Raw genomic sequence first — 53,532 nt, 5'->3', positions numbered from 1 at the left:
CGGCAACGGCCTCGTGATGAAGCGCTTCGCCGCCCGCGGCCGCGGCCGCTCGGGCCGTGTCTACAAACCATTTTCGCAGCTGACGATCATCGTTCGTCAGGTCGAAGCTGAAGCCGCCGCTTAAGGGCGCAGGAGAACACGATGGGTCAAAAGATCAATCCGATCGGTCTGCGTCTCGGCATCAACCGCACCTGGGATTCCCGCTGGTTCGCCGGCAAGCAGGAATACGGCAAGCTGCTGCACGAGGACGTCAAGATCCGTGAGATCCTGCACAAGGAGCTCAAGCAGGCGGCCGTCGCCCGCATCGTGATCGAACGTCCGCACAAGAAGTGCCGCGTCACCATCCACTCGGCTCGTCCGGGCGTGGTGATCGGCAAGAAGGGCGCCGACATCGACAAGCTGCGCAAGAAAGTCGCGGACATCACCTCGTCCGACGTCGTCATCAACATCGTCGAGATCCGCAAGCCGGAGCTCGATGCGACGCTGGTGGCCGAATCGATCGCGCAGCAGCTCGAGCGCCGCGTGGCGTTCCGCCGCGCCATGAAGCGCGCCGTGCAGTCGGCGATGCGTCTCGGCGCGGAAGGCATCCGCATCAACTGCTCGGGTCGTCTGGGCGGTGCGGAAATCGCGCGCATGGAGTGGTACCGCGAAGGTCGCGTGCCGCTGCACACGCTGCGCGCCGACATCGACTACGGCGTTGCGACCGCGTTCACGACCTTCGGCACCTGCGGCGTCAAGGTCTGGATCTTCAAGGGCGAGATCCTCGAGCACGATCCGATGGCCCAGGACAAGAGAATGGCCGAAGGCGAGACGGGTGGCAGCAGTGATCGTGGTGGCCGTCAGCGCCGCGATACGGCTGCAGCCTAAAGCCGCACAGGAATTTGAGGGCTTAAAGCCATGATGCAACCTAAGAAAACGAAGTTCCGGAAGGCGCATAAGGGCCGCATCCACGGCGTTGCGTCTTCGGGCGCGACGTTGGCGTTCGGCCAGTTCGGCCTGAAGGCGACCGAGCCGGAGCGCGTCACCGCGCGCCAGATCGAAGCCGCCCGCCGCGCGCTGACCCGCCACATGAAGCGCGCCGGCCGTGTCTGGATCCGCGTGTTCCCCGACGTTCCGGTGTCGAAGAAGCCGGCCGAAGTCCGCATGGGCTCCGGCAAGGGTTCGCCGGAATTGTGGGTCGCCCGCGTCAAGCCGGGCCGGGTGCTGTTCGAGATCGACGGCGTCAACACCCAGACGGCGCGTGAGGCGCTGACCCTGGCGGCCGCCAAGCTGCCGATCAAGACGCGCTTCGTCGAGCGCATTGCGGAGTAATGGCCATGGCCCAGATGAAGATCGAAGACATCCGCGCGATGAGCCCCGACCAGCAGGATGAGGCCATCCTCAACCTGAAGAAGGAGCGCTTCAATCTGCGCTTCCAGCGCGCCACCGGGCAGCTCGAGAAAACCTCGCGCCTGCGCGAGGCCCGCCGTGACATCGCCCGGATCAAGACCGTCGCCGCGCAGACGCGCGCCAAGAAGAAGTAAGAGGCTTACGAAGATGCCGAAACGTACTTTGCAGGGCGTGGTCGTCAGCGACAAGCAGGCCAAGACCATCGTGGTGCGCGTCGATCGCCGCTTCACGCACCCGATCTACAAGAAGACGATCCGCCGTTCGAAGAACTACCACGCGCACGACGAGAGCAACCAGTTCAAGCCGGGCGACATGGTGTGGATCGAGGAATCGAAGCCGATTTCGAAGTTGAAGCGCTGGGTCGTGATCCGGGGCGAACACAAGAAAAGCGCCTGATCTGTCGGCTTTAGCCGACTGACCTCAGGGAAATGTTGAGCGCCGGCTGGGCTGGCGCAAGAGAGAAGAGGACGAGGTGCATCAATGATTCAGATGCAGACCAACCTCGACGTGGCCGACAATTCTGGCGCACGCCGTGTCATGTGTATCAAGGTGCTCGGGGGCTCCAAGCGCCGCTACGCCACGATCGGCGACATCATCGTCGTCTCGATCAAGGAAGCGATTCCGCGTGGCAAGGTGAAGAAGGGCGACGTGATGAAGGCCGTCGTCGTGCGCGTCCGCAAGGACATCCGCCGCGCCGACGGTTCGGTCATCCGCTTCGACCGCAACGCCGCCGTCCTGATCAACAACCAGTCCGAGCCGGTCGGCACCCGTATCTTCGGGCCCGTGCCGCGCGAGCTGCGCGCCAAGAACCACATGAAGATCATCTCGCTCGCGCCGGAGGTGCTGTGATGGCTGCGAAGATCCGCAAGGGCGACAAGGTCGTCGTGCTGACCGGCCGCGACAAGGGCCGCACCGGCGAAGTGTTCGAAGTGCGTCCCGAGGCCGGCACGGCGCTCGTGCGCGGCATCAACATGGTCAAGCGTCATCAGAAGCAGACGCAGGCCCAGGAGGGCGGCATCATCTCGAAGGAGTCGCCGATCCAACTGTCCAACATCGCGTATGTCGGCAAGGACGGGAAGCCGACCCGCGTCGGATTCAAGATTCTGGCGGACGGCAAGAAGGTCCGCATCGCCAAGAGCTCGGGAGCTGAGATCGATGGCTGAGGCCGCTTACACCCCGCGCCTGCGCGCGGAATATGACGCGAAGATCCGCACGGCTCTGACCGAGAAGTTCGGTTACGAGAACGTCATGCAGGTTCCGCGCCTGGACAAGGTCGTTCTGAACATGGGCGTCGGCGATTCCGTCAACGACCGCAAGAAGGCCGAGACCGCCGCCGCCGAGCTGACCCAGATCGCCGGCCAGAAGGCGATCGTGACCTATTCGCGCATCGCGATCGCGACCTTCAAGCTGCGTGAGAACCAGCCGATCGGCTGCAAGGTCACGCTGCGCAAGGCCCGCATGTACGAGTTCATCGATCGCCTGGTGACGGTCGCGCTGCCGCGCGTCCGCGACTTCCGCGGCCTGAACCCGAAGAGCTTCGACGGCCGCGGCAACTACTCGCTCGGCATCAAGGAGCACATCATTTTCCCCGAGATCGACTTCGACAAGGTCACGGAAGCCCGCGGTATGGACATCACCGTCTGCACCACGGCCAAGACTGACGAAGAGGCGAGGGCCTTGTTGACCGCTTTCAATTTCCCGTTCCGGCAGTGAGACGCTGACCTAAAGCCTCTCAAACGCGGATACCCAGGAGCCAAGCATGGCAAAGAAGAGTTCAATCGAGAAGAACAACCGGCGCAAGCGGATGGCGAAGAACGCCGCTCCCAAGCGCGCCCGGTTGAAGGCGATCATCGCCGACAAGACGCTGCCGATGGAGGAGCGTTTCGCCGCGACGTTGAAGCTGGCCGAGATGCCGCGCAACTCGTCGGCAACCCGCGTCCGCCTGCGGTGCGAGCTGTCGGGCCGTCCGCGCTCGAACTACCGCAAGAACAAGCTGTCCCGTATCGCGCTGCGCGAACTTGGCTCCAAGGGCATGGTCCCGGGCCTCGTGAAGTCGAGCTGGTAAGGAGGGTCGTTTAGATGTCCACGCACGATCCAATCAGCGATCTGATCACCCGTATCCGCAACGCGCAGATGCGCTCCAAGACCAAGGTCTCCACGCCTGGCTCGAAGATGCGCGAGAACGTGCTCGAGGTCCTCAAGAGCGAGGGCTACATCCGCGGCTACGCCACGCTCGAGCATTCCTCGGGCCGCAGCGAGATCGAGATCGAGCTGAAATATTTCGACGGCGAGCCCGTCATCCGCGAGATCGAACGTGTTTCCAAGCCCGGGCGTCGTGTCTACGCCTCGGTGAAGAACCTGCCGCGGGTCAACAACGGGCTCGGCATTTCGGTGTTGTCGACGCCGAAGGGGATCATGGCCGACCACAGCGCGCGCGACGCGAATGTGGGCGGCGAAGTCCTCTTCACGGTGTTCTGAGAAGGATTTTTCATCCATGTCACGTGTTGGCAAAAGGCCTGTGGCGGTTCCGTCGGGTGTGACCGCGACCGTCGATGGGCAGACCGTCAAGATGAAGGGGCCGAAGGGCCAGCTTCAGTTCGTCGTTCATGACGACGTCGAGGTGAAGCTCGAGAGCGGCCAGATCAAGGTCAAGCCGAAGACCGAGACCAATCGCGCGCGGGCGCTGTACGGCACCGCTCGCGCCCAGGTCGCGAATCTGGTCGAAGGCGTCACCAAGGGCTTCGAGAAGAAGCTCGAAATCACCGGCGTCGGTTACCGCGCCGCGATGCAGGGCAAGAACCTGCAGCTCGCGCTCGGCTACAGCCACGACGTGATCTACACGATCCCCGAGGGGATCACGATCACCGTGCCGAAGCCGACCGAGATCACGGTGGCGGGCAGCGACATCCAGCGCGTCGGCCAGGTCGCGGCCGAGATCCGCAGCTATCGCCCGCCGGAGCCCTACAAGGGCAAGGGCGTGAAGTATGTTGGCGAATTCATCTTCCGCAAGGAAGGCAAGAAGAAGTAACGGAGCCGGTCATGTCCAAAGCCAAGGTTACGAATGCCCGGCGCAAGCGGAGTGTGCGGCTGAAGCTGCGCCGCTCCGGTGGTGGCCGTCCGCGTCTGTCGGTGTTCCGCTCGTCCAAGCACATCTACGCCCAGGTCATCGACGACCTGAAGGGCGAGACGCTGGCGTCTGCCTCGTCGCTCGAGAAGTCGATGCGCGACGGCGGCAAGACCGGCGCCGACATCGATGCGGCGAAGGCGGTCGGCAAGCTGCTGGCCGAGCGCGCCGCCGAGAAGGGCGTCAAGGAAGTCGTGTTCGATCGCGGCAGCTACCTCTACCACGGGCGCGTCAAGGCTCTCGCCGACGCGGCGCGTGAGAGCGGGCTGAGCTTCTAACAGAATTTGAGGATTGAGGCGCAAGCCTCTGAAGGATTGGAAAAATGGCAGAACGCGAACAACGTGGTGGACGCGATCAACGCGGCGGCGGGCGTGAACGCAGGGAGCGTGAGGAGCGCGACAGCGAGTTCGTCGACAAGCTCGTCCACATCAATCGCGTGGCCAAGGTCGTCAAGGGCGGCAAGCGCTTCGGTTTCGCTGCGCTGGTCGTGATCGGCGACCAGAAGGGCCGCGCCGGTTTCGGTCACGGCAAGGCGCGCGAAGTGCCCGAGGCGATCCGCAAGGCCACCGAGTCCGCCAAGCGCAACCTGACCCGCGTCTCGCTGCGCGAGGGCCGCACGCTCCATCACGACATCGCCGGCCGTCACGGCGCGGGCCGTGTCTATCTGCGTGCAGCTCCCGCCGGTACCGGCATCATCGCCGGCGGCCCGATGCGCGCCGTGTTCGAGACGCTCGGCGTCCAGGACGTGGTCGCCAAGTCGATCGGCTCGTCGAACCCCTACAACATGGTTCGCGCAACCTTCGACGCGCTGAAGCATCAGGATTCGCCGCGTTCGGTCGCAGCCCGCCGCAACATCAAGGTGTCCACTCTGCAGTCGCGCCGTATCGGCGGTGATGCCGAGGCGGCTGCCGACTAACGGAAGCTTTCGGAGTAGACTCCCATGGCCAAGGCCGCAAAGACGATCAAGCTCGAGCAGATCGGCAGCGCAATCCGCCGCCATCACTCGCAGCGCTCGACGCTGATCGGGCTCAAGCTCAACAAGATCGGTCGCGTCAGCGAACTGCAGGACACGCCTGCGGTCCGCGGCATGATCGAAAAGGTTCACCATCTCGTCCGCATCGTCGACGAGAAGTAAGAAGCGGCGTGCGATCCCGAACGCGGGCTACCCGTTCTCGGTGAAGATCGTGCGCATGACATAAGGAGAAGGGCGATGAAGCTCAGCGATATCGCCGACAACGCCGGCTCGCGCAAGAAGCGTATGCGCGTCGGCCGCGGCATCGGTTCGGGCAAGGGCAAGCAGTCCGGCCGCGGCGGCAAGGGCCAGACCGCGCGTTCGGGCGTGCGCATCAAGGGCTTCGAAGGCGGTCAGATGCCGATGCATCGCCGTCTGCCCAAGCGCGGCTTCAACAACATCTTCCGGGTCGAGTTCGCCGAGATCAATCTCGACCGGCTCCAGGAAGCGGTCGATGCCAAGAAGATCGATACCGGCAGCGTCGTGAACGTCGAGGCCCTGGTGAAGGCCGGCGTGCTGCGGCGCGCCAAGGCCGGCGTGCGGCTGCTCGGCCGCGGCGAGCTCAAGTCCAAGCTCAACATCGAAGTGCACGGCGCCACCAAGACCGCGATCGCCGCGGTCGAGAAGGCCGGCGGTTCGGTGAAGATCCTCGCCCCGGCCAAGGAAGAAGGCGAGGCGGCGTAACAACTGCGTCATCGGCCCGCGGCTCGCGGGCCTTTACGCATGAGGGACGTGGACTTATCGAAGCCGAGCCCCAGATAATGTCCGGCGTCCGCTATATAGTAGCCCGGCCGCGGGCATGACGGCGCAATAGGCGGCGGGAGAAAGTCCAAGATGGCCTCTGCAGCGGAACAACTGGCAGCCAATCTCAATTTCGGTGCGTTTGCCAAGGCTGACGAACTGAAGAAGCGCATCTGGTTCACCCTGGGTGCGCTGCTCGTTTATCGGCTCGGGACCTACATCCCGCTGCCCGGCATCGACCCCAATATCTGGGAGCAGGTGTTCCGCTCCCAGGCGGGCGGCATCCTCGGCATGTTCAACATGTTCGCCGGCGGCGGCATCCACCGCATGGCGATCTTCGCGCTGAACATCATGCCGTATATCTCGGCCTCGATCATCATCCAGCTCCTCACCACCGTCTCGCCACAACTCGAGGCGCTCAAGAAGGAAGGCGAGTCCGGCCGCAAGCTGCTGAACCAGTACACCCGCTATCTCACCGTGATCCTGGCCGCGTTCCAGTCCTACGGCATTGCCGTGGGCCTCGAGGGCGCCGGCAACGTCGTCAGCGATCCCGGCATGTTCTTTCGCCTGTCGACCGCGATCACGCTGACCGGCGGAACCATGTTCCTGATGTGGCTGGGCGAGCAGATCACCTCGCGCGGCATCGGCAACGGCATCTCGCTGATCATCCTCGCCGGCATCGTCGCCGAGCTGCCCGCGGCGCTCGCCAACATGCTCGAGCTCGGCCGTCAGGGCGCGATGTCGACCGGCCTGATCCTGGTCGTGATCGTCATGGCGGTGGCCGTGATCGCCTTCATCGTGTTCATGGAGCGCGCCCAGCGCCGGCTGCTGATCCAGTATCCGAAGCGCCAGGTCGGCAACAAGATGTTCGAGGGCCAGTCCTCGCATCTGCCGCTCAAGCTCAACACCTCCGGCGTGATCCCGCCGATCTTCGCGTCCTCGCTGCTGCTCCTGCCGACCACGGTGGCGAACTTCAACGCCGGCAGTGGGCCCGAGTGGTTCCAGTGGATCACCACCCAGCTCGGCCACGGCCGTCCGCTGTTCCTGATCATGTATCTGGCGCTGATCGTGTTCTTCGCGTTCTTCTACACCGCGATCGTGTTCAACCCGACCGAGACCGCGGACAATCTGAAGAAGCACGGCGGCTTCATTCCGGGCATCCGCCCGGGCGAACGCACCGCGGAATACATCGACTACGTGCTCTCGCGCATCACCGTGCTGGGTGCGATTTATCTCGCGATCGTCTGCTTGATCCCGGAGATCCTGATCTCCTACGCCTCGGTGCCGTTCTACTTCGGCGGTACTTCGCTGCTGATCGTCGTCAGCGTCACCATGGATACCGTGGCGCAGGTGCAGGGCTATCTGCTGGCGCACCAGTATGAAGGCCTGATCCGCAAATCGAAGCTGCGCGGCCGCCGTCGCTAGAGCCGCGGCGTCATGAGGCGGCGCATCTCGCGCCGCCGATTCGCCGCGCCAACAACGCGCGGTGCCTGCGAAGCCGATCAACCAACCGCTCGATCGCTTTGGCAGAGCTGCTTTCAATGCAGCGCAATCACTGATTTCAAAGCCCTTCTTGGCGTCCACCCATCTGCTCCCCTATGATATGGGTAGCGGTGCAACGCCGATTATGGTTTGCACTGTTCTTGGACTTCAAACACAGGTGCGCGACGTATCGCTCACCAATCCGGGGGGCGTACGCCGATGAGAATTATACTTCTGGGACCGCCGGGGTCGGGCAAGGGGACGCAGGCGCAGCTCTTGGTGCAGCGCCATGGCATCGTCCAGCTCTCGACCGGCGAGATGCTGCGTGCCGCCGTTGCGGCCGGCACGCCGGTCGGGCTGAAGGCCAAGGAGATCATGGCCAGCGGCGCCCTCGTGCCCGACGAGATCGTGGTCGGAATCATCTCGGATCGGATCGACCAGCCGGACGCCCAGAACGGTTTCATCCTCGACGGCTTCCCGCGCACCGTGCCGCAGGCCGAAGCGCTGGACGAGCTGCTCAAGAGCAAGCGCCTCAAGCTCGACGCCGTGATCGAGCTCCGTGTCAACGAGAGCGCGCTTCTGAGCCGTGTCGAGACCCGCGTCGCCCAGATGCGGGAGCGCGGGGAGGAGGTCCGACTCGACGACACCCCGGAGGTCCTGACCAAACGGTTAGCCAACTACCGCAGCCAGACGGAACCGCTGATTCACTACTATTCCGAGCGGCGGAAGCTTTCGACCATCGACGGTATGATGGCCATCGACGAGGTCACCCGGGCCATCGACCGCCAGCTCCAGGCGTTGGGCGCGGTCGAGGCCAAGACCCAGACCAAGAGCGCGGCCAAGAAAGCCCCGGCCAAGAAGGCCAGGGCCGCGAAGAAATCGGCTAAGAAGCCGGCGAAAGCCGCCAAAAAGACCGCCAAGTCGGCTAAAACCGCCAAAAAGGCGGCCAAGAAGGCCGTGAAGGCTCCCAAGAGGGCGGCCAAGAAGGCCGTCAAGAAAGCGGCGAAGAAGGCAGCCAAAAAGACCGCCAAGAAGGCGGTCAAAAAGGGTGCCAGGAAAGCTGCAAAAAAGGTCACGAAAAAGCGAGCCAAACGCTAGCAGCGGTTGACGAAAGCCCCCGGAATCCCCTAATAAGCCCCGCATCCAAGTCGGATAGTTTCAGACGATGCCGGGCCCCAGGAAGACCGGGGGTGGGCGTCGTGTTCGCGTTTGTGAACACCTGCCCGAGAACACAAGCACTTAAAGCCCGGTCCTGACGAGGATCGGCAACAGGAGAGAAGGCCTTGGCCCGTATTGCCGGCGTGAACATTCCCACCAACAAGCGCGTGCTGATCGCGCTCCAGTACATCCATGGCATCGGTCAGAAGATCGCTGGTGAGATCCTGGAAAAGGTGAAGATCCCCGTGGATCGTCGCGTCAATCAGCTCAGCGATGCCGAAGTGCTGCAGATCCGCGAAGTGATCGACCGCGACTATCTGGTCGAGGGCGACCTGCGCCGCGAGGTCGGCATCAACATCAAGCGTCTGATGGACCTCGGCTGCTATCGCGGCCTGCGTCATCGTCGCGGTCTGCCGGTGCGCGGCCAGCGTACCCACACCAATGCGCGCACGCGCAAGGGTCCGGCGAAGGCCATCGCCGGCAAGAAGAAGTAAGTTTTCGAATCTCATCGCGGCGTGTGGCGAAAGGGGATGACCCGTTCGCCACGCGCTTTTCGTTCCACAGGTGTAGCCGCTGGCATTACGGCGGCGTTTGAGATCTTCAGGAAAGGGACTCAATGGGCAAGGAAGCCACCCGCGTTCGTCGTCGCGAGCGCAAGAACATCGCCTCCGGCGTTGCGCACGTGAACTCGTCGTTCAACAACACGACCATCACCATCACCGACGCGCAGGGCAACACGATTGCCTGGTCCTCCGCCGGCACGATGGGCTTCAAGGGCTCGCGCAAGTCGACCCCGTACGCGGCGCAGGTTGCCGCCGAGGACGTGTCGAAGAAGGCGCAGGAGCACGGCATGCGCACGCTGGAAGTCGAAGTTGCCGGTCCCGGCTCGGGCCGCGAATCGGCGCTCCGCGCGCTTCAGGCTGCCGGCTTCACCGTTACCTCGATCCGCGACGTGACCACGATCCCGCACAACGGTTGCCGTCCCCGCAAGCGTCGGCGCGTTTGATACCGGGTTGCGGGTGCATCGGCGCCCGCAATGACTTTTGCAAGAAGCCGCAGGTGCGACCTGCGGCCTTTCTCCAACGCCAGTGTCTGCAATGGCAGTTCGACTGGCCTGTATGGGTGAAACAGTGACGATCCAGAAAAATTGGCAAGAACTGATTCGGCCGAACAAGCTCCAGGTCACGCCCGGCAGCGATCCCTCGCGTTTCGCGACCATCGTCGCCGAGCCGCTCGAGCGCGGCTTCGGCCAGACCCTCGGCAACGCGCTGCGCCGCATCCTGCTCTCCTCGCTCCAGGGCGCGGCGGTGCAGTCGGTGCACATCGACGGCGTGCTGCACGAGTTCTCCTCGATCGCGGGCGTTCGTGAGGACGTCACCGACATCGTGCTCAACATCAAGGACATCTCGATCAAGATGCAGGGCGAAGGCCCCAAGCGCATGGTCGTGAAGAAGCAGGGCCCCGGCGTCGTCACCGCCGGCGACATCCAGACCGTCGGCGATGTCGTGGTGCTCAATCCGGACCTGCAGATCTGCACCCTCGACGAGGGCGCCGAGATCCGCATGGAGTTCACGGTCTCGACCGGCAAGGGCTACGTGCCCGCCGAGCGCAACCGTCCCGAGGACGCGCCGATCGGCCTGATCCCGGTCGACAGCCTGTACTCGCCGGTCCGCAAGGTCTCCTACAAGGTCGAGAACACCCGCGAGGGACAGATCCTCGACTACGACAAGCTGACCATGACGATCGAAACCAACGGCGCGATCTCGCCGGATGACTCGGTGGCTTACGCCGCCCGCATCCTGCAGGATCAGCTCAACGTGTTCGTCAACTTCGAAGAGCCGCGCAAGGAAGTCGCCCAGGAGATCATCCCGGACCTCGCCTTCAACCCGGCCTTCCTCAAGAAGGTGGACGAGCTCGAGCTGTCGGTGCGTTCGGCCAACTGCCTGAAGAACGACAACATCGTCTATATCGGCGACCTCGTGCAGAAGAGCGAAGCGGAAATGCTCCGCACCCCGAACTTCGGCCGCAAGTCGCTGAACGAGATCAAGGAAGTGCTGGCCCAGATGGGGCTGCATCTCGGCATGGAAGTGCCGGGCTGGCCGCCGGAGAACATCGACGAGCTCGCCAAGCGCTTCGAGGATCACTACTGAGCATTCGTCGTTCCGGGGCGATGCGCGAGCATCGAACCCGGAACCTCGAGATTCCGGGTTCGGCTCTGCGAGCCGCCCCGGAATGACTGACAGGGCGAACGCAGGCAGCCCACCTGAGCAACTGGTCCGACGAACCGTCGCGGCAGTTCTAAAATAAGGAATAGTTACATGCGTCACGGCAAGGTTCATCGGAAGCTCAACCGCACGGCCGAGCATCGCCGCGCGATGTTCGCGAACATGTGCGCTGCGCTGATCAAGCACGAGCAGATCGTCACCACGCTGCCGAAGGCCAAGGAGCTCCGTCCGATCGTCGAGAAGCTCGTCACCCTCGGCAAGAAGGGCGGCCTCTCCATGCGTCGCCAGGCCATCTCCGAGATGCGCGACAAGGACCAGGTCAAGAAGCTGTTTGACGTGCTGGCGCCCCGCTACAAGGATCGTCAGGGCGGCTACACCCGCATCATCAAGGCCGGCTTCCGCTACGGCGACAACGCGGCGATGGCCGTGATCGAGTTCGTCGACCGCGACGTCGATGCCAAGGGACAGGATTCCGGTCCGGTGCAGGAAAGGGAAGCCGAGGCGGCGTAAGCCGAGCGGCAGTCAACGTTTCAGAAAGCGGCGCCCCCGGGGGCGCCGCTTTTTTGCTGGGCGCGGCCATTGTCTCCTGACAATCGCCCATTGCCTGGAAGGCCACGGATGTAGCGGCCAGCCTCGGTGCCTGGAGCGGTCACCCAATCAAACGTGCGATTGCGCAAGGCATCGCGTGCGGCGGGTACAAGCTCAGTCCGACGATGGCGTATGTTGTCATTGGATCGCATCCGGCGTCGAAAGGGTGGCGCGCTACGCTTTGCCCGCCTTGCGGCACTGCTGATATGGCGGCCGATCCTCACGCGTCGGTGAGGGACGATTGAAGCTGCTCGCGCAGCGCACGATATCTCCGCTAACTTCAATGGAGCCGACGCATGAACATCGACCTTTCTGGAAAAACTGCGCTGGTGACCGGCTCGACCGCCGGCATCGGCCATGCCATCGCCAAGGGCCTTGCGGCCTCCGGCGCCAGCGTCGTGATCAACGGCCGCGGCCAGGACAAGGTCGATGCGGCCGTGCGCAAGCTGGAAGCGGCGGGCGGAAAGGTCCGCGGCATCGCCGCCGACGTCTCGACCGCTGCGGGCTGCAAGGCGCTGGTCGCGGCGCTGCCCGAGGTCGACATCCTCATCAACAACGCCGGCATCTTCGAGCCCAAGGACTTCTTCGAGATCCCCGACGAAGACTGGAGCCGTTTCTTCGAGGTCAACGTCATGAGCGGCGTGCGACTGTCGCGGGCCTACATGAAGGGCATGCTCGCGCGCAATTGGGGCCGCATCGTCTTCATCTCATCGGAGTCCGGGCTCAACATCCCCGTCGAGATGATCCACTACGGCATGAGCAAGACGGCCCAGCTTTCGGTCGCGCGCGGCCTCGCGCAGCTCACCCGCGGCAGCGGTGTCACCGTCAATTCCGTGCTGCCGGGCCCGACCATGTCGGAGGGCGTCGAGACTTTTGTGAAGGATCTCGCCAAGCAGAACGGCCAGTCCGTGGACGAGGCCGCCGCCAATTTCGTCAAGCAGCATCGTCCGAGCTCGCTGCTGCAACGCTTCGCCAGCGTGGAGGAGATCGCCAACATGGTGGTCTATGTCGCATCGAAGCAGGCGTCTGCCACCAACGGCGCGGCGTTACGGGCGGAAGGCGGCATCGTCAATACGATCGCTTGAGGTCGTGCATGGCAGCCTATGTGATTTCCGAAGTCGAAATGCGCGATCCCGAGGGCTTCGAGGCTTACCGTACACTCGCCGCCAGGACGATCGCGCAATACGGCGGGCGTTATCTCGTCCGCGGCGGCAAGGCCGAGCTTGCCGAAGGCAATTTGCCGCCGAAGGCCATTGTCATCGTCGAATTCAATTCGATGGCGCGGCTGAAGGAGTGGTATGCTTCGGCTGAATATGCCGAGGCCCTCAAGCTGCGGCAGACTGCGCTCGAGCGCCGGCTGCTGTTCGTCGAGGGTGCGGTTCCAGACTAGCTGATCTGCCCACTCGTCCCTTCAATTCGGGTCACGAAGGGCTAAAACGGCCTTCATGCTCTGGCCCCTGTCGACCCGCCATAAACGCCTCTTCAGATTGACGTCTGCGCGATGGCAGCGGCAGGCGATCTTTCTACTCGGCGGGATCGGGGTGGGTGCAGCGGCGGTGGCGCTGGCGCAGCTCGCCGATCTGGCCCAGCATGCTTTCGCGCTGCTGCTGGCGAAGTCGCGTTACGCCGTGCTGGCGGTGACCCCGCTCGGCTTCATGCTGTCAGCTTATCTGACCCTCCGGCTGTTTCCCAATGCGCAGGGCAGCGGCATCCCGCAGGCGATCGCCGCACGCCATCTGACCGATCAGAGAGCGCGCGAGAGTCTTGTCTCGATCCGGATCGCGGTCGGAAAGGTGATCCTCACTCTGTTCGGATTGTTGTGTGGCGGCTCCGTCGGCCGGGAAGGCCCTACCGTGCAGGTCGGCGCGTCCATCATGTTCGCGCTCGGCCGCGTCTCACCGCGCCGCCAGCCGGGGTTGATCCTGGCAGGCGCCGCCGCAGGCGTTGCTGCAGCTTTCAACACGCCGCTGGCTGGCATTGTCTTCGGCATCGAGGAGATGAGCCGCGCGTTTGAGACCCGCACCTCCAGCCTCATCATTGCGGCCGTGATCGCGGCCGGCCTGACCTCGCTGGCGCTGGCGGGCAATTACGCCTATTTCGGCAGCAGCGCGATGTCACTGGCGCGTGGCATGGATTGGTTGGCCGTTCCGCTCTGCGGGGTCATCGGCGGCCTCGCAGGCGGCCTGTTCAGCCGCATCGTGATCGTGATGGCGCGCGGGTTCAAGAATCCGCTCGGACGGGCGATCAAGGGGCACCCGCTCTGGTTTGCGTTTGCATGCGGACTTGCCGTCGCGATCTGCGGCCTGGTGTCCGGTGATACGATCTACGGCACCGGCTATGACCAGGTGAAGACAGCGCTGGAGCACGGGTCGCCGTTGCCGGGGGATTTCGGCGTGCTCAAGCTCCTCGCGACGACCTGTGCCGCGATCAGCGGAATACCGGGCGGCATTTTTTCGCCGTCTCTGGCCGTCGGTGCCGGCATCGGCAGCAACATCGCCTCGTTCTTCCACGAAGCACCGCTCGGCGCCATCATGCTTCTCGGCATGGTCTCGTATTTCGCCGGCGTGGTGCAGGCGCCGATCACGGCGTTTGTGATCGTGACCGAGATGACGGACAATCACGGCATGGTCGTGCCGTTGATGGCAGCCGCGCTGATTGCGCACGTGACCTCGCGGATGATCTGCGAGGAGGGCATCTATCACGCACTGGCAAAGGGCTTTATCGAACGGGCGGCGCTCCGGCCTGAAGCCAAGGCGCCGCGCGCTTCCACCTGAGGCCTACCACCCCTCCAGCACGATCTTGCCGCGCGACTTGCCGCTCTCGAGCAGCGCATGCGCGCGCTTGAGATTGGCGGCGTTGATGGTGCCGAACGTCTGGTCGAGCGTGGTGCGCAGCACGCCCTTGTCGATGAGGTCGGCGACGTCGTTGAGCAGATGATGCTGCGCGATCATGTCCGGTGTCTGGAACGAGGAGCGCGTGAACATCGATTCCCAGTGCACCGAGATCGCCTTGCCCTTGAATGTGCTCATGGTGAATTCCGGGGGATCGTCGATCAGGCCGAACCTTCCCTGCGGCGCCATGAAATCCGCGATGCTTTTGTAGTGCTGGTCGGTGAAGGTGAGGCTCGCCACCAGCGCGACTGGCGGCAGCTTCAGCTTCTCGATCTGCTCCTTCATTGGCTTGCCGTGGTCGATCACCGCATGCGCGCCGAGATCGAGGCACCATTTTTGCGACTCGGGCCGCGTCGCGGTCGCGAGCACGGTGAGGCCAGTGAGGCGGCGCGCGAGCTGGATCAGGATCGAGCCCACGCCGCCGGCGCCGCCCGTGATCAGCAGCGTGCGCGGATCGACGCTCTTGCCGGGCACCGCGCCGAGCCGGTCGAACAGCAATTCCCAGGCGGTGATGGAGGTGAGGGGAAGGGCGGCGGCTTGCGCGAAGGACAGGCTCTTCGGCTTGTTGCCGACGATGCGCTCGTCGACCAGATGGAATTCGGCATTGGTGCCCTGGCGTAGGATCGAGCCCGCGTAAAACACTTCATCGCCCGGCTTGAACAGCGTGACCTCGGGCCCGACGGCGTCGACCACGCCGGCCGCGTCATAACCCAGGATCTTGGTCTCGCCCTCGGGCGGCGCGGCGCGCTTGCGCACCTTGTAATCGACCGGATTGGCCGAGATCGCCTTCACGGCAACGCGGATGTCGCGCCCTTTGGGCTCGGGTTTTGCGGTCTCGACATCGATCAGCGACTCCGCGTCCTCGATCGGAAGCGATTTCTTGTAGCCGACGGCTTTCATGGCGTGTCTCCATCAGATGGCGCGCAGCTTGGCACGGGCGCCTGACCTGCTAACTGTCTCCCTGGCTCCGATTTGGCAAGTACTGTAAATTCGGGGATATAGTCCCTGTTTGGATACTATTGGGAAAACGCGCATGAAACGGCGAAATTTTGCCCGTCGTCCGGGCTGCTCGGTCGAGGCGACGCTGGACCTGATCGACGGCAAGTGGAAGGGCGTCATCCTCTATCACCTGCAGAGCGGCACCCAGCGCTTCGGCGAATTGCGCCGCCGGATGCCAGGGATCACCCAGCGCATGCTGACGAAGCAGCTTCGCGCGCTGGAGGAGGACAAGCTCGTCATCCGCAAGGTCTATGCCGAAGTGCCGCCGCGCGTGGAATACTGTCTCTCCGAGCTCGGCGAGAGCCTCAAGCCGGTCATCGACATCCTGAAGGCCTGGGGAGAGAGTCACCAGCAACGGCTGTCCTGCGCGCCGCCGCCGGTCGTGGTGAGGAAGCCGAAGCGCGCGGCGTAAATTGTAGGGAAGCTGGCGCTGCATTTTCGGTGTCGTCCCGGCGAACGCCGGGACCCATACCCCCAAGGAGGAGTTTTAGCGCGAGCTGGTAACTCCGAGTCTTCGCCAAACTACTCCCTGTGGTTATCGCGACGAGCGCAAGCGCTCGCGCGGAGGTCCCGGGTTCGCGCTCGCGCGCGCCCCGGGACGACGTGCATGGCCTCAGAACGCGAACTGCGTGCGCATCGCGACCGCATCGAACTTCGAGCCGACGTCTGCGGTGGAGACCGGCGAGGCTTGCTTCGACACGGTGCCGTGCAGATAGTCGAGCATGAAGCGGACGTTGCCGTTGACGTACCAGTTGAGCGCCAGCGTGTAGACATTCTGCCGGCCGCCGGCGATCCCGGTCGCCGTGCCCAGCTGATTGTTGAGGTCGACCGTCGAGAAGCGCCCCGCGATCTCCCACGCACCCCAGCCGCCGCCTTCGAGCGAGAACGGGTGCGCCGGCCTGACGCCGCCATAGGCCGCGTTCGCCGCGTTGTAGCTGCGGCCTTCGCCCGTCAGCACGTAGCCGGCCTGCGCGTAGCCGCCCTGGAATTTCAGGCTGGGGGCGCCGACCAGCGGGACGCCGGTGTTGGCGGTGCGGTCGATATTGTACCAGAAATACTCGCCTTGAACGATGAATGGCCCATAGGTCGCGGCCGCCTCGACGCTGTAGACCTGCGCGCCGGAGGCATTGGCGATCGCGCCGGTCGAGATCAGGGTCGTTGGATCAAGTCGGAGTTCCGGGCGATCGCTGAGCGTCACCGTCTGCGTGTTGGCGATGAGGTTGCGTGGCGGCTGGATCAGCCACTGGGCGTCGGCGCCGAAATGCACCGAATAGTCCTTGCCGCTGATGGGGTTGCCGGCAACGCGCGCGACTGCGCCATATTGCTCGCTCGTGCCCGCCGGCGCCGCGCTCGAAGCCGAATGGATCGCCCCGGTCGATGGCCCCGTGACATAGCCGCCGATCCAGAGCTGGTCGTTGTACCAGCGCGTACCGGCCGCGGAACGGAAGTCGCCGGCGGCGATATTGGTCGCGATGATACCGGCCGAGGCGCGCTCCATGAACATGATATCGTTGGAGCTCGTGGCCTCGTCGAGCGTGTAGGGCAGGTCCATGATGCCGGCTTCGACCGCCATCTTGCCGCCGAACGGCTTCAGGCCGGTGTAGCTGAGATAGGCGTTTTCGACGCCGGAGACGCCGCCGCCGGGCAGCGAGCCCGGCGCCGTGCCGCCAAAGCCGTCGGAGGAGCCGCCGAAATCGTAGATCAGCGCGAAGTTCCAGTCGTTGAGGAACTTGCCGGTGACGCCGATGCGGGCGCGGCGGACGTTCTGGCCGCTGTCGAGCTTCTGCGGCACGGTGGCTGCCGTGTTGGGACGATAGTCGTAGCCGCCAACATCGTAATGCAAGCGGCTGGTGATGGCGACGCAATTGGCCTGGTCGGCGGTGCAGATGGTCGGCCGGTTGTTCGGCATGGTCACGACGACGCCGGACGCGGGCGCCGGTCCCTTGACGGGGATCGCCGCATTCGCGTTGGCCACGACCGCCTTCGCCTCCGATCGCGCCTCGGCCTTGGCTTCGGCTCTCGCCTTCGCCGTGGCGGCCGTGTTCGCGGCGGTCTGGCTCTGGAGCTTGTCGAGCTTCTGCTCCAGCATCTTCAGCTGTTGCTTGAGCAGCGCGATCTCCTGCTCGCTGCTGCTCGCCGATTGGGCCTGGGCCTGCGAGGCCGCCAGCGCGCCGGCGAGGCCGATCGCCGTGGCTGCAATCCTTGACTTGCTCACGTCATCACTCCCTCGTTGGACGAACTTCCCTAAGTCGCAAGCGGAGCGCCTGGGAACGGTCGATGACTGCCCCGCGACGGCGCGTGTCGATTGCGCGGTTCCCACTGATGCAATTTCGCCTCAACCGAATCCGCCGTGGGACAGAATGCAAGATGACGCGCGTCATGCCAATGCGGGAGGCCCAGCCAATTGCCGTTTTGCACGTTCCGCTTGCATGTCGGAGCCGCCGGATGGAGGCCGAATATTGCCGTCCGGCGCCCTTCTATTGGGGGGCGAACGCGCCTATATTCCGTCGTCTTTTCCAAGAGGTAGGAATGTTTCGATCGATCTCGGCCGCCGTCGTCACGGCTTTGTGCATAGCCTTTTCCGCCCAGTTCAATCCGGCCGCGGCGCAAGACCGTCGGGTCCCGTCCTCGCCGGCCGAACTGAGGCTGTCTTATGCGCCGATCGTGCAGCGGGTTCAGCCGGCCGTGGTCAACGTCTATGCCGCCAAGGTGGTGCAGAACCGCAACCCGCTGCTGGACGACCCGATCTTCCGTCGCTTCTTCGGCGTGCCGGGCCAGCAGCAGGAACAGGTGCAGCGCTCGCTGGGCTCCGGCGTCATCGTTGATTCGTCCGGCCTCGTCGTCACCAACGTCCATGTCATCGAAGGCGCGGACCAGGTGAAGGTATCGCTGTCGGACAAGCGCGAGTTCGAGGCCGAGATCGTGCTGAAGGATTCCCGCACCGATCTCGCGGTGCTGCGCCTGAAGGATTCGAAGGAGAAGTTTCCGGCGCTCGAATTCACCAACTCCGACGAGCTGCTGGTCGGTGACGTCGTGCTCGCAATCGGCAATCCGTTCGGCGTCGGCCAGACCGTGACCCACGGCATCATCTCGGCGCTGGCGCGTACACAGGTCGGCATCACCGACTACCAGTTCTTCATCCAGACCGATGCGGCGATCAATCCCGGCAATTCCGGCGGCGCGCTGGTCGACATGAACGGCCGGCTCGCCGGCATCAACACCGCGATCTATTCGCGCTCCGGCGGCTCGCAGGGAATCGGCTTTGCCATTCCCGCCAACATGGTGCGTGTCGTCGTCGCTTCGGCCAAGGGGGGTGGCAAGGCGGTGAAGCGTCCCTGGCTCGGGGCGAAGCTGCAGGCAGTGACGCCCGAGATCGCCGAGAGTCTCGGCCTGCGCTCGCCGACCGGTGCGCTGGTCGCCAGCGTGGTGTCGAACGGCCCCGCCGCGAAGGCCGGCCTGAAATCCTCCGATCTCATCACCGGGATCGACGGCCAGACCGTGGATGATCCCAACGCGTTCGACTATCGCTTCGCCACCCGTCCGCTCGGCGGCACCGCACAGATCGACGTGCAGCGTGGCGGCAGGCCGCTGAAGCTGACGGTAGCACTGGAGACCGCGCCGGATACCGGACGCAACGAGCTCGTCGTCACCGCGCGCTCGCCGTTCCAGGGCGCGAAGGTCTCGACCATCACGCCGGCGGTGGCCGACGAGCTGCATCTGGACGTCGACACAGAGGGCGTCGTGATCACCGACCTCGGCGGCGACAGCGCGGCTGCGAATGTCGGCTTCCAGAAGGGCGACATCATCCTCGCCGTCAACAACCAGAAGATCAGCAAGACCAGCGACCTCGAGAAAGCCGCCGCAGAACGTCCGCGGCTCTGGCGCATCACGGTGGTGCGCGGTGGCCAGCAGATCAACGTCACGCTGGGCGGATGAGTCCGAAGCGACCACAGCAGACGCCAACTCTCTTCGCCGCGGCGGGGCTCGACCATGAGGCTCCGCATCCGCTGCCGGACCGGCTGCGCCCGCGCGCGCTGTCGGAGGTCGTCGGCCAGGATCACATCCTCGGCCCCGACGGCGCGCTGACGCGCATGCTGGAGACGCGCACGCTGGGATCCCTGGTGTTCTGGGGCCCGCCCGGCACCGGCAAGACCACGGTGGCGCGGCTCCTGGCGGATGCGACGGACCTGCATTTCGAGCAGATCTCCGCGGTGTTCTCCGGCGTCGCCGACCTGAAGAAGGCGTTCGATGCCGCGCGCGCCCGCCGCGAGATGGGAAAGGGCACGCTGCTGTTCGTCGACGAGGTGCACAGATTCAACCGCGCCCAGCAGGACTCGTTTCTGCCCGTGATGGAGGACGGCACGGTGGTGATGGTCGGTGCCACCACGGAGAACCCGTCATTCGAGCTCAACGCGGCGCTTTTGTCGCGCGCGCGCGTCCTGGTGTTCCGCTCGCTCGATGCGGCTGCGATCGAGAAGCTGTTCGCACATGCCGAGGCGGTCGAGGGCAGGAAGCTGCCGCTTGATGCCGAGGCGAGGGCCGTTCTGGTGCGCATGGCCGATGGGGATGGCCGCGCCTCGCTGACGCTCGCCGAGGAAGTCTGGCGCTCGGCGCGGGCGGACGAGATCTTCAACGCCGCACAGCTGCAGGAGATACTGCAGCGCCGCGCGCCGATCTACGACAAGTCGGCCGACGGCCATTACAATCTGATCTCGGCGCTGCATAAATCGGTGCGCGGCTCCGATCCCGATGCGGCGCTGTATTATCTCTGCCGCATGCTGGATGCTGGCGAGGATCCGCTGTTCCTGGCCCGCCGCGTCGTGCGCATGGCGGTTGAGGACATCGGGCTTGCCGATCCGCAGGCCCTCGTCATCGCCAATGCCGCCAAGGATGCCTTCGACTTCCTCGGCCATCCCGAGGGCGAACTCGCCATCGCGCAGGCCGTCGTCTATCTCGCCACCGCGCCGAAATCGAACGCGGTTTACACCGCCTTCAAGGCCGCGATGCAAACAGCAAAGCAGGCCGGTTCGCTGCTGCCGCCGAAGCACATCCTCAATTCGCCGACCAAGCTGATGAAGTCCGAAGGCTACGGCGCAGCCTACGAATACGACCACGACACCCCCGACGCCTTCTCCGGCCAGGACTACTTCCCGGAAGCCCTGGGCCGCCAGACCTTCTACGACCCGCCCGAGCGCGGCTTCGAGCGCGAGATCCGGAAGCGGCTGGATTACTGGGCCAAGCTGCGCAAGGAGCGGGGCGGGTCGCGGTAGAAATGGCCATTTCGCCGTGACGGGAGCCCCCTTTTAGGGTACGCAGGCAGCCATGAGCCGCCGTATCAAGAGAATGAACCCAAAGCCGCGTTCGCGTGATGAGCGCGACGAGTCGCGTCCGCATCAGGCGCGGAGCGCGAAGAAGGCCGGGCCGCGTCCCGCTGGCAAGCCGGGCGGTAAACCCGGCGCCAAGCCGTCGCGCTTTGCTGCCGAGCGCTCCGAGCGGCGTCCGCCCAAGGCCAGACTGGAGAAGGTCGAATTCGAGAGGCCGGCGCCGGAAAAACCCGTCGAGGCGCTGCTGCCGACCAAGGTGCAGACCGTCAAAGTGACGGCCGACGAGAACAACATGCGCGTCGACCGTTTTCTCGAAGCGCGCTTTCCCGGCCTGTCGTTCTCGCACATCCAGCGCGTCGTCCGCAAAGGCGAGCTGCGCGTCGACGGCAAGCGCGTCGACAGCAAGGACCGTCTGGAGGAGGGCCAGAGCGTCCGCATTCCGCCGCTGAAGGTCGATGCGCCGAAGGCCGTCGGCGAGCTCTCGGAGGCCGCGCAGAAGACGCTCAAGGCGCTCAAGGAGATGACGATCTACGAGGATGACGACGTCCTCGTCCTCAACAAGCCGGCCGGCCTTGCCGTGCAGGGTGGCTCGGGCATGACGCGGCACATCGACCAGATGCTGGAGGTGATGCGGGATGCCAAGGGCCAGAAGCCGCGCCTCGTGCACCGTATCGATCGCGAAACCTCGGGCTGCCTGCTGATCGCCAAGACGCGCTTTGCCGCCTCGCATCTGACCGGCGCATTTCGTTCCAGATCTGCGCGCAAGGTCTATTGGGCGCTGGTGCCGGGCCTGCCCAAGCCGAAGCAGGGCCGCATCTCGACCTTCCTCGCCAAGGAAGAGAGCGAGGACGACACCATCATGCGCATCGCCCAGCACGGCGACGAGGGCGCCAGCCATGCGGTGACCTATTACGCGGTGGTCGAGACCGCCGGCAACAAGTTGACCTGGGTGTCGCTGAAGCCGGTGACGGGCCGCACTCACCAGCTGCGCGCCCACATGGCTCATATCGGCCATCCCATCGTCGGTGATCCCAAATATTTCAACATCGAGAACTGGCAGCTGCCGGGCGGCCTGCAGAATCGGCTGCATCTCTTGGCGCGCCGCATCGTCATTCCGCATCCGCGTGGCGGGGTGATCGACGCCACCGCGCCGCTGCCGCCGCACATGCAGCAGTCGTGGAATCTGCTCGGGCTGGATGCGAGCCGGTTCGACCCGATCGAGAACGCGCCGGAGGAGTAGGGGGCATGGCGAGCGGCCCCATGGCCCGCAAGTTCCCTCATGCCTGCTGCTCGCTTTATCGGCCACAGGGCTTATCCTAAAAGCCTGGCATCCAGCGACCGGAACCGAAAACTCACATGCGCGAATTGTTCGAAGAAGCAGCAAGCCAGCCTCCGCCGGATCCGCGGGAATCGGCGCGCGCATCCGCGCGCACGCCGCGGCGCAAGCGCTTCTACAAGGAGGCCGGCGTCACCGAGACCGAGGGCGGCTTTGCCATCACGCTCGACGGCAAGCCGATCCGCACGCCCTCGGGTCGCCAGGTGGTGATCCCTGCGCGGACACTCGCCGATGCCGTAGCCGGGGAATGGGCGGCTCAGGGCGAGAGCATCGATCCGGTGAGCATGCCGTTGACGCGCATTGCCAACAGTGTGGTCGAGGGCGTGGTGGATCGCGTCGAGCTCGTCGCCGAGGACCTTGCGAAATATTTCGAGTCCGACCTGCTGTTCTACCGCGCCGGCCACCCGGAAGGGCTCGTCGCCCGAGAGGCCGCGCATTGGGATCCCGTGCTGTTCTGGGCGGCGGAGACGCTCGGAGCGCATTTCATCCTGTCCGAGGGCGTCATGCATGTGAAGCAGCCGGACGAGGCGCTTCGGGCCGCCCGCGCGGCGCTGCCGGGGGATGCCTGGTCGGTCGCCGCGCTCCATGTGGTGACGACCCTGACCGGCTCGGCGCTGCTGGCGCTGGCCCTGGCCCATGGCGTGCGCGATGCCGGCCAGGTCTGGGATGCCGCCCATGTCGATGAGGACTGGAACAGCGAGCAATGGGGCGTGGACGAGGAGGCGGCCGCCCGCCGGGCCACGCGGCTCAGGGATTTCGAGGCTGCCGTGGCGGTTTTGGCGGCGGCACAGGCCTCCGTGGCCAAAGGTCCTTAACGAGAGGTTTACGACGCAGGCGTTAGGGTGGGGCTCCCTTGGGCCCCTGAGATGCCGACGCCGGTCACTTCCATCCTTCCCGTCAGTGCCGCCAGCCCCGCGGCTGATGCGACGACGCCTGAACTCGTGCTGCAGGCCGGCAGCGTCGTGGACGCCAGGGTCCTCAGCGTGATGGCCGACAATCTGGTGCGGATCGCGATCGCCAACCTCTCGATGGATGTGATGTCGGAGGTGCCGCTGACGCCGGGGCAAAATCTCCAGCTCGCGGTGTCGCAGAACGACGGCACAATTCGTCTCGCCGTCATCAACGGGGCGGGCGAGGCGGCGACCGATCAGATCACGCTGACGCCGCGTGCGGCGTCGCTGGTTGAAAGTCCGCCGCTTGCGCCGTCCGCGAGCGCGGCACGCGCCACGCTGACGCCGGCGGAGCAGGTCGCCGTCACCGTCGCCTCCGCCGAGGCCGTCACCAGGCAGGGCAGCCAGGCGCCGCTGTTCGCCAATCTAGCGGCCGTCGTCACCGGCAGCGATCTGCCGGCGGGGCTGAAGCAGGCGGTGCTCGACGTGCTGGCGCAGCAGACGCCGCTCGACACCGCCCTCGATGGCGGCGATATCGAATCCGCCTTCCAGAAATCAGGCCTGTTCCTCGAAGCCTCGCTTGCCGCGGGCGCGACGCCGTCCTCCGGTACCGTGCCGGATTTGAAAGCAGCGCTGCTGGTGTTGCGCCAGACGCTGGCCACGATTGAAACCGCGGCGCCGCAGACCCAGGCCGCCGCGCTTCCGACGAGCGCCACGCCGACAGCGCAGGTCGCCGCCGCGCCGGTCGCGTTGCCGCCATCCGGCCCCGACGTCGCCCAATCACCGCAAACGCCCCGCAACGCTAATCCCGCCGCTGCCGTGCTCGCCGACATCGCCGGCGGCCCACCGCAGGCCGCGATGCCCAAGACCATGTCCGCAGGCCTTGCCGCGACCCTGCTGCAGGAGGTCACGCAAAACCTGCCGCGCCTGACCGGCAACGTTCCGGGCTCGAACAAGGCCGTGCCCGACGGCCACATCTTCGAATCCGCCGCGCGCGCGACACCGCCGCCGTTCCGTGGCGCACTGCCGGCGCCACAGCCCATCGCCTCGCCATCGCTCGCGCCCGATACGCCGCTCCCCGCAACGGTGCATCGCCTGCTCGACGACACCGACGCCGCAATCGCGCGGCAAACGCTGTTGCAGGTCGCCTCGCTCCCTGATCGCACCGACGCCAGCGGTCATCGGATCGACCCGGCCGTGCCGCAGTGGAATTTCGAGATTCCCTTTGCGACGCCGCAAGGCACCGCGATGGCGCAGTTCGAGATTTCGCGCGATGGCGCTGGCGAATCCGCCGATCCCGCCAAGCAGGCCTGGCGCGCGCGCTTCACGCTGAACGTCGAGCCGGCCGGTCCCGTTCATGCCTTGATCACGCTGAGCGGCGACAAGACCTTCGTGCGGATGTGGGCGGAGCGGCCGGCGACCGCACAGCAGCTCCGCGCCGGCGTCGGTGAGCTCAATCAGGCCCTGATGAGGGCCGAGCTCAAGCCCGGCGACATCGTGGTCCGTGATGGTACCCCGCCGCAGCCGGCGCCGGCCCGCGCCGGCCATTTCCTGGATCGCGCCACATGAGCGATCCATCCAAGCTCGCGATCGCGCTGCATTACGAGAAGGGCACCAACGCGCCGGTCGTCGTCGCCAAGGGCAAAGGCACGATCGGCGAAAAGATCGTCGAGATCGCCAAGGCCCACGACATCCCGATCGAGGAAAACGAGGTCCTGGCCGGCGCGCTGTCCAAGGTCGAGCTCGGCGAGGAGATCCCGCCGGATCTCTACAAGGCCGTCGCCGAGGTGCTGGTGTTCGTGCTGCGGCTGTCGGGCCGAGGACGCTGACGCGCTGTCATCGTTTCACCACGATAGCGGCTGCATGGTCGCGGTCGCTTTCACTGCTCAACGGATATCGCTCTTGATCACCCGCCGTTCCGCCCTCGGCCTTCTCGCCGCATCTGCCATCCTGCCGCAACGCGCGCTCGCGCATGTCGCGCCGCCGCGGAACGAGATCCGTGACAGTCTCGCAAAGCGCTTCGCCGATCTCGGCACGTCGGGCACCTTCGTCGGTTACAAGGTCGAGGATTATCTGGTCGTCGCCAGCGACAAGGAGCGCTCGGGCGAGGGGAAGCTGCCGGCCTCGACCTTCAAGATCCCGAACTCGCTGATCGCGCTGGAGACCGGCGTCGTCACCGATCCCGACAAGGATGTGTTCCCCTGGGACGGCGTGAAGCGCCCGATCGAAGCCTGGAACAAGGATCACACGCTGCGCAGCGCGATCGCGGTGAGCGCCGTGCCGGTCTATCAGGAGATCGCGCGCCGCATCGGCCAGGAACGCATGCAGAAATACGTCGATGAGTTCGACTACGGCAATCGCGATATCGGCGGCGGCATCGACCAGTTCTGGCTTACCGGGGCGTTGCGCATAGACCCCATCGAGCAGGTCGATTTCGTCGACCGGCTGCGTCGCCGCGCGCTGCCGATTTCCAAGCGCAGCCAGGATCTCGTCGCCGACATCCTGCCGGTGACCAAGGTGGGAGACAGCGTCATTCGCGCCAAGTCCGGCCTCTTGGGCGCCGAGCGCGGCGAGCCATCGCTCGGCTGGATGGTCGGCTGGGCCGAGAAGGGCGAGGCGCACACGGTGTTCGCGCTCAACATGGATTGCAAGGAGCCGCGGCTCGTCGGTGAGCGCATGCCGCTGACGCAAGCCTGCCTTGCCGAGATCGGCGCGATCTAACTAGCGCTGCCGCGCCAGTCTCCGGCGTCATTGCGAGGAGCTCTTGCGACGAAGCAATCCAGAGTCTTTCCTTTGAGGCAGTCTGGATTGCTTCGCGGAGCCTGTCATCGGGCCGCGCGTCGCGCGGACCCGGTCGCTCGCAATGACGGAGGATATGGTGCGGACGCCGGCGCCCAAGGCGGAGCTGCCGTAGAGTGGGCAAAGGCGCGCAGCGCCGTGCCCACGATCTCTTTCCGTCATCCGCAATTCGTGGGCACGCTTCGCTTTGCCCGCCCTACGGCAGCGGTGCAAGCCGAATTGCCACTCACCCCAGCTTGAACAACACCTGCAGGAACTCCTCCACCGCCTTGCGCGACTCCGCGGCCGTCTTCGGATTGCCACCGACATGCGGATTGAGCTCGACGCAGGAGTCCTTGTAGGTGAAGGGCGCGTTGGTGTCGCCGTTCATCAGCACGCCGCCGTCGCCTTCCTTGATCTTGCAGTTGCGCACGGTCTGCGCATTGGCGGACACCGCAACGGTGCTGACGCCGAGCAGGCCGCTGTCGAATCCGTGCGCGCTGTCGGGGTATTCGGTCAGCACCACGTCGCGCCCGGCCGACTTGAGCCGTTCGACGAACGCCTTGCAGCTCTTCACGGGATTGTAGTCGTCAGGCGTGCCGTGGAAGATGCGGATCGGACGCGCCGTGACCTCGCTGTCGCCGACATAGGTCGTCGAGCAATCCGGGTAGAACGGGACGTAGGCCGCGAACTGTATGCCGGACTTGTTCCAGAGCTTGTTGAAGCGCTCGAGGCTCGCATAGAGCGTTGCCTGTCCGCCGCGCGAAAAACCCATCAGCACGATGCGATCGGGATCGACGCGCGGGTGCTTGGCAAGGATCTCAAGCGAACGGTAGATGTCGATGATCAGATTCAGCCGGCCGAGCAACGCCTGGTTCGGCCCGACCACCGTCAGCCCGCGGCCGGTGAAACCGTCGATCACGAAGGTCGAGATGCCCATGGCGTTGAAGGCGTGCACCCAGGCCTCGGTGGTGGCGCCGACGCCGCTCGAGCCGTGCATCAGCACCACGACGGGAAGCTTGCCGGTGCCTTGCGCGACGCGGAATTCGCCGGCGACCGTCACAGGCTTGCCGGCGGCGGCATCGCCGCTGAGGAATTGCTGGTCGGAGAGGGTGAGGGAGGGGATCGGGTAGATCTCGGCGCGGGTGGCGGCTTCCTTGGGCAGGGATTGCGCATGGGCGAGCATGGTGGACGCGTAGAGCGCAATGAGCGTTGCAGCGACGCGGAATGCCGTCGGCATCGGATCCTCCCTGGTGATTTTGCGGGAGTAGAACAACGCAGCCGCGCGCTGTCAATTTGACACCGGCTGTCGCTGGGCTCAGGCCTTGTCGGCCGTCTTCTTCGCCGTGAGCGCCTGGTCGATTGCAAAGCCGCCGATCTCGCTCATCGCCTGCGAGATCACGTCGCCCCTGCGGGCAAAGCCGGCGGAGAGGACATCGAACTGAGTCCGCGCCAGCCGCAGCACCTCGATCGGCACGGAGACCACGGTCTCGTTGAAGCTGTCGACGGAGGCGCGCAAGCTGTCCAGCTCGGTCGTGAGCTTGCCGATATGGCTCTCGGCATTTTGCATCAGGTCGATCAGCTTGCCGCGCTCGGCGTCGAAGGCGGCACGCTCGGCTGCGGCTGCCGCGGTGACCTCGGCAAGCTGCGCCCGCAGCGCCTCGATCTGGCCGACCATGGCATCGGAGGCGAGCTCGGCGGCCTCGCGCAGCTCGGCGTTGCGGGTGCTCTCGATCTGCTGCTGGTGATAGAGCCGCTCGGCGGACATCGCCCGCTGGCCGAGCTGCTCGATCAGGCTCGCGGCGCGCAGCAGCATCTCGCCGTTCCGCCCCGACACCATGCTGGCCATCCGCCGCAGGAAGTCGATGGTTTCGGACGATGAGTTCGGCGGCAGGGGGACGACCGTCGCGGACATGAGGTGATGCTGAGCCAGGGCCTGGGGACCGCCGCCGTACCGACTGGGCTCACGCAACATTCGGCGCCTGATCGCAAGCGCGAAGCAAGCCTGAATCGGCCGGCCCGGTCAACTGGCCCGCGCCGGAGTTCAGGCCTCCTTTTGCCGCCCGATCCGGCCCAGATGGGTGAAGCCGAAACCGGCGGAATATTTCAGGCCATAGCCGAGTGCCCGGTCGATGCCGATATGGGCGAGCCAGATCAGAGCGATGGACAAGGTGAGCGGCGAGCCGAGGCCGAAGCCCAGCGTCAGCAGCGACACCGGCGCCATGTAGCTGTGGGCGGCGTTGTAGACCAACGCGCCGAATTTGGCGTCGGACAGGTATGCCAGGAAGCTGAGATCGGGGACGAAGAAGAGCAGGGCAAAGACCAGCCAGGAGCCGTCCCAGGCCCAGTAGAGCATCACCATCCCGATAAACAGGGTGAGGCCCTCCAGCCGGAGCAGGATGTTGACGCCGCCCGTTGCCGCACCGGTCTCGGCCATTCTCTCGTCCATGCTCGCCTCCCGGGCAAAACTTTGTAATCTCTCACGCTTTTGGCCCGGACAGGGCAGCCCTGCGGCGCGGAAAGGCGCTTTCCGGTCCGCAAAATGCCGTGTTAGAACCCCGCATCACTTAAGAACTGGCGGGAGCAAATGAAACACATCCTGGACGCCCTTGAAGATCGTCGTGCCGGCGCAAAGCTCGGCGGCGGGGAGAAGCGCATCGAGGCGCAGCACGCCCGCGGCAAGCTGACCGCGCGCGAGCGCATCGAGCTCCTGCTCGACAAGGGATCGTTCGAGGAGTTCGACATGTTCGTCGAGCACCGCTCCACCGAGTTCGGCATGGAGAAGACCAAGGTGCCCGGCGACGGCGTCGTCACCGGCTGGGGCACCGTCAACGGCCGCAAGACGTTCGTCTTTGCCAAGGACTTCACCGTGTTCGGCGGCTCGCTCTCCGAAACCCACGCGCTGAAGATCACGAAGCTGCAGGACATGGCGATGAAGGCGAGGGCGCCCATCATCGGCCTCTATGACGCGGGCGGCGCCCGCATCCAGGAAGGCGTCGCCGCGCTCGCCGGCTATTCCTACGTGTTCCGCCGCAACGTGCTGGCCTCGGGCGTGATCCCGCAGATCTCCGTCATCATGGGCCCCTGCGCCGGCGGCGACGTCTATTCGCCGGCCATGACCGACTTCATCTTCATGGTGAAGAACACCAGCTACATGTTCGTCACCGGCCCCGATGTCGTGAAGACCGTGACGAACGAAGTGGTCACCGCCGAAGAGCTCGGCGGCGCTTCCGTGCACGCCACGCGCTCCTCGATCGCCGACGGCGCCTTCGAGAACGACGTCGAGACGCTGCTGCAGATGCGGCGCCTGATCGACTTCCTGCCGTCCAACAACACCGACGGCGTGCCGGAATGGCCGAGCTTCGATGACATCGGCCGGGTCGACATGTCGCTCGACACGTTGATCCCCGACAATCCGAACAAGCCCTACGACATGAAGGAGTTGATCCTGAAGGTCGTGGACGAGGGCGATTTCTTCGAGATCGCCGACATGTTCGCCAAGAACATCGTCACCGGCTTCGGCCGTATCGCCGGCCGCACCGTCGGCTTCGTCGCCAACCAGCCGATGGTGCTGGCCGGCGTGCTCGACAGCGATGCATCCCGCAAGGCGGCGCGCTTCGTCCGCTTCTGCGACGCCTTCAACATCCCGATCGTCACCTTCGTCGACGTCCCGGGCTTCCTGCCGGGCACGAGCCAGGAATATGGCGGCCTGATCAAGCACGGCGCAAAACTGCTGTTCGCGTATTCGCAGTGCACCGTGCCCCTGGTCACCATCATCACCCGCAAGGCCTATGGCGGCGCCTTCGACGTCATGGCCTCCAAGGAAATCGGCGCCGACATGAACTACGCCTGGCCGACCGCCCAGATCGCCGTGATGGGCGCCAAGGGCGCGGTGGAGATCATCTTCCGCAGCGACATCGGCGACCCCGACAAGATCGCCGCCCGCACCAAGGAATACGAAGACCGCTTCCTGTCGCCCTTCATCGCCGCGGAGCGCGGCTACATCGACGACGTCATCATGCCGCACTCGACGCGCAAGCGCATCGCAAGGGCATTGGCGATGCTGAAGGACAAGAAGGTGGAAACGCCGGCGAAGAAGCACGACAATCTGCCGTTGTGAGGGAAGGGCACGTCGGTGGCAATTTGGCGTCGTCGATCGAGATTATGGCGGCGCGCCATTGGATTGTGGGGCCTGATCTTGGGCGTGTTGTCCTCAGTCCTGGCGATGGACATCTCGTGCTTCGCGCAGGGCAACGAGATGACCGTCACTGCCCGGGCGTCGGAGGAGACCGTTATCGAAGGCTACGCCGACGCCGACAATACGTGCGCGCCGGTCGAACTCCCCCGACTCTCGCTCGTGAAGTCACCGGAACATGGAATCGTCTGTTATCGTATTGAGGATTTCGAGGTGGCGGGCGACTCTGGAAGGGATCAAGCCTGTATCGGGCGCTGGATCCGCGGCATAAGCATCTTCTACTTGGCACGACCCGGTTATAGCGGGCCGGATAGTCTGCGCTATGAAGCGATCACCGATCGAAGGCGGGACCGAGTCACTGTTCGCGTCAGGGTCTTGCCCGACGCTGCAAGCGCTTCCAATTTATCGGTCGATCCCGGTGGTTCTTCGCGCGAGCCCGCTATGTCGATTGGGCCTATCCCTGCGTGTGTGATTCCGGTGTCCTAGGATGCCTTACAACTGAACTTCGTCTGTCCCTCGATCTGCGCGCTCACACATCCAATGACCGAAGACGATCCGACCGACGAAATCTCCGACATCGAAGATCGCATCGAGCGGCTCGCCGAGATCGCCGAGCGCTGCCGCAAATACATCCTCGCGTCCAAGATCGCGATCGGGGGCGGGGCGGCGCTGCTGGTGGTGACGATCCTCGGTGTGTTTGGCTTCGGTCAGACCGCGGCGCTCGGATCGATTGCGCTGGTGCTGGGCGGGATCGTCTCGCTCGGCTCGAACGTCTCGACGTTGCGGCAGACGGACGACGCCATCAGTGCTGCCGAGGCGCGGCGGGCGGCGTTGATCGGCAGCATTGATCTGCGCGTCGTCGCCGATGCGCCGCTGAAGCTGGTGTGACGCATCCGGCGCCAGCACGCCTCACGCGGCGGACTTGAGCGTCAACTCCGACAATTCGGTGCGGCATTCGGCGGCGAAGGCCTGAAGCCGGTCGGCGGTCTGGCGGTCGAGGATGGCCTTGGCCAGCCGCTCGGCGCGGGCGATCTGTCGCTTGAGATATTCGATGCGGACCATGGGTCACCTTTCGAAACTGCTTCCTTTCGCTGGCGACTGTATCCCGGACACGGGATTGGTTATGTGAGGCGCATCACGTTTTGCGCGCCGCATCCGCCGCAGCGAAATGCGCCATCTGATCGGCGCGGGCCTTGATGAACGCCGGGCGGCCGGTGGCGCGCGCGACGTAGGCGCGGCAGGCGGGACTGTCGGCCAGGCCGCCGAACCCATCGACGACGCGCAGCACGTCCGACATCAGGATGTCGGCGACGGAGAAGGAGCCCGCCAGCCATTCGCGGCTGGCGAGCACCGGCTCGAGATGCTTCAGCCGCAGCTTGAGGAAGTCGTCGACGAATTTCCACGCCGCCGTGTCGGTCGGATGTCCCATGAATTGCGACATGCCCCAGGGCAGGCTCGCCATCTCCACCGAATTGAGTGCCGCGAATACCCATTCCGTCGCCTCGCTGCGGCCGCGCGGATCGGTGGGCATCAGCTTCTCGCTCAGCCCGCCGAGATGCAGCAGGATCGCGCCGGTCTCGAAGATCGAGAGGTCGCCGTCGGTCAGCCACGGCACCTGGCCAAACGGCTGGTGCACGAGATGCGCAGCGCCGCGATCGTCGATAGGCGTGCTGGCGACGTGATAGGGCAAGCCGGCCTCTTCGAGCGCCCAGCGCACGCGCAGGTCGCGCACGAAACCTCGCGGCGCTTCGGGAACCCAATCGAACGTGGTCAGGGTGAGGTCGGCCATCTGCTGTCTCCGTGTCCGGTTTCAAAGCAAGGACGAGCGAGGAGCGTTCGTTCCGACACCCCCGCCAACTCTTTTTGTCGCCGGCCGCTGAAGCGGCTAGGTTCGTGCCAAACAACAGGAGGAAACCCGATGCCAGCAGCCTTCCTCGTCGTTCGCGCCATCGTTCCCGAGGCCGAAAAGCGCGCCGCCTTGCGAAGCGCTCGCGCGGGACGCTGGTGTTCGCAGGAGTTTTCGAAGTAGCGCGCCGAATGTCTGCTTCGCACCTATTCTGAATACACGATTCAGCCATGGTTCATGTCGTGACCGCGACACTTCCTCTGCATCACTTGCCAGCTAGCCTAGAGGATATGCTCATGGAGCGTCGGAACTTTTTGAAACTTGCATTGGGAGTGACGGCGGCCGCCTTCGCCGCGACCGCCGCGCAGGCTGCGCCGCTGTCGCCGCAGCCGCTCGGTGATCCCGCTCGCACGCCGCAAGGCAATCCCGACGCTCATCCTGCCGTCACCACCAGCGAGGAAGCCGCCAAGCTGACGCCTGAGCAGGTGCACTGGCATGGCCATCACCGCCACTGGGGCTGGCGCCGCCGTCATTGGCGTCGGCATTACCGGCGCTGGCACCGCCGCCATGGCTGGTGAGCCCGGCAAGGCGTGAATTGGACGGGGATCGCAGCCGGCGATCCCCGTTTCGATTCCGGGGGGCTGCAATTTTCACGAGCGAGCGAATCGTCGTCAGCAGCCGCCGCAAAGAAAATGGCCGCGCAGGCTGTCGCCGCGCGGCCATCTCTACGGTGCGGAGAGATCAGAACGGACGGCAGCGGCCGGCGTACCAGCGGAAGCCGTAGGGGCACACGCGCGCACGCGGCACGACGACGACCGGTGGGGCTACATACACGGGAGCCGGGCGCACCACGACCGCGCCGCGCATCGGACGGCAATTTCCATAGGGACCGCGATAGAACCCACGGCCGCAGCCCTCGGCGGCGCTGGCCGCCTCGCTGAAACCGACGACCGCGCTGGCGAGCATGGCGGCTGCGAACAGGTATTTCATTTGATCTTCCTTCTCGTCCTTTGGGGCAAGTCTTTGCGAGCTAGGCGCTCATGAATCAAAAGACACGATTCGACATGTCAAATCTTGCAACATATCGACACGGCGCGATCCAAACCTGCCAATCAGGACCTGAATGCGGCATGAACGTTCCCTCAGCATGCTGCTTGAGGCGACAGACATGGCGCCGGGGGCTGTGAGGGCTCGGCCGCACTGTGCCGCGCTGCGGGAGGCACTCGGCGCGCACGGTCAGTCCTTCAGCTTACCGAACAGCGCGGCAAACTGCTTCTCGCCGGTGCGGGTGAAGTTCACCACGCGGCTGCCGGGCGTCGCGTCACGTGCCGCCCATTTCAGCTCGGCGAAGCGCTGCATCATCGCGGCCCCGAGCGTGCCGGCAAGGTGATGCCGCCGCTCGCTCCAGTCGAGGCAGGCCTTGCACACCGGACGGCGCGGGTGGGTGAGCATGTCGGATGAGATCTGCAGGTGTTTTGCGAGAAACCGCTCGCCCTCGGCCGTCAGCTCGATGTCCTGCTTCTTCTGCCGGACCAGATTCCGCTCGCGCAAGGAATCCAGCATCTGCACGCCGAGATCGCCAGCGAGATGATCGTAACAGATCCGCGCGCGCCGCAGCGCCGGATCCTTCGGCCCGGTGCGCACCCGCATGTGGCCGGTCCGCGCGGCGAGACCCGCGAGGCCTTCGAGCACGCCGGCGACGTCGTCGTCGGTGAGGCGATAGTAGCGGTGGCGGCCCTGCTTCTCCGGCTCGACCAGCCCGCCGACCTCGAGCTTGGCCAGATGCGAGCTCGCCGTCTGCGGCGTGATGCCGGCCTCCTGCGCCAGCTCGCTCGCGGTGAGCGCGCGGCCGTTCATCAGCGCCGTGAGCATGTTGGCGCGGGCGGGATCGCCGACCAGCGAGGCGACCATGGCGATGTCGGGTCCTGATTTCATGCTTCGATGGTAGCCGAAGCATCGTGGTCGGGCAAGGGCGTAGCCTGTTGCTGCAAACACGTCATTGCGAGCGAAGCGAAGCAATCCAGTTGCTTCAGCGGCGAGAGTGTTGCTCGCGCTTCGCGCAAGGAAAGATCAGGAGCCCCTCATGTCCGTCACCGTCTTCATCCGTTACCAGCTCGATCCGTTCAAGCGCGCGCAGTTCGAGGAATATTCCAAGCGCTGGCTCACCATCATCCCGAAATGCGGCGGCGACCTGATCGGCTATTTCATGCCGCACGAGGGCACCAACAACATCGCGTACGCGCTGATCACCTTCGAGAGTCTCGCCGCCTATGAGGCCTACCGCGCCCGGCTGCGGCAGGATGCGGAGGGCATGGCCAACTTCCATTTCGCCGAGGACCACAAATTCATCCTCGCCGAAGAGCGCACCTTCCTGCGCAAGGTGGTAGTGTAGGCCGGATAGCAGCAGGAGATGCCCATGATCGCCGTGATCTTCGAGGTCTGGCCCAAGCCCGAACACCGCCAGGATTATTTCGACCTCGCAGCCGATCTGAAGCCGCTGCTGCAAACCATCGACGGCTTCATCTCGGTCGAGCGCTTCGAGAGCCTGACCGACAAGGGCAAGATCCTGTCGGTGTCGTTCTGGCGGGACGAGGCCGCGGTGCAGGCCTGGCGCAACACGATGGAGCACCGCCGCACGCAAGCGAAGGGCAGGGCGCAGATCTTCGCCGATTATCATCTGCGCATCGCCAGCGTCATCCGTGACTACAGCATGAACGATCGTGAGCAGGCGCCGAAGGACAGCCGGGCGGTGCACGACGCGCGCTGACGCATGATCCGGGAAAGTGCGAAGCGGTTTTCCGGAAAGATCATGCGCAAACAACAACCTGAAGTGCGCTGACGATTCATCCAGGTCTCGTCGCGCTTCAGGCGCGAAAGGGGTATTCAATCCATGGTGGACATCTCGCGCAGGTTGTGAGATGTCTATACCGCGCTTCCTGTTTTTGGGGGGCGCGTGTCGTTGCAGTCAGAAATTGATTTCAATCCGCCTTCGATCGATGGGCGGACAAAATGCGCCGAGCAGTTAGAGCGAGGTGTTGCATATGACGATTTTCACCGGGCCTCCCTCCGATGCCATTCGAAACAAGCCCATCACGAATGAACTGAAGAACGTGCTCGACACCGCGGCCGTGGCGGCGGGGATCGACACGATCCGGATTACGTCGGGCGGACAGGATGCGATCGGTCATGGAACCCGTCGCACGGGATCCACACGCCACGATCTCGGGCGCGCCGCCGACGTGCAATGCCTCGTCGGTGGTCAGGCATTGACGTTCACCGACGACGCGGCGCCGCCGGGCATCTTGCGTTTCGTGACGGCTGCGGCTGCGGCGGGCGCTACCGGCATCGGGGCAGGCGTCGGCTACATGGGCAACCGGACGATTCATGTCGGCTTCGGCACCTCCGTCGACGATCACAACAGGCTGACCTGGGGCGCTGGCGGTCGATCGGCCACGGCTCCGCAATGGTTGCGCGACGCGGCGCAGGATGGCTGGGATGCGGGCGGAGCCGTGCCGCCCGCGGGACCGGTCGCCGCTGGCGCTCATCCCGGACGTTTCGTGGTGATCGCGCGCGATGGACTGAAGCTGCGTGGCGGGCCGGGCACGAATTTCGATCCGGAAAGGACGTTGCCCGCCGGCACGGAGCTGAATGTCGTGGCGGTCTCCAACGTCGATCCCGCCTGGGTTCGCGTCGACCTGGAAGGCGACGGTCTGCTCGACGGCTATGTCTTTGCAGCCTTCCTCGCCGAGGTCGGGGCTGCGCCCGATTGAGGCCGGTCACAGGGCCCATCGTTTCCTTGTTCCAGCGACGGAGTTCATCATGGTGAGCGTCGACGATATCAGGTGGTTCAAGCAGCAATTTCGCACGCAGATCGAGGCCGCCTTGCCGGGTACGCCCTTCGATGTCGACATGATCGCTGCGATCGCGTGCCAGGAAACGGGCTACATCTGGTCCGTGATCCGCAAGAAGAACCTTCCGCTCGATCGCATCCTCGCGCTCTGCGTCGGCGACACCATCGATTTCCAGGGACCGGGCAAGGGACGGCAGGCCTTCCCGCGCAACAAGGCACATCTGCTGGGAGAGCCGCACGGGCGTGAGATGTTCGATATCGCGCGCGACGGCCTCGAACAGATGTCGGCCTTTGTCCGCGGCTACGAGCGTGCCGTGGCCAATCCCGACAAGTTCTGCCACGGGTTCGGAATGTTTCAGCGCGATCTCCAGTTCTTCAAGGACGATCCGCACTATTTCCTGGAGCGGCGCTACGAGAACTTCTCCGATACGCTCGCGCAATGTCTCGGAGAGCTGGAGCGCGGGGTGAGGAAGCTCGGCTTCCAGTCCAGGACGAAGCTGGCCGATCTCGAATTCTGCGCCGTCGCCATTGCCTACAACACCGGTGGCTACAATCCGGCGAAGGGCTTGAAGCAAGGCTTCAAGGACGACAGCGGCAAATTCTACGGCGAGCAGATCTTCGACTTTCTGACGTTGTCGCGGACGGTCGACGGCGCCGCGGTGCTGGCGCCGGGACGTTATGTCGTGATGGCTCGCGGCGGCCTGAAGCTGCGTGGCGGGCCGGGCACGAATTTCGACTCCGAAAGGACTCTGCCGCCCGGTACCGAAATCAACGTCGTCGAGACCAGCAGCCAGGATCCGGCATGGGTGCGGGTGGACCTGGAGGGCGACGGCCTGCTCGACGGTTACGTGTTTGCAAGCTTCCTCGCGCCAGCCCAGCAGCATATGGCTGGAAGAGAGGATGTCCCCGAGCCGGCCTGACGTGGCGGGTTCACTGAGCGTGTCCGCAACCATCTTGTTGGACGAGCGCGCCGCCTGAGGCGGCGCACTGGCGATCGGCGCGGTGCATCCCCATCTCTGCGGCGCAACTCATCGACATGGGGAGAAGAAACATGCACGTCACCACGGCGGACAAGCGCGCGGCCTTCAGGAAGCTGCACGAGAGCGGCTGCTTCATCCTGCCCAATCCGGTCGATGTCGGCAGCGCCAAGGCGTTGCAGCATCTCGGTTTCAAGGCGATCGCCTCATCGAGCGCGGGCTTTGCCTGGACCATCGGCAAGGCCGACAACCACGTCAACGTCGAGGACGTCTGTCAGCATCTGGCAGCATTGAGCTCGGCCGTCGACATCCCCGTCAACGCCGATTTCGAGGGCGGCTTTGCGGTCGAGCCGGACAGGGTCGCGGACAATGTCGAGCGCTGTGTGCGCACCGGCGTCGCCGGCCTGTCGATCGAGGATTCCACCGGCGACAAGGACAAGCCGATCTACGAGCGCGCGCTCGCGGTCGAGCGCATCGAGGCCTCGCGCAAGGCGATCGGCGACAGCGGTACCCTGCTGGTCGGGCGCTGCGAAGCCTATTTGTGGGGCGTGACCGATCTCAAGCTGGTCATCGACCGGCTCACCGCCTATGCGGACGCCGGCGCCGACTGCCTTTATGCGCCGGGCCTGAAGACCCGCGAGGACATCAGCGCCGTGGTGAAGGCTGTCGCACCAAAACCGTTCAACCTCTTGATCGGTGGGTCCGGTCTGTCACGGAGCGAAGCCGAGGACCTCGGCGTGCGCCGCATCAGCGTCGGCGGCTCGCTCGCCCGCGCCGCCTGGGGCGGCTTCATGCGGGCGGCGAAGGAGATGGCGGAGAAGGGCACGTTCACCGAGCTCGGCAGCGGCTATCCCGGCGGCGAGCTCAACAAGATGTTTGGCTAGCGCATGATCCGCTGACCTGCGCAGCGGTTCTCCGACACGATCAGGCTCGGATAGAACCAAACGAAAAAGCGGCGGGACTTTCGTCCCGCCGCTGTCGCAGATTGTTGCAATTCGTTACTTCGTGCCCTCGGACGGTGCGGCCGGATCAGGCGCCGCCGGCTTGCTCGGCGCTGCACCCGTGGTCACGCCCGGCTCGGTGTTGGCGCGCGGCGTCACGTCGCGCATGCCGGGAGGCGCGGCCGGATTGGTGGCAGGCGCCTGCTGTGCGGTCTGCGTCGCCGGCGGGTTGCTGGCCTGGTTGCCATTGGTCGTATTGTTCAGGCCGTAGAACACGGCGCCCAGCACCAGTGCAATCGCAACGGCGAATAACGCAACCTTGCCGCTGGAGGCGGGGCCTTCGCCAAGCTCGGGATCGACCTGAAGGTCTGCATCCCGGCGCGCCGCGCGAAGATACTCATCGTCGGCGAGGTTGGCGCGGTACGGATCGTTGGGAAAACGGTCGTCAGCCATGGATTGGGTCTCCTCGGTTATGACGCCCGGACAACCCGTGGATGCGAGATTCTGTTCCGCGTCTCCTCATGCTTTCGTCGCATGTTGCCCTGCCGCCGGGAATCGGGAACCTCTTGTTCCGGGAATGGACCCGGGTTCCATGGTTGCGACGAGGGAACAAGCACAAGGGAACAGGGCAATGTGGACTCTGCCGCCGAGCGATACCGTGCTGCATTTCCTGTCGCTGGTTGCGATCGCCGCTCAGGGCATGACGGCTGCACTCGCGGCCGGACGCCGCAGCATGGACTGGTTGGGGGTCTGCTTCCTCGGCTGCATCACCGCTCTTGGCGGCGGCACGCTGCGCGATCTCTTCCTCGGACATTATCCGCTGGCCTGGGTGCAAAACCCGATCTATCTCGCGCTGGCCGGCGGTGCGGCCTTCCTCACCATCCTGTTCGCGCGTCTCGTGCACCGGCTCAAGGTCGCCTTCATCGTGCTCGACGCCATCGGGCTCGTCGTCTTCACCATGACCGGCTGCGACGTCGCCTGGCAGATGGACGCCTCGCTGCCGATCGTCATCGTCTCGGGCATGGTGACGGGCTGCGCCGGCGGCGTCCTGCGCGACGTGCTCTGCAACGACGTGCCGCTGCTGTTTCGCTCCGAGCTCTACGCCAGCGTCTCGGTGGTGACGGGCCTGTTCTACGCCACCGCGTTCGGCCTCAAGCTCAACGCCGAGCTCTGGACCCTCCTGACCTTCGCGCTCGGCATCAGCTTCCGCCTGCTGGCGGTGCGCTACAAATGGGAGATGCCGAAGTTTGTGTTCACGGAGGATGAGGACAAGGAGCGGTGATTTCGCCCCGCTCTTTCCCGGTGATTGCGAGCGCAGCGAAGCAATCCGAAGATGTGTCCGCGGAAACATTTGGGATTGCTTCGCTGCGCTCGCAATGACGAGGAGGCCGTAACGAGCTACTCCTGCTTCCTCGCCTTCGCGACCTGCGCCGGCGTTACCAGCAGCCCGGCATTGCCCCAGGAATTGCGGATGTAGTTCGTCACCGCCGCGATCTCCTCATCGGACAGCTGCTTGGCATAGCCCGGCATCTCGCCGGTGTTGGGGGCGCGCGGCGTGGTCACGGTATGGGCGCCGTCGAGGATGATGCGCAAGGTGGAGGACGGATTGATCGATTGCAGCAGCGCATTGCCCGGCAGCGGCGGATAGATTCGTGGGGCGCCCGAGCCGTCGGCCTCGTGGCAGGCGATGCAGAATTTTGCGTAGACGGCCTGGCCCGCCTTCATCTCGGCCTCGTCGGGCGGCGTCACGATGGTCTCGCGCCGCGCCGGCGGCAGGCTCTTCAGGTAGACCGCGATCGCGCGCACATCGGCATCGCTCATCTTCGACGTCGAATTGACGATCACCTCGGCCATCGGCCCGCCGGCATGGCTCCTGGCATTGCGGCCGCTCTGTAAGTATTCGGCGATGTCCTGTGCGCTCCACGAGTGCAGCCCGGTGCGCACCGCGCCATCGAGCCGCGGCGCGTACCAGCCGCCGAGCGGGCTGCCTGCGAGGGCCTGCGCGGTCTTGTCCGCGCCGAAATAATTCTTCGGTGTGTGGCAGGCGCCGCAATGACCGAGCCCGGTGACGAGATAGCCGCCTCTGTTCCAGGTCGCGCTCTTGCTCTGGTCCGGCTCGAACAGGCCGGGCTTGAAATACATGGCGTTCCAGATCCGCATCAGGCCGCGATAGCCGAACGGCCAGCGCAGCTCCGGCGGCTTGTTGCGGTTCGCGACAGGCGCGAGCGTGCCGAGATAGGCGCGGATCGCCAGCGTGTCGTCCTTCGTCATCTTCGTGAAGTAGGGATAGGGGAAGGCCGGGTAATAGCTCGAGCCGTCGGGCGCGATGCCGCTGCGTACCGCGCGCACGAAGTCCGCGTCCGTCCACGCGCCGATCCCGGTGTCGCGGTCCGGCGTCAGGTTCGGCGCATAGATCGCGCCGAAGGGGGTGTCGATGCGCTTGCCGCCGGCGAACGGCTTTGCCGGATCGGCCGTGTGGCAGCCCGCGCAGTCGCCGGCCTCGACCAGCGTCCTGCCATAGGCGATCAGTTCCGGCGACGGCTCGGCCGCGCTTGCAACCGCACCGCACAACGCCAAACCGGCAACAGCCAAGCCAGTCAGAATCGTCCGCATCGAAAGCCTCTCCTGCGACCAATCGCCCGCATCCGGCATGGCGGGCGCGTCATTCATTTCGCCACAGTGGGGGTATGGTGACACAAATTGAAAACGGCATGCGTGTTTCAGGCCACGAAGTTGCGATTTTTACTTGGGCCTTCCTTTGGTCCAGATTTGTGATGCGCCGCGTTAAATATCCGACATAGAGTGGCGGAGGTGGTCGGCGCGCCCTAGCTAAAAACAACGGGAAGGCAACGGCTTAAGTCAGCAAGACCTGAACAGGGCGATAAAGAGGACAGCATGGGCATCAACCAGGGTCCGATCAGTCTCGATCAAAAATACACCCAGGAAACCGGGCACGTCTTCACCACGGGCATCCAGGCCCTGGTCCGCCTGCCCATGGCCCAGATCCGCCGCGACCGTGCCGCGGGCCTCAATACGGCGGGCTTCATCTCCGGCTATCGCGGCTCGCCGCTCGGCGGCTACGACCAGCAGCTCTTCGCCGCCCGCAAGCATCTCGAACAGTACAACATCAAGTTCCAGCCCGGCGTGAACGAGGATCTGGCGGCGACCGCGGTCTGGGGCTCGCAGCAGCTCAACCTCTCGCCCGGCGCCAAATACGACGGCGTCGTCGGCATCTGGTACGGCAAGGGCCCCGGTGTCGACCGCTGCGGCGACGTGTTCCGCCACGGCAATGCCGCAGGCTCGGCCAAGAACGGCGGCGTGCTCTGCCTCGCCGGTGACGACCATGGCGCAAAATCCTCCACCGTTCCGCATCAGTCCGACCATGCCTTCATGTCGGCGCTGATGCCTTATCTCTATCCCTCGAGCATCCACGAGATGATCGAGATGGGGCTGCTCGGCATCGCGATGTCGCGCTATTCCGGCTGCTGGGTCGGCATGAAGGTGATCACCGAGACGGTGGAGACCACCGCCGAGATCGACCTCACCGACGAGATGAAGCCCTTCGTCATCCCCGCCGATTTCGAACTGCCGCCCGGCGGCCTCAATCTGCGCTGGCCCGACGACCGCTTCGAGCAGGACCGCCGCCTGCAGGACTACAAGGGCTTTGCCGCGATCGCCTTTGCGCGCGCCAACCGGGTCAACCGCGTCACCATGGATTCGCCGAACGCCCGCTTCGGCATCATGGCCTCGGGCAAGAGCTACGAGGACGTCCGCCAGGCGCTGCGCGAGCTCGGGATCACCGAGGAGGTCGCGGCAAAAATCGGCCTTCGTCTCTACAAGATCGGCATGCCCTGGCCGCTGGAGCCGGAAGGCGTGCATGAATTCGCCGTCGGCCTGGAGGAGATCTTCATCGTCGAGGAGCGCCGCGAGATCGTCGAGAACCAGGTCAAGCAGGTGCTGTTCAACTGGCGCGACGACGTGCGCCCGCGCATCGTCGGCAAGATGGACGAGCACGACAAGCGCTTCCTGACCTTCGCCGCCGAGCTCAGCGTCGCCTCGCTTGCGACCTCGCTCACCGAGCGACTTCTCAAGCTCGATCTCAACCCCGAGATCGCTTCGATGCTCCGCGCCAAGGCCGACTGGTTCAACGGCCGCCAGGCGACCCAGATGCAGGCGGTCGCACCCGTCTCCCGCACTCCGTATTTCTGCTCCGGCTGTCCCCACAACACCTCGACCAAGGTCCCTGAAGGCAGCCGCGCGCTCGCCGGCATCGGTTGCCATTTCATGGCGCTGTGGATGGACCGCTCGACCGAGACCTTTACGCATATGGGCGGCGAGGGCGTGCCGTGGGTCGGCATCGCCCCCTTCACCAACGAGAACCACATCTTCGCCAATCTCGGCGACGGCACTTATTTCCACTCCGGGCTGCTCGCCATCCGCCAGGCGGTCGCCTCCAAGACCAATATCACCTACAAGATCCTCTACAACGACGCGGTCGCCATGACCGGCGGCCAGCGCCATGACGGCGATCTCTCGCCGCAGCAGATCACGTTCCAGCTCCACGCCGAGGGAATTCGCGAGATCTATCTGGTCTCGGAGGCGCCCGACGCCTATCCGGCCGACACCATCGCGCCCGGCGTGAAGAAGTACCATCGCGACGAACTCGACAACGTCATGAAGATGTGCCGCGAGTACAAGGGCACCTCGGCGATCGTCTTCGTGCAGACCTGCGCGGCCGAGAAGCGGCGCCGCCGCAAGCGCGGGCTGATGGAGGATCCGGCGCGCCGCGTCATGATCAACCCGGCCGTCTGCGAAGGCTGCGGCGACTGCTCGGTGCAGTCGAACTGCATCTCGGTCGAGCCGCTGGAGACCGAGTTCGGCCGCAAGCGCACCATCAACCAGTCGTCCTGCAACAAGGACTATTCCTGCCTCAAGGGTTTCTGCCCGTCCTTCGTCACCGTCGACGGCGGCAAGCCGCGCCACCGCGCACCCAGCGAGCTTGCCGATATCGGCGAGCTGCCGGAGCCCGCCTCGCGGCCGACGCTCGACAAACCCTACAACATCGCGGTCGGCGGTGTCGGCGGCACCGGTGTGCTCACCATCGGCGCGCTGCTCGGCATGGCCGCCCATATCGAGGGCAAGGCCTCGATGATCCTCGACATGTCCGGCCTTGCGCAAAAGGGCGGGGCGGTGCTCAGCCACGTCCGCCTGTCGGATCATCCGGCCGAGGTGACCTGCTCGCGCATCGTCACCGGCACGGCCGATCTCGTGCTCGCGGCCGACGAGGTGGTCGCGGTCGCCAAGGACACGATCTCGCTGTGCGACACCAGCCGCACCCGCGGCATCATCAACAGCCACGTCATTCCCACCGCCGATTTCGTCCTCAATCGCGACTTCAACTTCCAGACCCGCAAGCTGAACGGGCTCCTGGAAACGGCGCTGCACAAGGACTCCGTGTTCTTCGATTTCACCAAGCCGGCCGAACAGCTGCTCGGCGATGCCATCGCCACCAACATGATGATGATGGGCTATGCCTATCAGAAGGGCCTGTTCCCGCTGTCCGCGGAAGCGATCGAGCAGGCCATCGAGATCAATGGCGTCTCGATCAAGATGAACAAGGAAGCCTTCCGCCTCGGCCGCCTCGCGGTCGCCGATCCCAAGCGTCTGGCCGACATGCTGAAGGGCACGGACGAGGTGGTCGCGCCGAAGACGCTGGACGCGATGAGCCTCGACGAGGTCATCGAGCACCGCGCCAGGCACCTCACGGCCTATCAGAACGGCCGTCTGGCCAAGCGCTATCGCAAGCTGGTCGACCAGGTTCGCGATGCCGCGGTGAAGGGCGGCTATGGCGATGCGTTGCCGCGCGCGGTCGCAGTGAACTATGCGAAGCTCCTGGCCTACAAGGACGAGTACGAAGTCGCGCGCCTCTACACCGACGGCGCCTTCGAGCAGCAGCTTCGCGACCAGTTCGAGGGTGACTTCAAGTTCAGCTTCAATCTCGCGCCGCCGATCCTCGGCAGCGGCGTCGACGCGCTGGGCCGCCCGAAGAAGCGCGCTTTCGGCCCGTGGATGCTGAAGGTCTTCCGCGTGCTGGCGAAGTTCAAATTCCTGCGCGGCACGGCACTCGACATCTTCGGTCGCAGCGCCGACCGCAAGCTCGAGCGCGATTTGATCGCCGGCTACGAGAAGGACGTCACGACCGTGCTCGGTCTGTTGTCGCCCGTCACTGTTGACACCGCGGTGGAGTTGCTCTCGCTGCCCGACCGCATCCGCGGCTATGGCCCGGTGAAGGAGAAGGCGGTGGCGGATGCCAAGGCGCGCTACGCCCAACTGGCTGCGGACCTGGCGAATCCCCCGCCGGCACCAAGGCAAATCGCCGCCGAGTAGGGCGGTCTCGTAGGGCGGATTAGCGAAGCGTAATCCGCCAAATCTGTTGCCGTTGGGACCAATGCGGCGGATTACGCTTCGCTAATCCGCCCTACGAACTCCAACCGGCTTCGCTCGCGTTTGACAAGAGTTGCGCTCACGCGATACGAACAACCTGCGATAGTGAAGCGCGGCGGAGAATTCGCTCGTGCGCTATGCGGGGCGGCGACCGATGTCATTGCGCACTGTGTTGATTCTGTTTGTGGCCGTCGGCGTGTTGGCGTCGCTGGGGCTGTACTGGAATCAGCATTCCATCGACCGCGTCATGCGGGACGGCTATGGCACCATTGGAAAGGTCACGTCGGCGCAAGTCACCTCGTCGCGGTTTCCGTTCGTGTTCGATGGCATTTGGCCACGCTATGTCGATGAAAGCCTGTCGATCGGATTGCAATGGACCGGGAAGGACGGCGTTCAGCGTGAGCGCGCGGGCATTCCGGTCAGTGACGCCTACGCGGCGCGGATCACGGTCGGCGGTCAGCTCAAGCTCCTGACGATCCCCATTCAGGCCGTTGACGACGATTCATCGCTTCCGGTCGTGGTCGAGGATCTCGACGACCATCTGAACCATATTCGCTCCACGTTGAGGTTCATGCTGGGGGGAGCCGCCGTTTGCGCCGTGCTTCTGATGCTCGTGATCGGGTGGCAGGCATGGTCGGCGCGACGGAGCGAGCCCGGGAGTGCCGCAATCGCCGCCGCGTCGCGGCCCTTTCCTGTCACCCTCGGGATCCTGACCGCCGCGATGCTCCTGTTCGGCGGCTACATGCTGGCGACCTCCTATGTCGAACAGAGCATGTTGAAGGAGATCCTCGATCACGGCAACGAGGCCACCGCGGACATCACGCGCGCCTATGGCGAGGTGAGCAAGGCCGGCGATGCCCCCAGCTATCGCGTCATTCTCGCGTGGACTGACAAGAGCGGACAAAAGCAAACCTACGGACCGACCCACATCAGCCCGGCCTTCTGGCAGCAGATCACGCGCAACGGCGTCCAGACGGTGAGGCAAACCAGAATCCGCTATCTCCAGGGCAGGCCGGATGCCCGGCCTCTCATCGTGGACGACGCCGCCGAGCGCCAGCACCAGGACAGTATCGGCGTAAAGTCAGGCGCTGCGTTTCTCGCCTTCGGCCTGATCCTGGCCGGCGTGACCGCGTTTCGCTATCGGGCAAGTCCGGCGGCGCCATCGCGGCGGAGTAGGGAGTTCTCGTAGGGCGGATTAGCGAAGCGTAATCCGCCCTACGAGCTCCATTGCGCTGATGCCGACTTCAGTCCGGCGATTTACCCGTTCCGAGCACTTTGCTAGTCGTATTCTCGTTCCTCCCGATATCGGATACGAGCGATGTTCACAGCCCTTGATGCGCCTCCCGATCGGCTCGATAAGCACGAGCGGAATTTCGTCGAGAGAATCCGCGCGCATGGTTGGTTCGGCACGCATGTCATGCCGGATGACGAGGGGCCGGGCTTCATCTACACGACCGGATTCTGGCTGAAGTTCAACTTTCCAGAGGTGATCCTGTTTTCGATGCGGCAACAGACCGCTCAGGACACGTTCTGGACGATCTATCGCGAGCTCGAGGCAGGGCGGCGTCTGCCGATCGGCGAGCCGACAGATGCGATCTTTGGGAACGTCACCGCGGTCTTTCTGTCGGTTTCGTCGCGGCAATATCCAAACTACCTCGGCTGGAGCAGGTGGTTTTACGGCAATGATGAGTTCGAATGCCTCCAACTCGTCTACCCCGATCGCGACGGTCATTTTCCATGGGCGGCGGAAGCGTCCGCCGAAGCCCGCGCTGCGCAGCCCGATCTGATCGAAGGCAATTGGCAGGGGCGGCGCAAGATCTCGTAGCGTGGGCAAGGCGCAACGCGCCGTGCCCACGACCTCTCCATGATTGCGCAAGGGACGTGGGCACGCTTCGCTTTGCCCACCCTGCGACACCATCCGTTGCGTCGGCGTCGGGCAAAACACCCAGGCCCTGGGTCAATCCACCGGCGCGAAAATATTCCGCTTTACCGAAATTCGGAATTGTCGTATCACCCCGCCACCTCATCCCTCTCAGAGGGGCGTATCGCGATCGTCACGAAACGCGGGGTGAGCGGCGGTGGACGCGGGCTGCGTCGCACGGGCAATCGTCTCGTGCACACGACAGGCGCGGTCTCGCGTACGGCAAAATCGTGTGGTCCTGACGCCCGCAGGCTGGCGTCAAGTCTTGCGATCACTCGCAGGGCGACGGGGGCAATAGTGCAACGCTCCCCGGGGAGAGCGCGACATAAGCCGTAAAGCCACTGCGCAGGGAAGGCCGGATGTTCGGCCGCACCTGTATGCCGCTGTGCATCTGTTCTTCGCGCATTCGCGCACAGCGGACCGTGGGTGCCCAGCCGGCACCCGGTCTTCCCTGCGCCCTCTGGTTTTGGAGGGAGGCAAGACGGACGCAAAGCTCGGGCGAGATGCGCCGCGAGGATGCGGTGGTGTGTCTGCGATCAAACTCTCGTGCCCCGGACGCTGCGCAGCACGAAGTGGTGCGCTGCAGAGCCGGGGCCCATTGCACCGAGTCCGCGGCCTCATGGGTCCCGGCTCTGCGCAGCAACGCCGAGGCGTTGCAGCGCGTCCGGGACACGAGAGCATCATCCACTTGCGCCGAGCCGCTGCCCTCTCGCAGGGCGGAATATTTCCGCGCTTGCCAATCCGCCCGGTGCGGTTCAGAAAAACGGGGCAATAAGAAACGCGAGCGGAGACCTCTGTTTTGACCATCAAGGGCAAGGCCTACATTGCCGGGATCTATGAGCACCCGACCCGGCATGCGCCGGACAAATCCACCGCCCAGCTTCACGCCGAGGTCGCCAAGGGCGCGATCGAGGATGCCGGGATCAGCAAGGACGATGTCGACGGCTATTTCTGCGCCGGCGATGCGCCCGGCGGCGCCTGGCCGATGGTCGATTATCTCGGCCTCAACACCAAGAAGCTCCGTCACGTCGATTCCACCGAGACCGGCGGCTGTTCCTATATCATCCATCTCGGCCACGCCGCCGAAGCGATCGCCGCGGGCAAGTGCTCGATCGCGCTTGTTACGCTCGCCGGCAAGCCGCGCACCGGCGCAATGCCGCCGCGCGCGGCCGGCGCCGAGGTCGATTTCGAGTCCGCCTACGGCGCGACCACGCACAATGCCTATGGCATGTGTGCCATGCGCCATATGCACGACTATGGCACCACCAGCGAGCAGCTCGCCTGGATCAAGGTCGCGGCCTCGCATCATGCGCAGTACAATCCGCATGCCATGCTCAAGGACGTCGTCACCGTCGAGGACGTGCTGAACTCGCCGATGATCTCCGATCCCCTGCATCGCATGGATTGCTGCGTCGTCTCCGACGGCGGCGGCGCGATGATCGTCACGACGCCCGAGATCGCCAAGAGCCTGAAAAAGCCGCTCGTGCGCCTGATCGGCCATGGCGAAGCCATGAAGGGTCCGCGCGGCGGCAAGGATCTCGATCTCACATACTCCGCCGGAATCTGGTCCGGCCCGCGCGCGTTCGAGGAGGCCGGCATCACGCCGAAGGACATCAAATACGCCTCGATCTACGACAGCTTCACCATCACGGTGCTGATGCAGCTCGAGGATCTCGGCTTCTGCAAGAAGGGCGAGGGCGGCAAGTTCGTCGCCGACGGCAATCTGATCTCGGGCGTCGGCAAGCTGCCGTTCAACACCGACGGCGGCGGCCTCTGCAGCAACCACCCCGTCAACCGCGGCGGCATGACCAAGATCCTCGAGGCCGTCAGGCAGCTGCGTGGCGAGGCGCATCCGAAGGTGCAGGTCAAGAATTGCGATCTCGCCATCGCCCACGGCACCGGCGGCCTTTTGGGTGTTCGCCACGCCGCCTCGACGGCCATTCTGGAGCGCGTGTGATGAGCGAAGCAAAGAAGTACCCGGCCCCGGTGACGAACCCCGAGACCGCTGCGTTCTGGGACGCGGCGAAAGAGGGCAAGTTCATGATCAAGCGCTGCACCGCCTGCGGCGAAGCGCACTACTTCCCGCGCTCGATCTGTCCGTTCTGCTATTCCGACAAGACGGTGTGGGAGGAGGCCTCGGGCGAGGGCACGATCTACACCTGGAGCCTGATGCGGAAGTCGCCGACCGGCCCGTACGCCATCGGCTATGTCACGCTGAAGGAGGGGCCGTCAGTGCAGACCAATTTCGTCGACTGCGATCTTACGACGCTGAAGATCGGCCAGAAGGTGAAGGTGGTGTTCAAGCCGACCGACGGTGCGCCATTGCCGTTCTTCACGCCGGCCTGAGCCGAAGTTGCGTAGGGTGGGTAGAGCGAAGCGAAACCCACCGCCGCAGCCATGATGGGTTTCGCTGCGCTCTGCCCATCCTACGAAATCCCCGTTCTTCAATTTGTAGGACGGTCCTCATCCTGAGGAGCTTGCGAAGCAAGCGTCTCGAAGGTTGGCCACAACAAAGAAGCGTTTCGGGCATCCTCATGGTTCGAGACGGCGCAAGAGCGCCTCCTCACCATGAGGATGAGAACCAGAGGAAACAAAATGTCCGCCAGATACGAAGAGCTCAAAGCCCTCAAGAACCTCGGCCAGAAATACGCCTACGGCGATCGCGAGGTCATGCTCTACGCCTACGGCATCGGCCTCGGCGCCGATCCCATGGACGAGAACGAGCTCGCCTTCGTCAACGAGGGCACGTTCACGCCGCGGCCGCTGAAGGTGGTGCCGACCTTTGCGTCCGTCGCCGCCTGGGGTTCGGGGCCTGGCGAGATGAATCTCAATCGCGTCATGGTGGTGGACGGCGAGCGCGACATTACCTTCCACCAGCCGCTGCCGGTGGCCGCCAACATCACCGCCGATTCCTCCGTGCTTGAGGTCTATGACAAGGGCAAGGACAAGGGCGTCGTCATCGTGCACCAGACCGTGCTGAAGAACGAGAAGGGCGAGAAGCTGGCAACGCTGGTGGCCTCGCGCTTCGCCCGCGGCGACGGCGGCTTTGGCGGGCCGAACCTGATCCAGCCCGATCCGCACAAGATTCCCTCGCGCGCGCCTGACAAGACCATCGACATCACCACGCGCCCGGATCAGGCGCTGGTCTATCGCCTCTGCGGCGACCGCAACCCGCTGCACTCCGATCCGGAGTTTGCCAAGAAGGCCGGTTTTCCGCGCCCGATCCTGCACGGCATGTGCACCTACGGCATCACCTGCCGCGGCGTGCTGCAGACCTATGCCGATTATGATGCGAGCGCCTTCCGCCAGCATGTCGCGCGGTTCTCCTCGCCGGTCTTTCCCGGCGAGACCGTGACGATGGATCTCTGGAAGGACGGCAACACGATCTCGTTCGAAGCGAAGGTGAAGTCGCGCGGGGTCACCGTGATCAAGAACGGCAAGACGGTGCTGGGTTAGGCGGGCACCGGCGTTTCACTCCCTCGCCCCGCTTGCGGGGAGAGGGTGGGGTGAGGGGGAGTCTCCCCGGGGACGGTGATAGTTGAGTTCTCGGAGGCTCCCCCTCACCCTGAAATCAAGCTGCGCTTGATTTCAGGCCTCTCCCCGCAAGCGGGGAGAGGCGAAGAAGAAACAAAAACAGGGAGGAGCCACCATGGGATTACTCGACGGCAAGGTTGCGCTGATCACCGGTGCGGGTGGGGGGCTCGGTGAGGCCTACGCAAAACTGTTCGCGCGGGAAGGGGCCTCGGTCGTCGTCAACGATCTCGGCGGCCCCCGCGACGGTTCCGGCGCTGACAAATCCATGGCCCAGCAGGTGGTCGACGCCATCAAGGCCGAGGGCGGCAAGGCGGTGGCCAACGGCGCCGACATCTCCACCATGGAGGGCGGCCAGTCGGTGTTCGACGACGCCATCAAGCACTTTGGCCGTGCGGATATTTTGGTCAACAATGCCGGCATCCTCCGCGACCAGACCTTCGCCAAAGCCTCGGAGGCCGACTGGGACAAGGTCATCAAGGTGCACCTGAAGGGTACCTTTTGTTGCACCATGCCGGTGTTTCGCTGGATGCGGGAAAATGGCGGCGGCGTCATCGTCAACACCTCCTCGACATCGGGCCTGATCGGCAATTTCGGCCAGTCCAATTACGGCGCGGCCAAGGGCGGCATTTGGGGCCTGTCCAACGTGCTGGCGATCGAGGGCCGCAAGTACAACATCCGGATCTGGACGCTGGCCCCGGGCGCCCTGACCCGCATGACCGCAGACCTGCCCCGCTATAAGGAGAACCCCGGCGCGGCGCTGGGGCCGGACGGCATCGCGCCGGCCGTGCTATACATGGTCAGCGACTTGTCGGGCGAGCAGACCGGCAAGGTGCTGGGCGTATCCGGGCCCCGCGGCGTGCGCGAAATGCGGATGATGGAAATGGAAGGCTGGAAACCGCCGCACACGGGCTGGAACGCCCGGGACATCGCCGATCATGCCAAGGAGATTTTCTTCTCCGAGGAGCAGATCAAGATGGGCGCGCGGAGGTTTTAGGCTGTTCCGTCATTCCGGGGCGTGCGAAGCACGAACCCGGAATCTCGAGATTCCGGGTTCGGCTCTTCGAGTCGCCCCGGAATGACGAACAGAGAGACAGGGAATGACGATGAAACTCACCGCCGACGCCAAGGGCACTTTCGCAATCGCGCCGACGCCGTTCCACGACGACGGCCGGATCGACGAGCGCTCGATCGATCGCCTGACCGATTTCTACGAGGAGGTCGGTTGCGACGGCGTCACGGTGCTCGGCATCCTCGGTGAAGCCCCCAAGCTCGACGCGGCCGAGGCGGAGCAGGTGGCCGTGCGCTTCATCAAGCGCGCCAAGAAGATGCAGGTGATCGTCGGTGTCTCAGCGCCGGGCTTCGCCACCATGCGCTCGCTGGCCAAGGCCTCGATGGATGCCGGTGCGGCCGGCGTGATGATCGCGCCGCCGCCGAGCCTGCGCACCGACGATCAGATCGTCGGCTATTTCAAGCAGGCGGCGGAAGCCATCGGCCCCGACGTGCCCTGGGTGCTGCAGGACTATCCGCTCACCTTGCAGGTGGTGTTCACGCCGTCCGTGATCCGCAAGATCGTCATGGACAATCCGAACTGCGTGATGCTCAAGCACGAGGACTGGCCGGGCCTGGAGAAGATCACGACGCTGCGCGGCTTCCAGAAGGACGGATCGCTCCGTCCGCTCTCGATCCTCTGCGGCAATGGCGGCACCTTCCTCGACTTCGAGATGGAGCGTGGCGCCGACGGTGCCATGACGGGCTACGCTTTCCCGGAGCTGCTGATCGACGTCGTCAACCTCTCCAAGGCAGGCAAGCGCGATGCCGCGCACGATCTGTTCGACGCGCATCTGCCGCTGATCCGCTACGAGCAGCAGCCCGGCGTCGGCCTGACCATCCGCAAATACGTGCTGCAGAAGCGCGGCATCATCGCCTCCAGCGCGCAGCGCAAGCCGGGCGCCACCATCACGGCGACGGCGAAGGCGGAGGTCGAGTACCTGCTGTCGCGCGTCGCCCGCTTCGACAAGCGCGCCAATCTCGGCCCGCAATCCAGCGCCGCGGGTTAGTTGCATGGCCGAGACATCAGCATCACGCCCGGCCTCGACGATCCTCCTGCTGCGCGACGGCGCAAAGGCCGACGGCAAGGGCCGCGGCGAAATTGAAGTCTTCATGATGGTCCGCCATCATCAGATCGAGTTCAACTCGGGCGCGCTGGTGTTTCCCGGTGGCAGCGTCGATGCCGGCGACAACGAGATCGTCGCCCGCGCCGACCTGTATTCAGGCGGCGAGGGCCTCAGCGAAGCGGACCGCGGTTTTCGGATCGCTGCGATCCGCGAGACTTTTGAGGAGAGCGGCATCCTGCTCGCGCGGTCCAAGGACGCGGGCACGCCGGTCGACGCCAAGCGTGCCGGCGAGCTTGCCGATGCGCATCGCGTCGCGCTCAACGAGCACAAGGTCAGCTTCTTGAGCATTCTCGCCGACAATGGCCTCCAGCTCGCGCTCGACACGCTCGTGCCTTACGCGCACTGGATCACGCCGGAGGGCATGCCAAAACGCTTCGACACCTGGTTCTTCCTGGCAGCCGCGCCGCCCGACCAGCTCGGTGCGCATGACGGCCGCGAGTCCACCGATTCGATCTGGATCTCGCCGCGCGAGGCGGTGGAGGGCGGCGAGAGCGGGCGCTTCAAGCTGCCGTTCCCGACCACGCGCAATCTGATCCGGCTCGCCAAGCAGGGCAGTGTGAAGGACGCGCTGGACCATGCCCGCGGCCTGTCGATCGTTACGGTGATGCCGGTCATGACCAAAACCGAAACCGGCCGCCAGCTCCGCATCCCCCGCGAAGCCGGCTATGACGGCGAGGTGTTCGAGGTGGGGGCGGTCGGCTAATATACTTCGACGCCCGACGAAGTATTGAGGGCCGCAGCCGCGCTAGGTTCCGTCCATCATGGAATGGACGGGACGCATGATGGACAACCGGCAGGACACCAACATCGCTGGCGAGCTGGCGCTGCTGGTTGCGCTCGCAACGCTCTGGGGCGGCTCCTACACATTCATCAAGCTCGGCGTCGCCACCATTCCGCCGATCACGCTGATTGCGGCGCGCACGGCCGTTGCCGGCCTGCTCCTGCTCGTCGTGATGTGGGGGCGGGGCATCAGGATGCCCACCGACGCCGCGACCTGGCAGCGCTTCGCGTTCCAGGCCGTGCTCAACAGCGTCATTCCCTGGACGCTGATCGCCTGGGGCGAGCGTCATGTCGATGCCGCGCTCGCCACCATCCTCAACTCGGCCGGGCCGATCTTCACCTTCCTGCTCACCGCAATCGTCACCCGCCACGAGGCGACGACCCCGCGGAAGCTGTTCGGCGTGGTCGCCGGCATGGCCGGCATCCTGCTGATCGTCGGCACCGATGCCTTTCATGACGTCGGCAGCGGCCTCCTCGCGGAAGCCGCCATCGTCGCCGCCACCATCTGCTACGCCTGCGCTGCGATCTTCGGCCGCAGCTTCAGGGGCCTCGATCCCATGGCGCCGGCCGCCGGCTCGCTCCTGGCCGGGGCCGCGGTCCTGATCCCGGCCTCGCTCGTGGTCGAGCAGCCCTGGACGCTGTCGCCCTCGCTCAGCTCCGTGCTGGCGTTGCTCGCACTCGCCGTGTTCTCGACCGCCGCGGCGTTTGCGATCTATTTCCGCCTGATCCAGACCCTGGGTTCGGTCGGCACCACGGCGCAGGCCTATTTGCGCGTCCCCATCGGGGTCGCCATCAGCGTCGCCTTCCTCGGCGAGACCCTGAGCCGGACCGCCTGGATCGGGCTTGCCTGCGTCGTCCTCGGCGTCGCCGCCATGACGATCCCGGCCCGGCCGCAGCCGAGCGTCAAACCGTCATAGGCGGGGGAGGGGGGCC

General features: G+C 64.9%; 63 protein-coding genes (1 of these 63 only partly in view). 52 read left to right on the top strand and 11 right to left on the bottom strand.

Going from position 1 to position 53,532, the window contains the following annotated elements:
* The 24 genes from rplV to UNPF46_RS14890 form a co-directional block, all read left to right on the top strand.
* A protein-coding gene (rplV, locus tag UNPF46_RS15010; protein WP_008136353.1) for a 50S ribosomal protein L22 crosses the window boundary here: on the top strand, nucleotides 1–124 show its 3' portion. The gene continues 263 nt to the left of window position 1, outside the view; the window shows 124 of its 387 coding nt (coding positions 264–387); the start codon falls outside the window, past its left edge; it ends in the stop codon at nucleotides 122–124.
* Between the two features lie 17 nt (nucleotides 125–141).
* Nucleotides 142–867, top strand: a complete 726-nt coding sequence (gene rpsC, locus UNPF46_RS15005) for a 30S ribosomal protein S3 (RefSeq protein ID WP_092294149.1) — start codon at nucleotides 142–144, stop codon at nucleotides 865–867.
* Nucleotides 868–897: 30 nt separating this feature from the next.
* Entirely contained in the window at nucleotides 898–1,311 is a 414-nt protein-coding gene (rplP, locus tag UNPF46_RS15000; RefSeq protein WP_008136349.1) for a 50S ribosomal protein L16, read from the top strand.
* A gap of 5 nt (nucleotides 1,312–1,316) precedes the next feature.
* Nucleotides 1,317–1,523 carry a 50S ribosomal protein L29 gene (gene rpmC / locus UNPF46_RS14995; protein WP_100181128.1) on the top strand — a complete coding sequence of 69 codons (207 nt, stop codon included), beginning with the start codon at nucleotides 1,317–1,319 and terminating at the stop codon, nucleotides 1,521–1,523.
* Between the two features lie 13 nt (nucleotides 1,524–1,536).
* Entirely contained in the window at nucleotides 1,537–1,785 is a 249-nt protein-coding gene (gene rpsQ / locus UNPF46_RS14990; RefSeq protein ID WP_097658742.1) for a 30S ribosomal protein S17, read from the top strand.
* Nucleotides 1,786–1,869: 84 nt separating this feature from the next.
* On the top strand, nucleotides 1,870–2,238 hold the full coding sequence (rplN, locus tag UNPF46_RS14985; RefSeq protein WP_007603030.1) for a 50S ribosomal protein L14: 369 nt from the start codon (nucleotides 1,870–1,872) through the stop codon (nucleotides 2,236–2,238).
* Nucleotides 2,238–2,552, top strand: coding sequence for a 50S ribosomal protein L24 (gene rplX / locus UNPF46_RS14980; RefSeq protein ID WP_100176999.1), 315 nt, complete (start codon nucleotides 2,238–2,240; stop codon nucleotides 2,550–2,552). The genes rplN and rplX overlap by 1 nt, the downstream gene beginning before the upstream one ends.
* Entirely contained in the window at nucleotides 2,545–3,102 is a 558-nt protein-coding gene (gene rplE / locus UNPF46_RS14975) for a 50S ribosomal protein L5 (protein ID WP_018647250.1), read from the top strand. Before rplX ends, rplE begins: the two co-directional genes overlap by 8 nt.
* A 46-nt stretch (nucleotides 3,103–3,148) precedes the next feature.
* On the top strand, nucleotides 3,149–3,454 hold the full coding sequence (rpsN, locus tag UNPF46_RS14970; RefSeq protein ID WP_100176998.1) for a 30S ribosomal protein S14: 306 nt from the start codon (nucleotides 3,149–3,151) through the stop codon (nucleotides 3,452–3,454).
* 14 nt (nucleotides 3,455–3,468) lie between these two features.
* A complete protein-coding gene (rpsH, locus tag UNPF46_RS14965; RefSeq protein WP_018322269.1) occupies nucleotides 3,469–3,867 on the top strand; it encodes a 30S ribosomal protein S8 in 399 nt (132 codons plus the stop codon).
* A 16-nt stretch (nucleotides 3,868–3,883) separates the two neighbouring features.
* On the top strand, nucleotides 3,884–4,417 hold the full coding sequence (gene rplF / locus UNPF46_RS14960) for a 50S ribosomal protein L6 (protein ID WP_097658744.1): 534 nt from the start codon (nucleotides 3,884–3,886) through the stop codon (nucleotides 4,415–4,417).
* Between the two features lie 11 nt (nucleotides 4,418–4,428).
* Nucleotides 4,429–4,791, top strand: a complete 363-nt coding sequence (gene rplR, locus UNPF46_RS14955) for a 50S ribosomal protein L18 (RefSeq protein WP_007603036.1) — start codon at nucleotides 4,429–4,431, stop codon at nucleotides 4,789–4,791.
* 44 nt (nucleotides 4,792–4,835) lie between these two features.
* Nucleotides 4,836–5,429: a 30S ribosomal protein S5 gene (gene rpsE, locus UNPF46_RS14950; RefSeq protein WP_025036985.1), complete on the top strand. Its 594-nt coding sequence runs from the start codon at nucleotides 4,836–4,838 to the stop codon at nucleotides 5,427–5,429.
* Between the two features lie 24 nt (nucleotides 5,430–5,453).
* Nucleotides 5,454–5,648 (top strand): 50S ribosomal protein L30, encoded by a 195-nt coding sequence (gene rpmD / locus UNPF46_RS14945; RefSeq protein WP_100176997.1) that lies wholly within the window; start codon nucleotides 5,454–5,456, stop codon nucleotides 5,646–5,648.
* A gap of 75 nt (nucleotides 5,649–5,723) precedes the next feature.
* Entirely contained in the window at nucleotides 5,724–6,209 is a 486-nt protein-coding gene (gene rplO, locus UNPF46_RS14940; RefSeq protein WP_100176996.1) for a 50S ribosomal protein L15, read from the top strand.
* Between the two features lie 150 nt (nucleotides 6,210–6,359).
* Entirely contained in the window at nucleotides 6,360–7,691 is a 1,332-nt protein-coding gene (gene secY / locus UNPF46_RS14935; protein WP_100176995.1) for a preprotein translocase subunit SecY, read from the top strand.
* A gap of 276 nt (nucleotides 7,692–7,967) precedes the next feature.
* Complete coding sequence (locus tag UNPF46_RS14925) at nucleotides 7,968–8,846, top strand: adenylate kinase (RefSeq protein ID WP_142250514.1); 879 nt, start codon at nucleotides 7,968–7,970, stop codon at nucleotides 8,844–8,846.
* A gap of 185 nt (nucleotides 8,847–9,031) precedes the next feature.
* Nucleotides 9,032–9,400, top strand: a complete 369-nt coding sequence (rpsM, locus tag UNPF46_RS14920; RefSeq protein ID WP_008549231.1) for a 30S ribosomal protein S13 — start codon at nucleotides 9,032–9,034, stop codon at nucleotides 9,398–9,400.
* Nucleotides 9,401–9,522: 122 nt separating this feature from the next.
* Nucleotides 9,523–9,912: a 30S ribosomal protein S11 gene (gene rpsK, locus UNPF46_RS14915; RefSeq protein WP_007603045.1), complete on the top strand. Its 390-nt coding sequence runs from the start codon at nucleotides 9,523–9,525 to the stop codon at nucleotides 9,910–9,912.
* A 112-nt stretch (nucleotides 9,913–10,024) separates the two neighbouring features.
* Nucleotides 10,025–11,056, top strand: a complete 1,032-nt coding sequence (locus UNPF46_RS14910; RefSeq protein WP_100176993.1) for a DNA-directed RNA polymerase subunit alpha — start codon at nucleotides 10,025–10,027, stop codon at nucleotides 11,054–11,056.
* Between the two features lie 168 nt (nucleotides 11,057–11,224).
* Nucleotides 11,225–11,641 carry a 50S ribosomal protein L17 gene (rplQ, locus tag UNPF46_RS14905; RefSeq protein ID WP_100176992.1) on the top strand — a complete coding sequence of 139 codons (417 nt, stop codon included), beginning with the start codon at nucleotides 11,225–11,227 and terminating at the stop codon, nucleotides 11,639–11,641.
* Between the two features lie 374 nt (nucleotides 11,642–12,015).
* Nucleotides 12,016–12,804, top strand: a complete 789-nt coding sequence (locus UNPF46_RS14900) for an SDR family NAD(P)-dependent oxidoreductase (protein WP_142250513.1) — start codon at nucleotides 12,016–12,018, stop codon at nucleotides 12,802–12,804.
* 8 nt (nucleotides 12,805–12,812) lie between these two features.
* Entirely contained in the window at nucleotides 12,813–13,109 is a 297-nt protein-coding gene (locus UNPF46_RS14895; RefSeq protein ID WP_142250512.1) for a DUF1330 domain-containing protein, read from the top strand.
* Between the two features lie 55 nt (nucleotides 13,110–13,164).
* A complete protein-coding gene (locus tag UNPF46_RS14890) occupies nucleotides 13,165–14,493 on the top strand; it encodes a chloride channel protein (protein ID WP_142250511.1) in 1,329 nt (442 codons plus the stop codon).
* Between the two features lie 3 nt (nucleotides 14,494–14,496).
* On the opposite strand, the gene UNPF46_RS14885 is transcribed toward UNPF46_RS14890, so the two are convergent.
* Nucleotides 14,497–15,510, bottom strand: a complete 1,014-nt coding sequence (locus tag UNPF46_RS14885; protein WP_142250510.1) for a zinc-binding alcohol dehydrogenase family protein — start codon at nucleotides 15,508–15,510, stop codon at nucleotides 14,497–14,499.
* A 133-nt stretch (nucleotides 15,511–15,643) separates the two neighbouring features.
* Between UNPF46_RS14885 and UNPF46_RS14880 the strand changes: the two genes are divergently transcribed.
* Entirely contained in the window at nucleotides 15,644–16,021 is a 378-nt protein-coding gene (locus UNPF46_RS14880; protein WP_100176988.1) for a winged helix-turn-helix transcriptional regulator, read from the top strand.
* 201 nt (nucleotides 16,022–16,222) lie between these two features.
* On the opposite strand, the gene UNPF46_RS14875 is transcribed toward UNPF46_RS14880, so the two are convergent.
* Nucleotides 16,223–17,824 (bottom strand): OprO/OprP family phosphate-selective porin, encoded by a 1,602-nt coding sequence (locus tag UNPF46_RS14875; protein WP_142250509.1) that lies wholly within the window; start codon nucleotides 17,822–17,824, stop codon nucleotides 16,223–16,225.
* A 314-nt stretch (nucleotides 17,825–18,138) separates the two neighbouring features.
* On the opposite strand from UNPF46_RS14875, the gene UNPF46_RS14870 reads away from it, so the two are divergent.
* The 7 genes from UNPF46_RS14870 (at nucleotide 18,139) to blaOXA (ending at nucleotide 25,880) form a co-directional block, all read left to right on the top strand.
* Nucleotides 18,139–19,545 carry a DegQ family serine endoprotease gene (locus tag UNPF46_RS14870; RefSeq protein WP_181769941.1) on the top strand — a complete coding sequence of 469 codons (1,407 nt, stop codon included), beginning with the start codon at nucleotides 18,139–18,141 and terminating at the stop codon, nucleotides 19,543–19,545.
* Nucleotides 19,542–20,879 carry a replication-associated recombination protein A gene (locus tag UNPF46_RS14865; protein ID WP_142250508.1) on the top strand — a complete coding sequence of 446 codons (1,338 nt, stop codon included), beginning with the start codon at nucleotides 19,542–19,544 and terminating at the stop codon, nucleotides 20,877–20,879. The genes UNPF46_RS14870 and UNPF46_RS14865 overlap by 4 nt, the downstream gene beginning before the upstream one ends.
* Before the next feature lie 52 nt (nucleotides 20,880–20,931).
* The gene (locus tag UNPF46_RS14860; protein ID WP_142250507.1) at nucleotides 20,932–22,173 is read left to right on the top strand and encodes an RluA family pseudouridine synthase; all 1,242 of its coding nucleotides are present in this window, start codon (nucleotides 20,932–20,934) and stop codon (nucleotides 22,171–22,173) included.
* A 116-nt stretch (nucleotides 22,174–22,289) separates the two neighbouring features.
* Nucleotides 22,290–23,084 (top strand): ATP12 family chaperone protein, encoded by a 795-nt coding sequence (locus UNPF46_RS14855; protein ID WP_142250506.1) that lies wholly within the window; start codon nucleotides 22,290–22,292, stop codon nucleotides 23,082–23,084.
* A gap of 51 nt (nucleotides 23,085–23,135) precedes the next feature.
* The gene (gene fliK / locus UNPF46_RS14845; RefSeq protein ID WP_181769940.1) at nucleotides 23,136–24,728 is read left to right on the top strand and encodes a flagellar hook-length control protein FliK; all 1,593 of its coding nucleotides are present in this window, start codon (nucleotides 23,136–23,138) and stop codon (nucleotides 24,726–24,728) included.
* On the top strand, nucleotides 24,725–24,988 hold the full coding sequence (locus tag UNPF46_RS14840; protein ID WP_028140989.1) for an EscU/YscU/HrcU family type III secretion system export apparatus switch protein: 264 nt from the start codon (nucleotides 24,725–24,727) through the stop codon (nucleotides 24,986–24,988). Before fliK ends, UNPF46_RS14840 begins: the two co-directional genes overlap by 4 nt.
* 73 nt (nucleotides 24,989–25,061) lie before the next feature.
* Nucleotides 25,062–25,880 (top strand): class D beta-lactamase, encoded by an 819-nt coding sequence (gene blaOXA, locus UNPF46_RS14835; RefSeq protein ID WP_142250505.1) that lies wholly within the window; start codon nucleotides 25,062–25,064, stop codon nucleotides 25,878–25,880.
* Between the two features lie 304 nt (nucleotides 25,881–26,184).
* Here the strand turns inward: blaOXA and UNPF46_RS14830 are convergent, their stop codons facing one another.
* From UNPF46_RS14830 to UNPF46_RS14820, 3 genes are all read right to left on the bottom strand, one after another.
* Nucleotides 26,185–27,177, bottom strand: coding sequence for a dienelactone hydrolase family protein (locus UNPF46_RS14830; protein WP_142250504.1), 993 nt, complete (start codon nucleotides 27,175–27,177; stop codon nucleotides 26,185–26,187).
* A 78-nt stretch (nucleotides 27,178–27,255) separates the two neighbouring features.
* Nucleotides 27,256–27,852, bottom strand: a complete 597-nt coding sequence (locus UNPF46_RS14825; RefSeq protein WP_100176982.1) for a hypothetical protein — start codon at nucleotides 27,850–27,852, stop codon at nucleotides 27,256–27,258.
* Nucleotides 27,853–27,981: 129 nt separating this feature from the next.
* A complete protein-coding gene (locus UNPF46_RS14820; protein WP_142250503.1) occupies nucleotides 27,982–28,386 on the bottom strand; it encodes a DUF4260 domain-containing protein in 405 nt (134 codons plus the stop codon).
* Between the two features lie 138 nt (nucleotides 28,387–28,524).
* On the opposite strand from UNPF46_RS14820, the gene UNPF46_RS14815 reads away from it, so the two are divergent.
* The 3 genes from UNPF46_RS14815 (at nucleotide 28,525) to UNPF46_RS14805 (ending at nucleotide 31,020) form a co-directional block, all read left to right on the top strand.
* The gene (locus UNPF46_RS14815) at nucleotides 28,525–30,057 is read left to right on the top strand and encodes an acyl-CoA carboxylase subunit beta (protein WP_142250502.1); all 1,533 of its coding nucleotides are present in this window, start codon (nucleotides 28,525–28,527) and stop codon (nucleotides 30,055–30,057) included.
* Nucleotides 30,058–30,135: 78 nt separating this feature from the next.
* On the top strand, nucleotides 30,136–30,618 hold the full coding sequence (locus tag UNPF46_RS14810; protein WP_142250501.1) for a hypothetical protein: 483 nt from the start codon (nucleotides 30,136–30,138) through the stop codon (nucleotides 30,616–30,618).
* A 54-nt stretch (nucleotides 30,619–30,672) separates the two neighbouring features.
* On the top strand, nucleotides 30,673–31,020 hold the full coding sequence (locus UNPF46_RS14805; RefSeq protein ID WP_100176978.1) for a hypothetical protein: 348 nt from the start codon (nucleotides 30,673–30,675) through the stop codon (nucleotides 31,018–31,020).
* Nucleotides 31,021–31,041: 21 nt separating this feature from the next.
* Here UNPF46_RS14805 and UNPF46_RS37510 read toward each other — a convergent pair whose 3' ends face one another.
* The gene (locus UNPF46_RS37510; protein WP_174718907.1) at nucleotides 31,042–31,194 is read right to left on the bottom strand and encodes a hypothetical protein; all 153 of its coding nucleotides are present in this window, start codon (nucleotides 31,192–31,194) and stop codon (nucleotides 31,042–31,044) included.
* Nucleotides 31,195–31,267: 73 nt separating this feature from the next.
* The gene (locus UNPF46_RS14800) at nucleotides 31,268–31,921 is read right to left on the bottom strand and encodes a glutathione S-transferase family protein (RefSeq protein ID WP_142250500.1); all 654 of its coding nucleotides are present in this window, start codon (nucleotides 31,919–31,921) and stop codon (nucleotides 31,268–31,270) included.
* Nucleotides 31,922–32,274: 353 nt separating this feature from the next.
* Between UNPF46_RS14800 and UNPF46_RS14795 the strand changes: the two genes are divergently transcribed.
* Nucleotides 32,275–32,556 carry a twin-arginine translocation signal domain-containing protein gene (locus UNPF46_RS14795; protein ID WP_142250499.1) on the top strand — a complete coding sequence of 94 codons (282 nt, stop codon included), beginning with the start codon at nucleotides 32,275–32,277 and terminating at the stop codon, nucleotides 32,554–32,556.
* A gap of 163 nt (nucleotides 32,557–32,719) precedes the next feature.
* Here the strand turns inward: UNPF46_RS14795 and UNPF46_RS14790 are convergent, their stop codons facing one another.
* Nucleotides 32,720–32,968, bottom strand: coding sequence for a GCG_CRPN prefix-to-repeats domain-containing protein (locus UNPF46_RS14790; RefSeq protein WP_097658768.1), 249 nt, complete (start codon nucleotides 32,966–32,968; stop codon nucleotides 32,720–32,722).
* A 246-nt stretch (nucleotides 32,969–33,214) separates the two neighbouring features.
* On the bottom strand, nucleotides 33,215–33,913 hold the full coding sequence (locus UNPF46_RS14785; RefSeq protein WP_181769939.1) for a winged helix-turn-helix domain-containing protein: 699 nt from the start codon (nucleotides 33,911–33,913) through the stop codon (nucleotides 33,215–33,217).
* Between the two features lie 148 nt (nucleotides 33,914–34,061).
* Here UNPF46_RS14785 and UNPF46_RS14780 point away from each other — a divergent pair, with 148 nt between their 5' ends.
* The 5 genes from UNPF46_RS14780 to UNPF46_RS14760 all read left to right on the top strand — a co-directional run bounded on the left by UNPF46_RS14780 (nucleotide 34,062) and on the right by UNPF46_RS14760 (nucleotide 37,689).
* Nucleotides 34,062–34,370, top strand: coding sequence for an NIPSNAP family protein (locus UNPF46_RS14780; protein WP_100176975.1), 309 nt, complete (start codon nucleotides 34,062–34,064; stop codon nucleotides 34,368–34,370).
* Nucleotides 34,371–34,394: 24 nt separating this feature from the next.
* Nucleotides 34,395–34,745, top strand: a complete 351-nt coding sequence (locus tag UNPF46_RS14775) for an antibiotic biosynthesis monooxygenase family protein (RefSeq protein ID WP_100176974.1) — start codon at nucleotides 34,395–34,397, stop codon at nucleotides 34,743–34,745.
* 274 nt (nucleotides 34,746–35,019) lie between these two features.
* Nucleotides 35,020–35,748, top strand: coding sequence for an SH3 domain-containing protein (locus UNPF46_RS14770; RefSeq protein WP_142250497.1), 729 nt, complete (start codon nucleotides 35,020–35,022; stop codon nucleotides 35,746–35,748).
* A gap of 49 nt (nucleotides 35,749–35,797) precedes the next feature.
* Entirely contained in the window at nucleotides 35,798–36,748 is a 951-nt protein-coding gene (locus UNPF46_RS14765) for an SH3 domain-containing protein (RefSeq protein WP_100176972.1), read from the top strand.
* A 131-nt stretch (nucleotides 36,749–36,879) separates the two neighbouring features.
* Nucleotides 36,880–37,689: an isocitrate lyase/PEP mutase family protein gene (locus tag UNPF46_RS14760; RefSeq protein ID WP_100176971.1), complete on the top strand. Its 810-nt coding sequence runs from the start codon at nucleotides 36,880–36,882 to the stop codon at nucleotides 37,687–37,689.
* Nucleotides 37,690–37,803: 114 nt separating this feature from the next.
* Here the strand turns inward: UNPF46_RS14760 and UNPF46_RS14755 are convergent, their stop codons facing one another.
* Nucleotides 37,804–38,199 carry a hypothetical protein gene (locus tag UNPF46_RS14755; protein ID WP_142250496.1) on the bottom strand — a complete coding sequence of 132 codons (396 nt, stop codon included), beginning with the start codon at nucleotides 38,197–38,199 and terminating at the stop codon, nucleotides 37,804–37,806.
* 178 nt (nucleotides 38,200–38,377) lie between these two features.
* On the opposite strand from UNPF46_RS14755, the gene UNPF46_RS14750 reads away from it, so the two are divergent.
* Nucleotides 38,378–39,028 (top strand): trimeric intracellular cation channel family protein, encoded by a 651-nt coding sequence (locus UNPF46_RS14750; RefSeq protein ID WP_100176969.1) that lies wholly within the window; start codon nucleotides 38,378–38,380, stop codon nucleotides 39,026–39,028.
* A gap of 116 nt (nucleotides 39,029–39,144) precedes the next feature.
* Here the strand turns inward: UNPF46_RS14750 and UNPF46_RS14745 are convergent, their stop codons facing one another.
* Nucleotides 39,145–40,359 (bottom strand): c-type cytochrome, encoded by a 1,215-nt coding sequence (locus tag UNPF46_RS14745; RefSeq protein WP_142250495.1) that lies wholly within the window; start codon nucleotides 40,357–40,359, stop codon nucleotides 39,145–39,147.
* 282 nt (nucleotides 40,360–40,641) lie between these two features.
* Here UNPF46_RS14745 and UNPF46_RS14740 point away from each other — a divergent pair, with 282 nt between their 5' ends.
* The 10 genes from UNPF46_RS14740 (at nucleotide 40,642) to UNPF46_RS14690 (ending at nucleotide 53,516) form a co-directional block, all read left to right on the top strand.
* On the top strand, nucleotides 40,642–44,133 hold the full coding sequence (locus UNPF46_RS14740) for an indolepyruvate ferredoxin oxidoreductase family protein (RefSeq protein ID WP_142250494.1): 3,492 nt from the start codon (nucleotides 40,642–40,644) through the stop codon (nucleotides 44,131–44,133).
* 187 nt (nucleotides 44,134–44,320) lie between these two features.
* On the top strand, nucleotides 44,321–45,379 hold the full coding sequence (locus tag UNPF46_RS14735; RefSeq protein ID WP_142250493.1) for a hypothetical protein: 1,059 nt from the start codon (nucleotides 44,321–44,323) through the stop codon (nucleotides 45,377–45,379).
* A 129-nt stretch (nucleotides 45,380–45,508) separates the two neighbouring features.
* Nucleotides 45,509–46,015 carry a DUF4262 domain-containing protein gene (locus tag UNPF46_RS14730; RefSeq protein ID WP_142250492.1) on the top strand — a complete coding sequence of 169 codons (507 nt, stop codon included), beginning with the start codon at nucleotides 45,509–45,511 and terminating at the stop codon, nucleotides 46,013–46,015.
* Between the two features lie 895 nt (nucleotides 46,016–46,910).
* Nucleotides 46,911–48,068, top strand: a complete 1,158-nt coding sequence (locus UNPF46_RS14720; protein WP_100176966.1) for a thiolase family protein — start codon at nucleotides 46,911–46,913, stop codon at nucleotides 48,066–48,068.
* On the top strand, nucleotides 48,068–48,457 hold the full coding sequence (locus UNPF46_RS14715; RefSeq protein ID WP_100176965.1) for a Zn-ribbon domain-containing OB-fold protein: 390 nt from the start codon (nucleotides 48,068–48,070) through the stop codon (nucleotides 48,455–48,457). The genes UNPF46_RS14720 and UNPF46_RS14715 overlap by 1 nt, the downstream gene beginning before the upstream one ends.
* A gap of 249 nt (nucleotides 48,458–48,706) precedes the next feature.
* Complete coding sequence (locus UNPF46_RS14710) at nucleotides 48,707–49,567, top strand: MaoC family dehydratase (protein ID WP_142250491.1); 861 nt, start codon at nucleotides 48,707–48,709, stop codon at nucleotides 49,565–49,567.
* A gap of 193 nt (nucleotides 49,568–49,760) precedes the next feature.
* Nucleotides 49,761–50,639 carry an SDR family oxidoreductase gene (locus tag UNPF46_RS14705; protein WP_142250490.1) on the top strand — a complete coding sequence of 293 codons (879 nt, stop codon included), beginning with the start codon at nucleotides 49,761–49,763 and terminating at the stop codon, nucleotides 50,637–50,639.
* Between the two features lie 109 nt (nucleotides 50,640–50,748).
* Nucleotides 50,749–51,702 (top strand): dihydrodipicolinate synthase family protein, encoded by a 954-nt coding sequence (locus tag UNPF46_RS14700; protein ID WP_100181397.1) that lies wholly within the window; start codon nucleotides 50,749–50,751, stop codon nucleotides 51,700–51,702.
* 4 nt (nucleotides 51,703–51,706) lie between these two features.
* The gene (locus UNPF46_RS14695) at nucleotides 51,707–52,522 is read left to right on the top strand and encodes an NUDIX hydrolase (RefSeq protein WP_142250489.1); all 816 of its coding nucleotides are present in this window, start codon (nucleotides 51,707–51,709) and stop codon (nucleotides 52,520–52,522) included.
* A gap of 79 nt (nucleotides 52,523–52,601) precedes the next feature.
* Entirely contained in the window at nucleotides 52,602–53,516 is a 915-nt protein-coding gene (locus tag UNPF46_RS14690; RefSeq protein ID WP_142250529.1) for a DMT family transporter, read from the top strand.
* Nucleotides 53,517–53,532 lie beyond the last annotated feature (16 nt).

This window comes from Bradyrhizobium sp. UNPF46, assembly GCF_006658625.1.
GTDB lineage: Bacteria > Pseudomonadota > Alphaproteobacteria > Rhizobiales > Xanthobacteraceae > Bradyrhizobium > Bradyrhizobium nitroreducens.
Note: the sequence above shows the minus strand (reverse complement) of the source record. Positions and strands in the feature narration are given on the sequence as shown.

Excerpts from the sequence above, each read along its gene's own strand:
- fliK (WP_181769940.1), top strand. The coding sequence starts at position 23,136 with ATGCCGACGCCGGTCACTTCCATCCTTCCCGTCAGTGCCGCCAGCCCC.
- rplP (WP_008136349.1), top strand. The coding sequence starts at position 898 with ATGATGCAACCTAAGAAAACGAAGTTCCGGAAGGCGCATAAGGGCCGC.
- UNPF46_RS14855 (WP_142250506.1), top strand. The coding sequence starts at position 22,290 with ATGCGCGAATTGTTCGAAGAAGCAGCAAGCCAGCCTCCGCCGGATCCG.
- secY (WP_100176995.1), top strand. The coding sequence starts at position 6,360 with ATGGCCTCTGCAGCGGAACAACTGGCAGCCAATCTCAATTTCGGTGCG.
- rplQ (WP_100176992.1), top strand. The coding sequence starts at position 11,225 with ATGCGTCACGGCAAGGTTCATCGGAAGCTCAACCGCACGGCCGAGCAT.
- UNPF46_RS14775 (WP_100176974.1), top strand. The coding sequence starts at position 34,395 with ATGATCGCCGTGATCTTCGAGGTCTGGCCCAAGCCCGAACACCGCCAG.
- UNPF46_RS14840 (WP_028140989.1), top strand. The coding sequence starts at position 24,725 with ATGAGCGATCCATCCAAGCTCGCGATCGCGCTGCATTACGAGAAGGGC.
- rpsK (WP_007603045.1), top strand. The coding sequence starts at position 9,523 with ATGGGCAAGGAAGCCACCCGCGTTCGTCGTCGCGAGCGCAAGAACATC.
- UNPF46_RS14870 (WP_181769941.1), top strand. The coding sequence starts at position 18,139 with ATGTTTCGATCGATCTCGGCCGCCGTCGTCACGGCTTTGTGCATAGCC.
- UNPF46_RS14825 (WP_100176982.1), bottom strand. The coding sequence starts at position 27,852 with ATGTCCGCGACGGTCGTCCCCCTGCCGCCGAACTCATCGTCCGAAACC.
- rplF (WP_097658744.1), top strand. The coding sequence starts at position 3,884 with ATGTCACGTGTTGGCAAAAGGCCTGTGGCGGTTCCGTCGGGTGTGACC.
- UNPF46_RS14745 (WP_142250495.1), bottom strand. The coding sequence starts at position 40,359 with ATGCGGACGATTCTGACTGGCTTGGCTGTTGCCGGTTTGGCGTTGTGC.
- UNPF46_RS14890 (WP_142250511.1), top strand. The coding sequence starts at position 13,165 with ATGCTCTGGCCCCTGTCGACCCGCCATAAACGCCTCTTCAGATTGACG.
- UNPF46_RS14785 (WP_181769939.1), bottom strand. The coding sequence starts at position 33,913 with ATGAAATCAGGACCCGACATCGCCATGGTCGCCTCGCTGGTCGGCGAT.
- UNPF46_RS14895 (WP_142250512.1), top strand. The coding sequence starts at position 12,813 with ATGGCAGCCTATGTGATTTCCGAAGTCGAAATGCGCGATCCCGAGGGC.
- UNPF46_RS14800 (WP_142250500.1), bottom strand. The coding sequence starts at position 31,921 with ATGGCCGACCTCACCCTGACCACGTTCGATTGGGTTCCCGAAGCGCCG.
- UNPF46_RS14790 (WP_097658768.1), bottom strand. The coding sequence starts at position 32,968 with ATGAAATACCTGTTCGCAGCCGCCATGCTCGCCAGCGCGGTCGTCGGT.
- UNPF46_RS14900 (WP_142250513.1), top strand. The coding sequence starts at position 12,016 with ATGAACATCGACCTTTCTGGAAAAACTGCGCTGGTGACCGGCTCGACC.
- UNPF46_RS14705 (WP_142250490.1), top strand. The coding sequence starts at position 49,761 with ATGGGATTACTCGACGGCAAGGTTGCGCTGATCACCGGTGCGGGTGGG.
- UNPF46_RS14860 (WP_142250507.1), top strand. The coding sequence starts at position 20,932 with ATGAGCCGCCGTATCAAGAGAATGAACCCAAAGCCGCGTTCGCGTGAT.
- rpsH (WP_018322269.1), top strand. The coding sequence starts at position 3,469 with ATGTCCACGCACGATCCAATCAGCGATCTGATCACCCGTATCCGCAAC.
- UNPF46_RS14865 (WP_142250508.1), top strand. The coding sequence starts at position 19,542 with ATGAGTCCGAAGCGACCACAGCAGACGCCAACTCTCTTCGCCGCGGCG.
- UNPF46_RS14715 (WP_100176965.1), top strand. The coding sequence starts at position 48,068 with ATGAGCGAAGCAAAGAAGTACCCGGCCCCGGTGACGAACCCCGAGACC.
- UNPF46_RS14910 (WP_100176993.1), top strand. The coding sequence starts at position 10,025 with ATGGGTGAAACAGTGACGATCCAGAAAAATTGGCAAGAACTGATTCGG.
- UNPF46_RS14770 (WP_142250497.1), top strand. The coding sequence starts at position 35,020 with ATGACGATTTTCACCGGGCCTCCCTCCGATGCCATTCGAAACAAGCCC.
- rpsC (WP_092294149.1), top strand. The coding sequence starts at position 142 with ATGGGTCAAAAGATCAATCCGATCGGTCTGCGTCTCGGCATCAACCGC.
- UNPF46_RS14805 (WP_100176978.1), top strand. The coding sequence starts at position 30,673 with ATGACCGAAGACGATCCGACCGACGAAATCTCCGACATCGAAGATCGC.
- rpsE (WP_025036985.1), top strand. The coding sequence starts at position 4,836 with ATGGCAGAACGCGAACAACGTGGTGGACGCGATCAACGCGGCGGCGGG.
- UNPF46_RS14830 (WP_142250504.1), bottom strand. The coding sequence starts at position 27,177 with ATGCCGACGGCATTCCGCGTCGCTGCAACGCTCATTGCGCTCTACGCG.
- UNPF46_RS14700 (WP_100181397.1), top strand. The coding sequence starts at position 50,749 with ATGAAACTCACCGCCGACGCCAAGGGCACTTTCGCAATCGCGCCGACG.
- UNPF46_RS14820 (WP_142250503.1), bottom strand. The coding sequence starts at position 28,386 with ATGGACGAGAGAATGGCCGAGACCGGTGCGGCAACGGGCGGCGTCAAC.
- rplE (WP_018647250.1), top strand. The coding sequence starts at position 2,545 with ATGGCTGAGGCCGCTTACACCCCGCGCCTGCGCGCGGAATATGACGCG.
- UNPF46_RS14750 (WP_100176969.1), top strand. The coding sequence starts at position 38,378 with ATGTGGACTCTGCCGCCGAGCGATACCGTGCTGCATTTCCTGTCGCTG.
- UNPF46_RS14695 (WP_142250489.1), top strand. The coding sequence starts at position 51,707 with ATGGCCGAGACATCAGCATCACGCCCGGCCTCGACGATCCTCCTGCTG.
- UNPF46_RS14880 (WP_100176988.1), top strand. The coding sequence starts at position 15,644 with ATGAAACGGCGAAATTTTGCCCGTCGTCCGGGCTGCTCGGTCGAGGCG.
- UNPF46_RS14710 (WP_142250491.1), top strand. The coding sequence starts at position 48,707 with ATGTCCGCCAGATACGAAGAGCTCAAAGCCCTCAAGAACCTCGGCCAG.
- rpsN (WP_100176998.1), top strand. The coding sequence starts at position 3,149 with ATGGCAAAGAAGAGTTCAATCGAGAAGAACAACCGGCGCAAGCGGATG.
- UNPF46_RS14730 (WP_142250492.1), top strand. The coding sequence starts at position 45,509 with ATGTTCACAGCCCTTGATGCGCCTCCCGATCGGCTCGATAAGCACGAG.
- UNPF46_RS14740 (WP_142250494.1), top strand. The coding sequence starts at position 40,642 with ATGGGCATCAACCAGGGTCCGATCAGTCTCGATCAAAAATACACCCAG.
- UNPF46_RS14765 (WP_100176972.1), top strand. The coding sequence starts at position 35,798 with ATGGTGAGCGTCGACGATATCAGGTGGTTCAAGCAGCAATTTCGCACG.
- rplN (WP_007603030.1), top strand. The coding sequence starts at position 1,870 with ATGATTCAGATGCAGACCAACCTCGACGTGGCCGACAATTCTGGCGCA.
- UNPF46_RS14885 (WP_142250510.1), bottom strand. The coding sequence starts at position 15,510 with ATGAAAGCCGTCGGCTACAAGAAATCGCTTCCGATCGAGGACGCGGAG.
- rplR (WP_007603036.1), top strand. The coding sequence starts at position 4,429 with ATGTCCAAAGCCAAGGTTACGAATGCCCGGCGCAAGCGGAGTGTGCGG.
- rpmD (WP_100176997.1), top strand. The coding sequence starts at position 5,454 with ATGGCCAAGGCCGCAAAGACGATCAAGCTCGAGCAGATCGGCAGCGCA.
- rpsQ (WP_097658742.1), top strand. The coding sequence starts at position 1,537 with ATGCCGAAACGTACTTTGCAGGGCGTGGTCGTCAGCGACAAGCAGGCC.
- UNPF46_RS14795 (WP_142250499.1), top strand. The coding sequence starts at position 32,275 with ATGGAGCGTCGGAACTTTTTGAAACTTGCATTGGGAGTGACGGCGGCC.
- UNPF46_RS14690 (WP_142250529.1), top strand. The coding sequence starts at position 52,602 with ATGGACAACCGGCAGGACACCAACATCGCTGGCGAGCTGGCGCTGCTG.
- UNPF46_RS14760 (WP_100176971.1), top strand. The coding sequence starts at position 36,880 with ATGCACGTCACCACGGCGGACAAGCGCGCGGCCTTCAGGAAGCTGCAC.
- UNPF46_RS37510 (WP_174718907.1), bottom strand. The coding sequence starts at position 31,194 with ATGGTCCGCATCGAATATCTCAAGCGACAGATCGCCCGCGCCGAGCGG.
- rpmC (WP_100181128.1), top strand. The coding sequence starts at position 1,317 with ATGGCCCAGATGAAGATCGAAGACATCCGCGCGATGAGCCCCGACCAG.
- UNPF46_RS14780 (WP_100176975.1), top strand. The coding sequence starts at position 34,062 with ATGTCCGTCACCGTCTTCATCCGTTACCAGCTCGATCCGTTCAAGCGC.
- UNPF46_RS14925 (WP_142250514.1), top strand. The coding sequence starts at position 7,968 with ATGAGAATTATACTTCTGGGACCGCCGGGGTCGGGCAAGGGGACGCAG.
- rplO (WP_100176996.1), top strand. The coding sequence starts at position 5,724 with ATGAAGCTCAGCGATATCGCCGACAACGCCGGCTCGCGCAAGAAGCGT.
- UNPF46_RS14815 (WP_142250502.1), top strand. The coding sequence starts at position 28,525 with ATGAAACACATCCTGGACGCCCTTGAAGATCGTCGTGCCGGCGCAAAG.
- rplX (WP_100176999.1), top strand. The coding sequence starts at position 2,238 with ATGGCTGCGAAGATCCGCAAGGGCGACAAGGTCGTCGTGCTGACCGGC.
- UNPF46_RS14755 (WP_142250496.1), bottom strand. The coding sequence starts at position 38,199 with ATGGCTGACGACCGTTTTCCCAACGATCCGTACCGCGCCAACCTCGCC.